The sequence below is a fragment of the Tepidimonas ignava genome (assembly GCF_004342625.1).
GTDB lineage: Bacteria > Pseudomonadota > Gammaproteobacteria > Burkholderiales > Burkholderiaceae_C > Tepidimonas > Tepidimonas ignava.
The window spans coordinates 1-55,220 of sequence record NZ_SMAH01000006.1 but is presented as its reverse complement, the minus strand read 5'-3'; the positions used below and the strand labels follow the sequence as shown (position 1 = coordinate 55,220).

The following is a 55,220-nucleotide window of genomic DNA, read 5'->3' as shown; positions in this document are numbered from 1 at the left end:
CCGACAGCTTTGCGGTGGTCCACATCCTGGCCAACGCGCAGGAGGTGGCCAGCGCTGCCAGCGGCGAATCCACCGGACCGGTGCTGCCGCGCCACGGTTTCGAAATCGTGGACAAGCGCTCCGGTAAGGAGGTGTACCTGGACGGCTCGTGGGCCGAGCTGTTCCAGCGCCAGATCGAAGCCTGGCAGCGCGAGCACCCGACCCAGGAAGAGGTCGAAGAAGCACTGGAGCGCTACGCGACACTGGCCCAGACCCCGGTGGTGGTGCACTGAGAGCCGAACCGTCACACCACAACCCGGCGGCACCGATGCACCCCCCGATGGCCTGCCCACCCACCGCCCAACCTTGGCTGGCGCACGGGGGGGCCCTGTGCTGAGCCTCGGGCTGGCGCTGCGTACCCCGCGCCGCACGGCGTTGCGGTGGATCGGTGCGGCCGCCGCAGGCAGCATGGGTGGACGTGCGCCGGCAGCCTTGCCAACGATGGGGGCCGACACGGCCCCCGCCGAGGCCCATCGGCTGCCCGCCTGGGTCCAGGCGCGCCTGCAAAACCTCGGGCAACCGCGCTGGTTGCTGCTGGGCGAGCAGCACGACGCCGCGCAGCACCAGCAACTGCACGCCGCGGTGGTGACGGCGCTGGCTGCGCAAGGTACGCTGGCCGCCATCGTGCTGGAAATGGCCGAGCGCGGCACACAAACCACCCACCTGGGCCCAGACGCCACCGAAGCCGACACCCGAGCGGCCCTGCGCTGGAACACGCGTGGCTGGCCTTGGGAACGCTATGGCGCGCTGGTCATGGCCGGCGTGCGCGCGGGCGTGCCGGTGGTCGGTGGCAACCTGCCGCGCCAGCAGCATGCCGCCGTCATGCACGACCCGCGCTGGGACGACCGCCTGCCCCCCGACCAGCACCGGGCGCTGCTGCGCGCCATCGACGAGGGCCATTGCCATCAACTGCCCGCCAACCAGTGGCCGGCCATGGCGCGCATCCAAATTGCCCGCGACGACGCCATGGCCGCCACCCTGCTGGCGTGGCAACACCCCACACGGACGGTGCTGCTGCTGACCGGTGCGCAGCACGCGCGCCGCGACCGTGGCGTGCCGCTGCACCTGGCCCGGCTGCTCGGGCGCCCCCTGCCGGCACCGCAACTCATCAGCGTGGAGCTGCGCGCCAGCCACGACGCCACCCCTGACCCGGCTTACGACGCCCTGTGGCTCACCGACCCTGTGCCACCGGTGGACCACTGCGCGGCGCTGCGCAGCTAGCTTGCAACAGGCTCCATGGCGGTGCGCAACACGCGTGCGTAGTTTTCGAATGCCACTTTGCGCAGGACGCGTTCGGGCATGCCCGCGGCCACCAGCTCTTCCACCGCCTTGGCCAAGTCGCCATAGTGGTTGATCACCGTCCAGTTACGCAACCCAGACATGTCGGTGCCAAACGCCACGTGATCTTCGCCCAGCAGCTCCACGGTCTCCATCACCAGACGGACATAACCACTCAGGCGATGACCCGCTGTTTGGTCAAACGTCCACAACCCGACAACGCCCCCACGCTCAGCAATGGCACGGGCCGTCTCAACCGGCAGCAAGCGGTCACCGCGCCACGCCATGTTGCGCCCCGCGCGCAACGCGCTGTGGGACCACACCACAGGCCGCTTGGAGTGTTGCGCCGCGGTCAATGCGGCCGAGGGCGTCATATGGGCCAAGTCAACCAAGATACCAAGGCGGTTGCAGCGGGCAATCAACTCCTTGCCCAATGGGGTAAGCCCACCGTGCTGCTCGGGGCGGGACTGCACGTCCGACAGTGGATTGGGTGTGTAGTGCACGACCTGTAAATGACGTACACCCAGGCGGTACACCAGATCAATGCGCTGCAGCTCCGCGTCGACAAAGTCGCACCCCTCGCTGGCCAACACAACCGCCGTGCGCCCCGCCGCAGCGGCGTCCACGTCGGCGGCGGTGCGCGCGATGTTGACGCCTGCCTGCTCGGCGGCCTGCACCATGCGCTGCAAACCAGCTTCGGTGTTGGCCCACATCCGATCGGGGTCGGGGGGCATCGGCGGTGGCAACAGTTGACCGTCGGGTCCACGGCGAATCCAGTCCAGATCGGGCACCCACTTCCAGGCCACCAGCTTGACATGTCCCTCCGCCATGAAGCGGTCGGGACTGAAGGTGGGCGTGCGTGTCGGACCGAAAAGCCCCATGTGGCTGTGGCAGTCGGCCAGCGGCAACACCGGCGCTGGCGACTGCGCCCATGCCACGGGCAAGGGTGCTGCACAGGCCGCCGCCCAACCCAACACGCTGCGCCGCGAGCACCCCACCAACGCCCAGCGCCTAGACTGACCAGGCGGCTGCCGCAACGGATCCGATGCTTGCTCGACACGGGTTGCGTCGTGTTCCTGCGCCCCCATTTCACACCCCCATGCGGCTGCTGCACCCTGACGCGCCGCGGCGTTGGTTTACAGCGCCACGCGCCAGGCTCGCAATCAGGGCTAACCCCAACCCTCTGCGGCCACACCCGCCACCGGCGTGTGAGCAGCGCGCACGTCGGCCAGCACGCGCAGCACGGCCTGCCCGTAAGCCTGGCGCTTTTTCTCGCCCAGGCCGGGGATGCCTTTGAGTTCCGCCATCGTGGTGGGCGAGCGCTCGGCCAGCGCCAGCAGTGTGGCGTCGTGGAAGATGACGTAGGCGGGCAGATCATGCTCGCGCGCCACCTCGGCACGCCAGCGCTTGAGCGCCGCCAGCGCCTCGCGCGCCTGCAGCGGCAAGCGTGCCTCGCTGGCCAGCGCCCGTGCCTGCCGGGTGGCGCGCCCACGGCCTGCCCCGCTGGGCGCCGCGGCCACCCGCAGCCGCACCGGCTGCTCACCGCGCAAGATGAGCCGCGCCGCGGCGGTCAGATACAGGGTGTGAAACTCGCCCGCCACCTGCACCGCCCCCAACGCCACCAGTTGGCGCAGCACGCGGCGCCACTCGGTCTCGTCCAGCTCGCGCCCGATCGCCCACGTCGACAGCCGTTCGTGGCCGTGCTGGCGCACCTTGTCTGTGGCCTGCCCGCGCAACACGTCGATGACGTGCCCCGCCCCCCACGCCTGCCCGGTTTGTTGCAGGCGGTAGATGCACGACAGCAGCTTGCGTGCGGCTTCGGTAGCGTCCCAGGTCTGGGGCGGCGCCAAGCAGTTGTCGCAGTTGCCGCACGGGCTGCTGGCCTCGCCAAAGTAGGCCAGCAGCTGCTGGCGGCGGCAGGTGGTGGACTCGGCCAGCGCCAGCAGCGCGTCCAACTTGCCGCGCAGCACGCGCTTGAAGTCGTCGCTGGCGGCGCTGTCGTCGATCAGGCGGCGCTGCTGCACCACGTCGCCCAGCCCGTAGGCCATCCAGGCGTTGGCCGGCTCGCCGTCGCGGCCAGCACGCCCGGTCTCCTGGTAGTAGCCCTCGATGTTCTTGGGCAGGTCCACGTGGGCCACGAAGCGCACGTCGGGCTTGTCGATGCCCATGCCAAAGGCGATCGTGGCCACCATGATGAGGCCGTCGTCGCGCACGAAACGGTCCTGGTGGCGCTGGCGCGTGGCGGCGTCCAGCCCGGCGTGGTAGGGCAGCGCCTGCAAACCCGCCGCCTGCAGCCGCGCGGCCACCGCTTCGACCTTGCGGCGCGAGGCGCAGTAAACGATGCCGCTGTCGTGGCGACCGTCGGGCAGGGTGTGCTCGTCGCCGATGAAGCGCAGCAACTGGCGCAGCGTGTCGCGCTTTTCGACGATGGTGTAGCGGATGTTGGGCCGGTCGAAACTCGCCACGAAGGTGCGCGCTTGCTGCAGGTGCAGGTGCGCCACGATGTCGGCCCGGGTCAGCGCGTCGGCGGTGGCCGTCAGCGCCACGCGCGGCACACCGGGCAGCCGCTCGGCCAACACCGCCAGCTCACGGTATTCGGGCCGAAAGTCGTGCCCCCACTGGCTGACGCAGTGCGCCTCGTCAATGGCCAACAGCGCCAGCCGCCCCGCCGCGTGCAGCGCCTGCAACCGGGCAACAAAGCGCGGGGTGACCAAACGTTCCGGCGCCGCGTACAGCAGCGTCAGTTCGCCACGCACCAGGCGCTGCTCGACCTCGGCGGCCTGCGCGGGGGTGAGGGTGGAGTTGAGGTACGCGGCCTCCACCCCGGCCTCGCGCAGCGCCCCCACCTGGTCGTGCATCAGCGCGATCAGCGGCGACACGACGACGGTCACCCCCAGCCCCGCGCGTTGGCGCACGATGGCCGGGATCTGGTAGCACAACGACTTGCCGCCCCCGGTGGGCATCAGCACCAGCGCGTCGCCACCGGCGGCCACGTGGGCCACCACGTCGGCCTGCAACCCCCGGAAGTCGGTGTAGCCGAACACCTCGGCCAGCACGGCGCGGCCTGCCTGCAGCGCCTGTGCGGGCGTGAGCGCGCTCACATCTGTTCCCAGGGCAACCCCTCGAAACGCCAGCCGTTGCGCGTGGAGCGGTGGAAGTGCTCGTCCAGCTCGCCTTCGAACCCGTGCACCACGTGCGCCACGTCGGTGAAGCCCGCCGCCTCCAGCGCCGCGCCCGCGTCCAGCGTGCGCTTGCCGCTGCGGCAGATCAGCAGGATCGGGCGCGTGTGGCTGCCGGCTTCCTCCAGCACCTTGCGCGCAAAGCCTTGCGGGTCGGGCGTCAGGTCGGGGTATTCGTACCAGGGGATGTTGACCACCCCCGGCGGTCGCCCCACGTAGAGCGACTCGATCTCCATGCGCACGTCGACAAACAGCGGGCGCTGCTCGGGTGGGGCGTCAGCCTGCGCTTGCAGCCAGGCCCACGCCTCACGGGGTTGCAGGTGCTTCATCGGTCCACGCTCAGCCCTGGGCCACCAGCTTGCGGGCGGCGTCGCGGGCGAAGTAGGTCAGCACCCCGTCGGCGCCGGCGCGCTTGAACGCCAGCAGGCTCTCCATCATCACCGCGTCGTGGTCCAGCCAGCCGTTGGCCGCCGCGGCCTTGAGCATCGCGTACTCGCCACTGACCTGGTAGGCGAAGGTGGGCACCTTGAATTCGTCCTTGACGCGGCGCACCACGTCCAGGTACGGCATGCCAGGCTTGACCATCACCATGTCGGCACCTTCGGCCAGGTCCAAGGCGACTTCACGCAGCGCCTCGTCGGAATTGGCCGGGTCCATCTGGTAAACCTTTTTGTCGGCCTTGCCCAGGTTGGCCGCGCTGCCCACGGCGTCGCGAAACGGCCCGTAAAAGGCGCTGGCGTACTTGGCGCTGTAGGCCATGATGCGCGTGTGCACATGGCCGCGCGCTTCCAGCGCCTGGCGGATCGCGCCGATGCGGCCGTCCATCATGTCGCTGGGCGCGACGATGTCCACGCCCGCGGCGGCCTGCACCAGCGCCTGCTTGACCAGCACCTCGACGGTGGCGTCGTTGACGATGTAGCCGGTGTCGTCGAGCAAGCCGTCCTGACCGTGGCTGGTGTAAGGGTCCAGCGCCACGTCGGTCATGATGCCAAGGTTCGGCACGCGCGCCTTGAGCTCGGCCACCACGCGCGGAATCAAGCCGTCGGGGTTCCACGCTTCGCGCCCGTCGGGGGTTTTGAGCGCCGGGTCGATGACCGGAAACAGCGCCATGACCGGGATGCCCAGGTCGGCGCACTCCTGCGCCACCGGCAGCAACTGGTCCAGGCTGAGACGCTCCACCCCGGGCATCGAGGCCACCGGCTCGCGCCGGCCCTGGCCGTCCAGCACGAACACCGGGTAAATGAGGTCATGCACCGTCAGGTGGTGCTCACGCACCAGGTTGCGGGTGAAGACATCGCGCCGCAGACGGCGCGGACGCGACAGCGGGTACGGAGCCGGGTGGCCGGCGGTGGGACTGGGCACGTTCATAACCCGCTATTGTGACGCGCTCGCGCACGCCTGCGCACACCGCGGGCAGATGCACGCGCGCCCACGGGCGGGCGTGGGCACGCGCGCCAGCAGCTCGGCGTCGAACGCCACACGCGTGCACCAACACGGCGGCTGCGCTTGGCCGCTGGCGCGCTGCGCCTCCAGCGCGCAACCGTTGGGCCCGCCGCACAACGGGCAGCGGGTGGGGTCGACCTCAGGCTCCACGAGCCGCTTTGACCTTTTGGCGCCAGGCGTGCAGCAGCGGCTCGGTGTAACCGCTGGGCTGCTCCTTGCCCTTGAACACCAGATCAAGCGCCGCCTGGAAGGCCATGCTGGCCTCGAAGTTGGGCGCCATCGGGCGGTAGTTGGGGTCGCCGGCGTTTTGCTGGTCCACCTTGCGCGCCATGCGCTCGAAGGTGGCGCGCACCTGCTCGGGCGTCACCACGCCGTGGTGCAGCCAGTTGGCCACGTGCTGGCTGCTGATGCGCAGCGTGGCACGGTCCTCCATCAGGCCCACGTCGTTGATGTCGGGCACCTTGGAGCAGCCAATGCCCTGGTCCACCCAACGCACCACGTAGCCCAGGATGCCTTGGATGTTGTTGTCCAACTCGGCCTGCTTGTCGGCCTCGCTCCAGTTGGGGTTGGACGCCACCGGCACGGTCAGCAAACCGGTCAGCAAGGTGTCGCGCTCGGCATCGGCGTCGATGCGCTCCAGCTCTTGCTGCACCGCCGCCACATCCACCTGGTGGTAGTGCAGCGCGTGCAGCGTGGCCGCGGTGGGGCTGGGCACCCACGCGGTGTTGGCGCCGGCCTTGGGGTGGGCGATTTTTTGCTCCAGCATCGCGCGCATCAGGTCCGGCATCGCCCACATGCCCTTGCCGATCTGCGCGCGCCCGCGCAGCCCGCACTTGAGGCCCACCAGCACGTTGTTGCGCTCGTAGGCCTGGATCCAGGCGCTGGCCTTCATGTCGTTCTTGCGGATCATCGGGCCAGCCAGCATCGCGGTGTGGATCTCGTCGCCGGTGCGGTCCAGGAATCCCGTGTTGATAAACGCCACCCGGCTGGCCGCCGCCGCGATGCACGCCTTCAGATTGACGCTGGTGCGGCGCTCCTCGTCCATGATGCCGAGCTTGACCGTGCTGTCCGGCAGCCCCAGCAGCTGCTCGACACGCCCGAACAGCTCGGCGGCGAAGGCCACTTCGCGCGGGCCATGCATCTTGGGCTTGACGATGTAGATACTGCCGGTGCGGCTGTTGCGGATCGGCTCGCCGCTGGGCAGCTTGCCATGGCCCTTCAAGTCATGCAGCGCAATGGTGGTCGTCACCACCGCGTCCATGATGCCCTCCGGAATCTCGCGCACCGTGCCCTCGGCGTCGGTGTACAGGATGGCCGGGTTGGTCATCAGGTGGCCGACGTTGCGCACGAACAGCAACGAGCGGCCCGGCAGCACGACCTCCCCGCGCCCGTCGGGCGCCGTGTAGCGGCGGTCGCCGTGCAGGCCGCGCGTCAGCGTCCGCCCGCCCTTGTCGAACGATTCGGTCAGCCAGCCCTGCATCATGCCGAGCCAGTTGCGGTAGCCCAGCACCTTGTCTTCGGCGTCCACCGCGGCCACCGAATCCTCCAAGTCCAGGATGGTGGACAGCGCGGCCTCCACCACCACGTCACACACCCCGGCGGCGTCGGTCGCTCCGATCGGGTGCGTGCGGTCGATGCGGATGTCCAGATGCAACCCATGGTGGCGCAGCAGCACCGCCGACGGCGCCGTCGCCGGCCCCTGGTAGCCGACGAACTGCGCCGGATCCTTCAGACCCGTGACCGCCCCGCCCTGGAGGGTGACGCGCAAGGCACCGTCCACCACCGCGTAACCGCTGGCCTGGGCATGCGAGCCCTGGGCCAAGGGCGCCGCCTGATCCAGCACCCCGCGCGCGTACGCAATCACTTTGGCGCCACGCTTTTCGTTGTAGCCCGGCCCTTTGGCGCAGCCGTCGTCCTCGGCAATGACGTCGGTGCCATAGAGCGCGTCGTACAGACTGCCCCAGCGGGCATTGGCGGCGTTGAGCGCATAACGCGCATTCAGAATCGGCACCACCAACTGCGGACCCGCCTGGGCGGCGAGCTCGGTATCCACATTGGCCGTCGTCACCTGCACCGGGCCGGGCGGCGGCACCAGGTACCCGATCGTCTCCAGAAATTGCCGGTACGCCACCGGGTTTTGAATCGGCCCCGGATTGGCGCTGTGCCACTTGTCCAGCTCGGCCTGCAAGCGGTCGCGCTCGGCCAACAAGGCGCGGTTCTTCGGCGCCAAATCGGCCACGATGGCGTCGAACCCCGCCCAAAAACGCGCGGAGTCGATGCCCGTGCCGGGCAGCACCTGGTCCTCAATGAAACGGTACAACACCTCGGCCACCTGCAGGCGGCCCACCGTGATGCGCGGGGTGGTCATGATCGATCGTGCTCCTGTCGTGTTTGGGCGCGGCCGAGCCGGGCTCGGCCCCAATGGAGAAGCGGGCAATATACGGCAATCGGGCGTCATGATCGAGCCCATCAAAGCCGACTCAGTGATGACTTTTTCTTTCATAATGAGCCCATGGATCGCCTCAAAGCGATGGAGACCTTCGTCACTGTGGCCACGCGCGGCAGTCTGGCCGCCGCCGCGCGCGCCGAAGGGGTGGTGCCGGCCATCATCGGGCGCCGGCTCGACGCCCTGGAAGAGCACCTGGGCGTGAAATTGCTGGTGCGCACCACGCGCCGCCTCACCCTCACACCCGAAGGCAGCACCTATCTGGAAGACTGCCAGCGCCTGCTGGCCGAACTGGCCCAAGCCGAAGCCAACATCAGCGCCGGCGGGCACAGCGTGCGCGGACATCTGCGCATCACGGCGCCGGCCGGCTTCGGGCGCCAACACGTCGCCCCCCTGGTGCCCGCTTTTCGCGCCCGCCACCCCGACGTCACCATCTCACTCAACCTGAGCGACCGCGTGGTGGACCTGGTGGCCGAAGGCTACGACTGTGCCGTGCGCGTGGGCGACCTGCCCGACTCCAGCCTGGTGAGCGTGCGGCTGGCCGACAACCGGCGCTTGGTCGTGGCCATCCCCGCCTACTTACAACGCCGCGGCACCCCGCGGCACCCGCGCGATCTGCTGCAACACGACTGCCTGGTGCTGTCGTCGGACGCCTCGCAAACGCGCGGCTGGGCCTTCAGCGTACCCAGCGGCAACGGCCGCCGCGAACCGATGTTCGTGCGCCCGCGCGGCCCACTGGACTGCAGCGACGGACAGGTGCTGTACCAGTGGTGCCTGGCCGGGCTGGGCCTGGCCTGGCGCAGTACCTGGGAGGTACAGGCCGACATCGACGCCGGCCGCCTGCTCAGCGTGCTGGACGACTACGCCGCCCCACCCAACGGCATCTACGCCGTCTTCCCCAGCGCGCGCCACCTGCCGCAGCGCGTGCGCGCCTGGATCGACTTTTTGAAGGAACACTATGCTCGGGCAGAGTTCTGGGGGCGTGCGTCGGTCGCATCCGAACACATACGGCGGGACGTGCTTGCGCCCGCCGGCTCCGCACACGCCTGAAACGGCACACCGTTGGCTCTCACACCGTTGGATCTAACTCACAGACCCGGTATCAGGCTCGCATTTCCGGCACGGGTCCGATGCCGCTATCATTGAATCAGCAAACGCTGAACCGCGCGTGCGTCGCGTCTGCATGGCCCCCAGGATGCGTGATGTTTATGTCCTCTTTATCCCGCCGACACATGCTTTTTGCGGCCGTCTGCGGCGCCTGGGCGCCCGGGCTACACGCGCAGACGCGCCCGGTCTTCGGGGTGGTGCCGTACTTGCCCGCGCGTCGGCTGGCCCAGCTCTACAGCCCGCTGCTGCCCGTGTTGGGGCGCGTATTGGGTAGCGAACCGGAATTCGCGTCGGCACCTGGCTACGCGCAACATTTGGAACGTCTGCGCGCAGGCTCGTACGACATCGTTGCCGATTCGCTGTTTCTGGCCCGGTTGGCGCAACGCGAGCTGGGCCACGTACCGCTGGTGCGTACGCGCGCTGCCCTGCAACCCCTGTTGGTGGTGGCGGCCAATGCGCCGGACACCGATGTGGTGCGGGCAGTGCGTGGCCGCACCTTGGCGGTGACGGATCGCCTGGCAGCCCTGTCCGTGCTGGGCTTGCGCGCGCTGCGCGACCTGGGGCTGACGCCAGACAGCGATTTTCGTGTCGTCGAGAGCGGCACCCACGCCAACTCCCTGCATTGGCTGGCAACGGGGCAGGCACAGGTTGCGATCGTGTCGGTGACCACGCTCAAACAGGTCGACGAGCTGTTGCGTCGCCAGGTGCGCGTGCTGGCGCAATTGCCCGAGGGCTTGTCGGCGGTGGTCTATCACGCTGCGCCGCGCTGGGCGCATCGGGCGTCGGCGCTGACGCAAGCCTTGCTGAGCTTCGCCGACGAGCCCGCCGGACGCGCGTTCATCGATGCCTTGGGCCACGGCGGCCTGGTACCGGCACGCAAGGCCGAGTTGGAGGCGCTGGATCCTTTGGTGGTGGAGATGTACCGCCAGCTCGGCCGGGGGTCGTGATCGTGGCGCAGCGCCCCCGTTGGCTGTTTCGGTCACCGATTCGCCAGCAGCTGTTCCTGCTCGTCGGGGCCACGTTTTGCGCCGGCGTGTTGCTGTTGAGCGTGTGGCTGCTGGTGCTGATGCGCTGGGCCGAAACGGAAAACCAGAAGCGCCTACTGGCCGTCTTGCAGCCTTTGCTCACGGGGGCTCTGGTGGCGCCCATGATCGAGCGTGATTACGCCTCGGTGCGGGAGACGGCGCAAGCGCTCGTCGAAAGCGCAGCCATCCAAGGCTTGACCATCTACACCACTGACGGCAATGCAGTGGTGGAAGCGGGGTCGCTTGCCTCAGGGACTGCAGACCCATCGCACGGGTTTGCGCTGCAGGCCAGTGGCGCCGTGGTCGGTCGGGTCGAGGTGCGTTTTTCCGCGCTGCCGCTGCAGGAGCTGTGGCAGCGCACCGCCTATGCCATGTTGGGTGGCGCCATCGTGGTGCTGCTCAGTGGCCTGTGGGTGTTGCGTGCCTATGCGCAGGCGCTGGCCGCGCGACTGGCGCGCTTGCGCCACACCGCCGACGCGATCGCCGCCGGACAGCTCGATGCGCGCTGTGACGACCGCGGCAACGACGAGATCGGACGCCTGGCGGCCGACTTCAACCACATGGCGCGCCGCGTCGAGCACGAAGTACGAGCCCTGTCGGCCAGCCGCGGCGAAGTCCAAGCCATCTTGCAGTCGATCGGCGATGGCTTGATCGCCACCGACCGCGTCATGCGGATCACCTACCTGAACCCAGTGGCCGAGGCACTGACGGGCTGGAGCGCCGCTGAAGCCACTGGGCAAAGCATTGCCAATGTGCTGCGCTTGGAAAACGCGCTCACCGGCGAGCCGGCGGAAATCCCGGTCGGCCGTGTCATCGAAACGGGGAAGATCGTGGGGTTGGCCAACCACACGGTATTGATCGCGCGCGATGGCCGCCGCTTGCACATCGCCGACAGTGCCGCGCCGGTACGCGACGCCGAAGGCGAATTGTTTGGCGTGGTGATGGTGTTTCGGGATGTCAGCGAAGCCTATCAGCTGCGCGCCGATCTGGAAGCCGAGCGCACCCGCCTGGCGCTGGCGCTCAAGGGCGCGGATCTGGGTCTGTGGGACCGCGACCTGACCACCGATCGCCTGGTGGTGGACCAGCGTTGGGCGGCAATACTGGGCTACGCGCTCGACGAAATCCCCACCCGCGACACCCAAGCCTGGGAGCAATTGGTCCATCCCGACGATCTGCCGATCGCGCAGCGCGCGCTGCAGGCGCACCTGCGCGGTGACAGCGAGCAGTACGAGGCCGAATTTCGCATGCGGTCCAAGCGCGGGGGCTGGCGCTGGATTCTGTCGCGCGGGCGGGTGACGGCACGCGCTGCCGACGGACGCCCACTGCGCATTACGGGCACCCATCTCGACGTCACGGAGCGGCGCGAGGCCCTGCGTGAAATCGAGCAACTGGCCTTCTACGACCCACTCACCGGGTTGGCCAATCGCCGCTTGCTGCTGGACCGGCTGGGGCGCGCCCTGGCCAGTGCCCAACGCGACGGCTGCCACGGCGGATTGCTGTTCGTCGATCTCGACCACTTCAAAAAGATCAACGACGGCTTGGGCCATGGTGCAGGGGACGCCGTACTGCGCGAAGTGGCCCAACGCCTGCAGCAAAATGTGCGCGAAACCGATACCGCGGCGCGCATGGGGGGTGACGAATTTTTGGTCTTGCTACCCGAGCTGGACCGTGACCTCAGCGTTGCCGCCAGCGCAGCGCGTCGGGTGGCCGACAAGCTTGCGGCGGTGTTGGCGCAGCCGTATGCGCTGCCACAATCGGAGCGCTTGGTGACGGTGACCACCAGCATCGGTATCGCGCTGTTCCCCGACCGCGAGGCCGATGCCGAAACCCTGCTGCGGCGCGCCGACACCGCCATGTACCGGGCCAAAGCCGAGGGACGCAGCACCGTGCGCTTTTTCGAACCTTCGATGCAGGCGGAAAGCGAGGCGCGCTTGGCGTTGGAGGCCGACTTGCGCGAAGCCCTGCAAACGGGCCAGTTTCGACTGTACCTGCAACCGCAGTGCGATCCCCTGGGTCGTGTGGTCGGGGCCGAAGCCTTGCTGCGCTGGCAGCACCCCAAACGCGGCTGGGTGCCGCCGGCGGCCTTCATCTGGCTGGCCGAAAGTTCCGGCCTCATCGATGACATCGGTCAATGGGTGCTGGGTGAAGCCACCCAGTGGCTCGCGCGCTGTGACGAGCTTGGTGTGCCGTTGCGTATCGCCGTCAACATCAGCCCACGGCAATTCGTGCAACCGGATTTTCCTCAGCGCGTCCGCCAGACCTTGGCGCACAGCGGCGCCGACGCCGGCCGGCTGGTGCTGGAAATCACCGAAAACGTGCTGCTGCATGACCCCGCCCAAGCCGCCGCCCGCATGATCGAGCTCAAGGCGCTGGGTGTGCGTTTTTCGATCGACGATTTCGGCACAGGCTACTCATCCCTGGCCTATTTGAAACGGCTGCCGCTGTCCGAAATCAAGATCGACCGCAGCTTCATCGCTGGGCTGCCCGACGACAGCAACGACGCGGCGCTGACCAAAACGATTTTGCTTTTGGCGCAAGAAATGGAGCTCGAGGTGGTAGCCGAAGGGGTGGAGACTGAGTCACAACTCGAGTGGCTGCGCACACATGGCTGCCGGACGATCCAGGGCTACCTGCTGGGTCGCCCGGAGCCTGCTGGCGACCTCATCGAGCGGCTGCAGCGGGCGTCGACCGATCCGGCCCCAGCCCGCGCGCCGGCAGCGTCGCCATGAGCAACGCCTCACCCCGCCCGGCGCGCGCGATGACGTCGCCCCCCGGGCCGCACACCGTGCTCAGGCCGCCATACACGGTGGCGCCTTCCGCGCCACAGGCGTTGGCGTAGGCGATGGCCACGCCGTTTTCCGCCGCCAGCCGCGGCACCGTCAGCAGCGGCGCATCATCGTAGGGCAGCATATTGGCGGTGGGCGCGAATATCACGTGCGCGCCCTGTTGCGCCAGCGCGCGCACGACCGCCGGCTGCTCGACGTCGTAGCAAATGAGCAAGCCGATGCACCAGCCGTTGAACGGAAACGGTGGCGCCACGGCTTCGGCCGCGCTGAAGCGCTCGGCGTCACCGCGCCCGAACAGATGGACTTTGCGATGCCGCCCCACGCGCGCACCGTCTGGGGCGATGGCCTGCACCGCGTTGTAGGGCGCGGCACCACCCGGGTGCCACTCGGGCCAACCATAGGCGATGCCGATGCGATGCTGGCACGCCAGAGCCGCCACCGCCTGGGCCAAGGGCCCGTCGGCCGGCTCGGCCAGCGCGCGCACCTGGGCAGGGTCGATCAGGTAGCCGGTCAGCGCCATCTCGGGCGTGATGAGCCAGTGCGCGCCGCGCGCGGCTGCCTCCTGCGCCGCGGCGGCCAGGCGTTGCAAGGCAGCGGCGGTGTCGCCGGCGGGCGCCAGGGCGGTTTGCCACAGCGCCACGCGCAACGGCGTCGTCGCCGATTCAGCGGGTGCCGATGTAGCTGAGACGATCGAATCCAACGCATTCATGGGCACATAGCTTAGCGCCAAGACCAGCGCGCCGGCCCGTGCGGGGCGGTGCCGACGGCAGGCCATGCGCGCGGCTGGGCACGAACGCGCATCGGCACCAGCCGGCATCGCATACCGCCGCACCCCAGCGACCGGGGCGGTACCCGGCGCACGGGCCATCAATCCGGCAGCGCCACCGGTCCGATGTGGGGATACCACTCACCAGGGCCGGGATTGTCGGGGTGGCTGGCGCCGCCCAGGTGGCGCACGATGGCCCAGACGGCATTGAGCGCCGTCTGCACCGCCCCCTCCACCCACGCCGGGGTGAACGAAATATCGTCGCCCGCCAGAAAAATACCGCGCTCGCGCTCGGGCAGGGCGTCTTGCATGAAGTGGCCGTACATGCGGTGGTTGTAGCGGTAGTGGCCGGGCAGCGCGCCTTTGAACGCGCCCAGAAAGTGGGGGTCGGCCTCCCACGAGATGGTGATGGGGTCGCCGATGATGTGGCTGGCGATGTCCACGTCGGGATAAATCTTGCGCAGGGCATCGAGCGCCAGCTGCACGCGCTTGGCGCTGTCGTAGGGCAGCATTTTCAGCGCGTCGCTCATCCAGGCGTAAGACAGGCAGATGACACCGGGCTTGTCCGCTCCGTTGTCGAACAGATAGGTGCCGCGTGTGAGCCGGTCGGTCAGCGTCATGCCCATGACCGGTCAGCCGTTGGCGCGCAGGTCGTTCCAGAACGGGCGATCCACCATCACGAAGGTCTTGGAGGACTGCATGTAGCGCGTGCGGTCCAACGCCATCCAGAGTTTTTGCGAAAACAGCGACTCTTCGCAGGCAATCTGGGTGGTCAGCAGCCAGCTCTGGCAGGTGACGAGGACGGCGTCGTAGCGACGTGTGCTGCCCCAGGCGTCGGTCACCTCGATCTGGCCGTTGCTGGCGCGCTGCAGGGCGCGCACCCCCGGGCGCGGCGCACCGTGGTGGAGTTTGGCCAGCGTAGTGCCGCGCGGCCAGTGGACGACATTCTGCGGCGCGTGTTGCCACAGCCCCAGCGGCACCTGCTGCACGCCGCCGACGATGTAGTGCTGGTTCTCATCGCAGCCGGTCAACACCACACGCAGGATTTCCAGCATCGAGTTGGGGAAGTCCGAGTCCCAGCCGCCGGTGCCAAACCCGACTTGCCCGAAGACCTCGCGGTGGTGAAAGCTCAGGCGTTTGAAGGCGCTGGACTGGGCGACGAAGTCGTAGAAGGTGCGGTCGTCCCAGCGCGGCACCAGCGCGTTCCACAGCGCCTTGACGCGCTCGACGTCGCGCTGGCGCATGGCCGTCTGCAGCGCGGTGAAGCCCGCGCCCTCCTCCAGCGCGTCGCTCCAGGCCTGCGCCACCTCTTGGAACAGCGGCGGCAGGTCGTCGATCGTGCGCGCCCAGTGGGTTTAGCCTTCCAGGTCGATGACGGTACAGTTGGCCGCCGGCGTCAGCGGATTGGGAAACGGGCGGCTTGGCAGGCCCAGCAGCCGCACATAGTGGTAAAAGCCCGTCGAAGACAGTGGAAAACGCATGCCGCCCAGCTCGGCGATCGCACCGCTGCCGCCTTCGAATGGCTGCGAGCGCAGCCGCCCGCCCATGCGCGATGCTTCATACACCACGGGCTTGAGGCCCAGCTTCATCAGCTCGTAGGCGGCGGTCAAGCCGGCCATGCCGGCGCCGACGATGGCCACTTCGGTGCCGTGGCGGCTGGGCGGCAGCACGCCCAGCCCCGCCGGGTGCGCCAGCCAGTCGTCGTAGGCAAACGGAAAGTCCGGCCCGAACATCGTGATCGGGGCGTTGGCCGCGCGCCGCGCGGGCGCGCGCACGTTGGGTTGGGTCATGGCTGCCTCCTCGCGACACCTTCACTCGACCAGGCTGAGCAGCAGGGCTGCCGCGGTGCCCCACATCATCAGCGCCACCAAACCGTCCAGCGCGCGCCACACGCGCAGCGAATTCAGCCGCCGCCCGAGCCAAAACGCCGCGCCGCCCAGCAACACAAACCACAGCACCGACCCCGCCGCCGCCCCCAGCCCGAACACCGGCTGCTGCGGCCCCCAGGCCAGCGAGGCGGTGCCAATCAGCACCGCCGTGTCCAGCCAGGCGTGCGGGTTGAGCCACGAAAACGCCAGCGCCTGCAGCACGGCCTGGCGGCGCGTCAGCGGCCGCGCGGCCGCCCCCGTGCCAGCCGCCAGCGCCGGCCCGGCGGCCGGCCCGTGCCAAAAACGTTGCGCGGCTTGCCAGCCGTACACCAGCAGGAACAACACGCCCGCGCCGATCAGCGCGCCGTGCAGCTTGTCGGACAGCCCCCCCAGCTGCGCCAGCCCCGCCACCCCCAGCGCGATCAGCACGATGTCGGCCACGGCGCAGGTCAGCACCGTCAGCCACAGGTGCTGGCGTTGCAGCCCGGTGCGGATCACGTGCGCGTTTTGCGGGCCAATGGCCATGATGAGCGACAGGCTCATCACCATGCCGGCGGTGAAGCCCGGGGCGGCCAGCCCGGGCAGGGCGGTGGTGAAGCTGGTCATCGTGTGTGCTCCTGGTGACGACGAGGGCGGCCGCTGTGGCCGCCGCGTCCGCAGTGTCGCCGCACGGAGCTTTTGATTAAACCTTTTTGACAATCAATCGAACGCCTCAAGTTTTACTAAACTACGGCCATGCTGGATGCACGCCAACTCGAGGCCCTGGCCGCCGTGGTCGAGCACGGCAGCTTCACCGCCGCCGCGCAGGCGCTGGCGCTGACGGTGGCCGCGGTGTCGCTGCGCGTCAAGGCGCTGGAGGCGCAGCTCGGCCAGCGGCTGGTGGTGCGCGGTAAAACGGTGCGCGCCACGCCCGCCGGGCAGGCGCTGCTGGCGCACATCAAGCAGGTGCGGCTGATGGAGGCCGATTTGCTGGAGCGCCTCGCCGGCAGCGCCGGCCAGCGCTGGCAGAGCGTGCCGGTGGCGATCAACGCCGACTCGGCCGCCGCCTGGTTTTTGCCGGGCGTGGCCGCCTTGTTGCAGCGCCAGCGCCTGCTGCTGGACTTGACCATCGACGACCAGGACCACACGCACGAGCTGCTCAAAAACGGCACCGTGATCGGCTGCGTGACCACACGCGCCGACGCCATGCGCGGCTGCGTGGCCGAACCGCTGGGCGTGATGCGATACCACTGCGTGGCCACGCCGGCGCTGGCCGCACGCGCGCGCACCCCACAGGGGCGCGTCACCCCGCACCGGCTGCTGGCGCTGCCGGCGGTCATCTTCAACCGCAAGGACGCGCTGCAAGACGTGTGGTTGGCACAGCACTTTGGCCTCAAGGGCGCGCGCTACCCGCGTCACTTCATGCCCGCGGTGGACGCGTTCGAGCGCGCCATCGAGCTGGGCCTGGGCTGGGGCATGGTGCCGCAGATGCACCTGCAGGCCCGCGCGGGCCGGCCCGATCTGGTGGAGGTGGTGCCCGGCGCGGTGGTGGACGTGGCGTTGTACTGGCAGCATTGGGAGCGCGAGCCGCCCACCGCGCAGCGCCTCACGCGCGCGATCCGCGACGCCGCCCGCGCCTGCCTGCTGACCATGGGGTGATGGCGCCCCCAGGCCCCACACGGGCTTGCCAAGGGCCGCTAGCATGCGTGCTGTACACCGTGCCCCCGATGGAGCCTGCGACCATGGACACCACCGCCCGCAACGTTCTGGGTGGCCCGCTGCGCGCGTGTTCCTACGACCCGCTGACGGGCTATTTTCGCGATGGCTGCTGCCACACCGGCCCGCACGATGCGGGCCGTCACGTCATCTGCGCCAAGGTGACGGCCGAGTTCCTGGCGTTTTCGCGCGAGCGTGGCAACGACCTCATCACCCCACGGCCCGAATGGCGCTTCGCCGGCCTGAAGCCGGGCGACCGCTGGTGCCTGTGCGCGCTGCGCTGGAAAGAGGCGCTGCAAGCGGGCGTGGCCCCGCCGGTGATCCTCGAAGCCACGCACGAAGCCGCGCTGCAGGTGGTCAGCCTGGCCGAGCTGCAGGCCCACGCCTGGCACCCGGCCGGCACCTGAAGGCGGCCCCGCGCAGGCGCCGCCGTTGCGCTAGCATGGCGGCGATGGAGACCTCACCGCCCCCCACCGAAGCGCCGCTGGCTGGCGATGGCGCGATCCGTCGCCCGGGCCTGCACGGCTCGTGGCCCGAGATGACCTACGCGGGCGTGCTCAGTTTCATGCGCCGAACCTACACGCGCGAGCTGGCCGGCGCCGACGTCGTCGTCAGCGGCGTGCCGCTGGACATCGCCACCACCTACCGCCCCGGCGCGCGGCTGGGACCAGCGGCCATCCGGGCCGCCAGCGTGCAACTGGCCGAACTCAAACCCTTCCCATGGGGGTTCGACCCGTTCGAGACGCTGGCGGTCGTGGACGCGGGCGACTGCTGGCTCGACCCGCACCACCCGCACACCGTGCCCGGCGCGATCCGCGACCACGCGCGGCGCATCCTGGCCAGCGGCGCGCGCATGCTGACCTTCGGCGGCGACCACTTCATCACCTACCCGCTGCTGCAGGCCCACGCCGAGCGGTTGGGTCAGCCGCTGGCGTTGATCCACTTCGACGCCCACTGCGACACCTGGCCTGACGACAGCCCCGACGCGCTCAACCACGGCACGATGTTTTACAAGGCGGTGCGCGAAGGGCTGATCGACCCCGCGCACTCGGTGCAAATCGGCATCCGCACCTGGAACGACGACTTCATGGGCCTGCACGTCCTGGACGCGCCCACGGTGCACGCGCGCGGCGCCGACTGGACGCTGCAACAGGTGCTGGCCATCGTCGGCGACCGTCCAGCCTACGTGACCTTCGACATCGACTGCCTGGACCCCGCGCATGCGCCTGGCACGGGCACGCCGGTGGCCGGGGGGTTGAGCAGCGCGCAGGCGCTGCACATCGTGCGCGGGCTGGTGCCGCTGCATTTGGCGGGCATGGACGTGGTGGAAGTGGCTCCGCCGTACGACCACGCCGACATCACCGCGTTGGCCGCGGCCCACGTGGCGTGCGACCTGCTGTGCGTGCTGGCGGCGCAGCGCCGCGCGCGCGGCTGAACGCCCCACGGGGGGCGGCCTACAATCGGCCCCCATGCTGCACGTCCACAACGAACTGCTGGCGGCGCTGGCCGACACGCTTGACGCCCTGCACCCGGGCGCGGGCCAGCGCGCCGCCTTCGAACAACCCAAAGTCGCCGCGCACGGCGACCTGGCCATCACGGCCGCGCTGCAACTGGCCAAACCGCTGGGCACGCCACCGCGCGCGCTGGCGCAAACCCTGGTGCAGCGGCTGCAAGACACCCCCGCGTTCGCCCGCTGGGTGGCGGCGCTGGACATCGCCGGCCCAGGCTTCATCAACCTGCGCCTCAAGCCGCAGGCCAAACAGCAAACGGTGCGCGAGATTTTGCGCGAGGGCCCGCGCTGGGGCTGCCAGCCGCCCCGCGGCGAACGCGTCATCGTCGAATTCGTCTCGGCCAACCCCACCGGGCCGCTGCACGTCGGCCACGGGCGCCAAGCCGCGCTGGGCGACGCCATTTGCAACCTGCTGCAAACGCAAGGCTGGCAGGTGCACCGCGAGTTTTACTACAACGACGCTGGCGCACAAATCGACAACCTCACGCGCTCGGTGCAGGCGCGCGCGCGCGGCCTCAAGCCCGGCGACCCCGGCTGGCCCGAAGCGGCCTACAACGGTGACTACATCCAGGACATTGCCGACGCGTTCCTGGCGCGCGCCACCGTGCAGGCGGCGGATCGCACCGTCACCGCCAGCGGCGACGCCGAGGACTGGGACGGCATCCGCGACTTTGCGGTGGCCTACCTGCGCCGCGAGCAGGACCTGGACCTCAAAGCGTTTGAGGTGCGCTTCGACCAGTACTACCTCGAGTCCAGCCTGTACAGCAGCGGGCGCGTGGCGCAGACGGTGCAGCGGCTCATCGAATCCGGCCACACCTACGAGGCCGACGGCGCGCTGTGGCTGCGCACCACCACCTGGGGCGACGACAAAGACCGCGTGATGCGCAAGTCCGACGGCAGCTACACCTACTTCGTGCCGGACGTGGCCTACCACGTCACCAAGTGGGAGCGCGGCTTTGCCAAAGCCATCAACATCCAGGGCACCGACCACCACGGCACCATCGCGCGCGTGCGCGCCGGGCTGCAGGCGCTGGGCCTCGGCATCCCCCAGGGCTACCCCGACTACGTGCTGCACACCATGGTGCGCGTGGTGCGCGGCGGGCAAGAGGTCAAGATCAGCAAGCGCGCCGGCAGCTACGTGACGCTGCGCGACCTCATCGAGTGGACCAGCAAGGACGCGGTGCGCTTCTTTTTGCTCAGCCGCAAGCCCGACACCGAGTACACCTTCGACGTCGACCTGGCCATCCAGCAAAACAACGACAACCCGGTGTACTACGTGCAGTACGCGCACGCGCGCATCTGCTCGGTGCTGGCGCAGTGGGGCGGCGACGAGGCCACGCTGGCCGACGTGGCGCTGGACGCGCTGGCCAGCGCGCCTGCGCAAGCCTTGATGCTGGAGCTGGCGCGCTGGCCGCAGGTGATGGCGGCGGCGGCGGCCGACTTCGCCCCGCACGACGTGACGTTTTACCTGCGTGAGCTGGCCGCCGCTTACCACCGCTACTACGATGCCGAGCGCATCCTGGTGGACGACGAGCCGACCCGCCTGGCCCGTCTGGCGCTGGTGGCGGCCACCGCGCAGGTGCTGCGCACCGGCCTGGGGCTGCTGGGCGTCAGCGCCCCGCGTTCGATGTGAGCCTTCGCAAGGAAACGACCGCCATGCCACGCGTCCACCCGCGCCCCCACGTCCATGGCCCCCAACGCACCCGCGGCGGCACGCTGCTGGGGTTTTTCCTCGGCCTGCTGGTGGGCGTCGCCGCCGCGTTGGCGGTGGCCGTGTACGTGACCAAAGTGCCCATCCCACTGGTGGACCGCGGCGTGCAGCGCAAGCCCATCCAGCCCGACACCGAAGCCGAGCGTCTGCGCGGCTGGAACCCCAACGCGGGGTTGAGCAACGCCAAACCCGCGGCCAGCGCCCCGGCCGATGCGCCCACCGACACCCCCTCCGGCCCCGCTCCCGACAACGCTGGCGCGCCGGCGACCGACGCCACCCGCGACCCCATCGCCGAATTGATCCGCCAGCGCACCCAGGGTGACGGCGGCAGCGCCGCCGCAGCGGCCGACCCGTTTGTGTACTACGTGCAGGTGGGGGCGTTTCGCTCCGCCGACGAAGCCGAGGCGCAGCGCGCGCGGCTGGCGCTGCAGGGCTTCGATGCCAAGGTCAGCGAGCGCGAGCAGGGCGGCCAGCGCGTCTGGCGTGTGCGCCTGGGGCCGTTCAACACCAAGGTCGACGCCGAGCTGATGCAGGAAAAACTGCGCGGCAAGCAGTTCGAAACGGCGCTGGTGCGCGTGCAGCGCTAAAAGCGCGGCGGAACCTGCGCGCGCCCGGCGTGCTCCAACACTACCATCGAAGCTACCGCCTCAACCACCATGCAGCGACGCGACTTTCACCGTTACACCCTGGCTGGCGCCGCGCTGGCCGCCGCCCCGCTGGCCTGGGCCCAATCGGCCAACCTGCGCGAAGGCACCGACTACCGCGCCCTGGGCAAACCGGTGCCGGTGGACACCGGCCCTGGGCAGGTGGAGGTGCTGGAGTTCTTCTCTTACAGCTGCATCCACTGCTACCGCTTCGAGCCGTTGATGACCGCGTGGATGCGCAAACTGCCCAAGGAAATCGTGGTGCGGCGCGTGCCGGTGGGCTTCAACGCCGCCTTCGAGCCGCTGCAACGCCTGTACTACACGCTGGAGGCGCTGGGCCGCCTGGGCGACCTGCACGAGGCCGCCTTCAAAGCCTTTCATGACGAGCGCGTGCGCTTCAACGGGCTGGAGGTGGCCGCCGACTGGGCCGCGCGCCGCGGCGTGGACCGCCAGGCGTTCACGCAGACGTGGCAGTCCTTTGGCGTCAGCGGCAAGGTCAAGCGGGCGCTGCAGTTGCAAGACGCGTACGAGGTCGACGCCACCCCGTCGCTGGGCATCGCCGGGCGCTACCTGGTGCCCGGCCAGGCCGAGCGCACCCTCATCATCGCCGACGCCCTGATCGCGCGCGTGCGGCAGGCTTGATGGCCCCGGCGGGCATGGCACAATCGGTCGGCCACGACCGAGGAGCAAAAACCGTGCCCACCGTGCCACCGCCACACCGCTGGCTCGTGCTGCTGGCCTTGTGCGCCGTTTGCAGCGCCCACGCCGAGCTGGCCGACCGCCAGGCCCCGATGCACATCGAAGCCGACGCGCTGCGCTACGACGAAGCGCGCCGCGTCAGCCTGTTCAGCGGCAACGTCGCCATCAGCAAAGGCACGATCCGCATCCGCGCCCAGCAGGTGGAAGTGCGCCAGGACGACCAAGGCCTGCAGCACGGCGTGGCGCTGGGCGCCCCCGGCCAGCGGGCGTTTTACCGCCAAAAGCGCGAAGGCGTCGATGAATGGATCGAGGGCGAGGCGCAGCGCATCGAGTACGACGGCGCCGCCGACCGCGTGACGCTGCGTGGCGACGCCGAGCTGCGCCGCTACCGTGGCACCGTGCTGGCCGACCGCAGCAGCGGCGCCGTCATCGTGTACGACAACCGCGCCCAGACCTTCAGCGTCGACGGTGCGCCCGCCAGCGGTGGCAGCGGGGCGCGGGTGCGCGCCACCCTGACCCCGCGCAGCGCCGACGTGGCCGCGCAACAACCCGCGCCCAGCGGCGTCGCCCCGCCCGCGCTGCAACCCAGCACCGCGCCGGAGCGCCGCCCATGAGCAGCCCGCCCAACCACGGCGCCGCCTCGCTGCTGCGCGTGCAGGGCCTGCGCAAACGCTACCGCGCGCGCACCGTCGTGCACGACGTCTCGCTGCAGGTGCGCGCCGGCGAAGTGGTGGGGCTGCTGGGCCCCAACGGCGCGGGCAAAACGACCTCGTTTTACATGATCGTCGGGCTGGTACGCGCCGACGCCGGGCAGATCTGGATCGACGACCAGCCGGTGCAACACCTGCCCATCCACCGACGCGCGCGGCTGGGGTTGGGCTACCTGCCGCAAGAAGCGTCGATTTTTCGCAAGCTGACGGTGGAGCAAAACGTGCGCGCGGTGCTGGAACTGCAGCGCGACGCCGCCGGCCGTCCGCTGCCCGAGGCCGAGCTGCGCCAGCGGCTGGACACGTTGCTGGCGGAGCTGCACGTGGACCACCTGCGCGACGTGCCGGCGCCGGCGCTGTCCGGTGGCGAGCGGCGGCGGGTCGAAATCGCCCGCGCGCTGGCGGCGCAGCCACGCTTTATCCTGCTGGACGAGCCGTTTGCCGGCGTCGACCCCATCGCCGTCATCGACATCCAGCGCATCATCGGGTTTCTCAAGGCACGCGGCATCGGCGTGCTGATCACCGACCACAACGTGCGCGAGACGCTGGGCATCTGCGACCACGCCTACATCATCAGCGAAGGGCGGGTGCTGGCGCACGGCACGCCCGCGCACATCGTCGACAACGCCGAGGTGCGCCGCGTGTACCTCGGTGAACACTTCCGCCTGTAGCCATGGCCACGCGCGGCACCCTTGGGCTGCGCATGGCGCAGCAACTGACCCTGACACCGCAGCTGCAACAATCGCTGCGGTTGCTGCAACTGTCGGCGCTGGAGCTGGCGCAGGAAGTCGAGCAGATGCTGGCCGACAACCCGCTGCTGGAGCTGGCCGACGACGACACGCCCGACGCCCCGCCGCCGGACACCGCCGCGCCGGAGTTCGCGTCGGAGGCCCCGGACGACGCCCCCGAGCCGGCCAGCGCCGCCCTGTCGCCCGACAGCGAAGCCGGCGACCCCTTGGACAGCTACAGCGTCATCGAGGCCGACGTGCCGCTGGCCGAGGCTGACTGGAGCGCGCACTTGGACGACGACAGCGGTGGCTGGCGCGACGACGACGCCGACGCCCCCGCGCCGGGCCCCGTGAGCACCGACGCGGGGCCGGGCCGCGACGGCCGCTGGGACGACGACGAGCTGCCCGGCGCCGCCGAGCGCGCGCCCCAACCCGAACGCCTGCAGGACCACCTGCACGCGCAGGCGCTGGCGTTGCACCTGACCCCCGAGGAACGCGCCGCGCTGCATTTCCTGATCGAATCGCTCAACGACGACGGCTACCTGGACGAGCCGCTGGAAGCGCTGGCGGCGGTGCTGCTGGCGCGCGCCGGCCACGACGACCCCGAGCAGGCCGAGGCGCTGCTGGCGCTGCTGCGCCGTGCGCTGGGCTGGCTGCAGGCGATGGATCCGCCGGGCGTGGGCGCGCGCGACCTGGCCGAATGCCTGCGCCTGCAGCTGCGCCAGCACCCGGACGACCCCGCCGCCCGCGCCGCGCTGGCGCTGTGCGCGCAGCCACTGGAGTGGATCGCGCGGCGCGACCTGCGCCGCCTGGGCAGCGCCACCGGATTGGCCCCCGACGAGGTGCGCGCCGGGCTGCAGCGCCTGGCGCAGCTGGAGCCCAAGCCGGGGCGGCGCTTTGCCGACGCCGAGCGGCTGGTCATCGTGCCCGACGTGCTGGTCACGGTGCAGGGCACCCGCTTCGAGGTGCAGCTCAACCCCGCCGTGCAGCCGCGCCTGCGCATCCACGACGCCTACGCGCGCGCCCTGCGCCAGCACCGCCACGGCGACCTGCAGCAGCGCCTGCAGGAAGCGCGCTGGTTCATCAAAAACCTGCAACAACGCGGCGAAACGCTGCTGCGCGTGGCGCGCGCCATCGTGCAGCAGCAGCGCAGCTTCTTTTTGCACGGCGAGGTGGGCATGCGCCCGCTGGTGCTGCGCGACATCGCCAGTGAGCTGGGCTTGCACGAGTCCACCGTCAGCCGCGTCACCACCGCCAAGTACATGGCCACGCCGCGTGGCACCTTCGAGCTCAAGTACTTCTTTGGCTCGGCGCTGGGCACCGACAGCGGCGACGGCGCCTCCAGCACCGCGGTGCGCGCCCTCATCCGTCAGATGATCGCCGACGAAGACCCGGCCCACCCCTTGAGCGACGCCCAGATCGCCGAGCGGCTCAAGGAGCACGGCATCGAATGCGCGCGGCGCACCGTGGCCAAGTACCGCGAAGCGCTGCGCATCCCCACCGCCACGCTGCGCCGCGCGCGCTGAAGCTGCATGTCCACCCTCCACCTGTACCTGAACGCCCCGGGCGGCGCCGCCGAGTTGCTGGCGCACGAAACCGCCACCCTGACCGGCCTGCCGCTGGCCGCGCTGGACGTGCAGCGCAGCGGCGTGGCGCTGCGCGCCGACTGGGACGCGGTGATGCGCCTGAACCTGCACAGCCGCATCGCCCAGCGCGTGCTGGTGCAACTGGGCCAAGCCCCTTACCGCAGCGAAGACGACGTCTACGCCGCCGCCGCCAGCGTCCCCTGGGAAGACTGGTTCACGCACCGCCACACGATCAAGGTCGAGGTCACCGCGCAGCGCAGCCCGCTGCGCAGCGTGCAGTTCGCCGCGCTGCGGGTCAAAGACGCGGTGTGCGACCGCCTGCGCCAGCGCTGCGGCGCGCGCCCCAGCGTCGACACCGCACGGCCCGACGTGCGGCTGCACCTGCACCTGCAGGCCGAGCGGCTGACCTTGCTGCTGGACACCTCGGGCGAGCCGCTGTTCAAGCGCGGCTGGCGCGAGGACAAAGGCGACGCGCCGCTGAAGGAGACGCTGGCTGCGGCGGTGCTGGCGGCCACGGGCTACACCGCGGCCTGCGCGGCGGGCGACCCGCCGCCGTTGGTGGACCCGTTTTGCGGCAGCGGCACGCTGCCCATCGAGGCGGCCCAGATCGCGCTTGGCATGGCCCCGGGGCGTGCGCGCCGTTTCGCCTTCGAGCGGCTGCTGCCGCACGACGCGGCGCGCTGGCAAGCGCTGCGCGAGGCCGCCCGCGCCGCCGAGCGTGCGTGGGACGGCAGTCGCGGCCCGCTCGCGTGGGGCAGCGACGTGGCCTTTCGCATGGTGGACTTTGCGCGCCGCAACGCCGTGCGCGCCGGAGTGGCCGCGGCGGTGGAGCTGCGCGGCGGCGACGCGCTGCAACGCCAGCCCCCCACGTCCACACCGGGGCTGTTGGTGCTCAACCCGCCCTACGGCGAGCGCATCGGCGCGGCCGGGGTGGCCGGCGCGCTGGGCGCGGACGTGTTTTTCGAACGCCTGGCCGCGCACTGGAAGACGCATTGGGGCGGCTGGACCGCATGGATCCTCAGCGCCGACCGCGACCTGCCACGGCGGCTACGTCTGCAGGCCAGCCGGCGCATCGTGCTGTTCAATGGCCCCATCGAGTGCCGGCTGATGCGGTTCGACCTTCAGGCCAGAAACGCTAAAAATGATTGAGCGCGGGATGGTACTGCCAGAACTGTTGCCATCATACGACACCGCCTGTCGCCGGGCTGTGCAGCGCTGTCAGCTTGTGGTAAATTAACGAGTGAGGCCTACGCGCCTCCCCGCTTTTCCTCCCTGAGCGGGTGCCTTTGTGTGTGACAGCAAAAGGCTTGAACCCCCGGTTGCATCCGCACCCGGGGGTCTTTTTTTCACACGCGCTCCAGCACCAGCGCAATGCCCTGGCCCACACCGATGCACATCGTGCACAGCGCGTAGCGCCCGCCGCTGCGGTGCAACTGGTTGACCGCGGTCGTCACCAGGCGGGCGCCGCTGGCGCCCAGCGGGTGCCCCAGCGCGATCGCGCCGCCGTTGGGGTTGACGCGCGCATCGTCGTCCGGCAAGCCCAGCAGGCGCAGCACCGCCAGCGCCTGCGCCGCGAAGGCCTCGTTGAGCTCGATGACGTCGATCTGGTCCAGCGTCAGGCCCGTGAGCGCCAGCACCTTGCGCGTGGCCGGCGCCGGGCCGATGCCCATGACGCGCGGCGGCACCCCCGCCACCGCCATGCCCACCACGCGCGCGCGCGGCGTCAGGCCATGGCGCGCCGCCGCCGCTTCGCTGGCCAGCAGCAGCGCGCAGGCGCCGTCGTTGACGCCGCTGGCGTTGCCCGCCGTCACGGTGCCGTCGGGTCGCACCACGCCTTTGAGCTTGGCCAGCGCCTCCAGGCTCGTGTCGCGCGGGTGCTCGTCGTGCGCCACCACGGTCGGCTCCCCCTTGCGGGCGGGGATCGTCACCGGCACGATTTCCTGCGCCAGCACCCCGGCTTGCTGCGCCGCCAGCGCTTTGCGTTGCGACGCCAGCGCAAAGCGGTCCTGGTCCTCACGCGCGATGCCGTATTCGGCGGCGACGTTTTCGGCGGTCTCCGGCATCGAATCGACGCCGTAGGCGGCTTGCATGCGCGGGTTGACGAAGCGCCAGCCGATCGTGGTGTCGTACACCGCGGTGGTGCGCGCAAAGGCTGTTTCCGCCTTGGGCATCACGAACGGCGCGCGGCTCATGCTCTCGACACCGCCGGCGATCATCAGCTCGGCTTCGCCGCAGCGTATGGCGCGCGCGGCGCTGCCCACCGCATCCAGGCCCGAACCGCACAAACGGTTGACGGTGGCGCCGGGCACCTCCACCGGCAGGCCCGCCAGCAACGCCGCCATGCGGGCGACGTTGCGGTTGTCTTCGCCAGCCTGGTTGGCGCAGCCGTAGATGACGTCGCCCAGCGCGCCCCAATCGACGCGAGGGTTGCGCGCCATCAGCGCTTCGATGGGCTTGGCGGCCAGGTCGTCGGTGCGCACGCTGGACAGCGCGCCGCCGTAGCGGCCGATCGGGGTGCGGATGGCGTCGCAGATGAAGGCATGGGTCATGGCTCGAATCTCGGCATGGGGACGGAGGATGGAAACCGACCCGCGCCCGGGCAGCGGCGCCGCACGGCCCGGCGCGCGGGTGGCGTTCAGGCGCGTTTGGCCACCAGGGTCAGGATGTCGTAGCTGGCCACCAGCTCACCGTGCTGGTTGGTCACCTCCACATCCCAGGCGACAACGCCTTGGCCGCGGCCCTGGGCGTCGGTCTTGGCGCGGTCGATCTTGCGCTTGCAGGTCAGGCGCGCCTGGATCGTGTCGCCGATGGCCACCGGCTTGACGAAACGCAGCGTGTCCAGCCCGTAGTTGGCCAGCACCGGCCCGGGCGCGGGCGACACGAACAGGCCCGCCGCCGCCGACAGCACGAAGTAGCCGTGCGCGATGCGGCGCCCAAACGGCGACTCCTTGGCGGCGATGTCGTCGAAGTGCATGTAGAAGTAGTCGCCCGAGATGCCGCCAAAGGCGACGATGTCGGCCTCGGTCACGGTGCGGCGGTGCGTCAGCAGGCTCTCACCGACGCGCAGGTCTTCAAAGTACCGGCGGAACGGGTGCACGTCGGTCTCGATGCGCGCGGCGCCGCGCACGTACTCGCCGCTGATGGCCGCCAGCATCGTCGGCGAGCCCTGCACCGCCGTGCGCTGCAGGTAATGCTTGACGGCGCGCAGGCCGCCCAGCTCCTCGCCGCCGCCGGCGCGCCCGGGGCCGCCGTGCTTGAGGTGCGGCAGCGGCGAGCCGTGGCCGGTGGACTCGGGCGCCGCCTCGCGGTCCAGCACCAACAACCGACCGTGCCAGGCCGCCACCAGCGGCACCGCCCGCGCCGCGGTCAGCGGGTCGCGTGTGACCAGCGTGGCCACCAGGCTGCCGCGCCCGCGCGCGGCCAGCGCCAGCGCCTCGTCCAGGTCGTCGTAGGGCAGCAGCGTGCTCACCGGGCCAAAGGCCTCGACCTCGTGCACGGCGGCGTGGGCGTGCGGGTCACGCGCCAGCAGCAGCGTCGGCGGGAAAAAGGCGCCGTCGGCCGTGCCCTCACCCAGCGGCGCAAAGTCGGGGCCGCCGTCCCACACCACCTCGGCGCCGGCGCGCAGCAGCGCCACGCGCTCGGCCACGTCGCGCTGCTGCGCGCGCGACGCCAACGCGCCCATGCGCACCTCGGGCAGCGCCGGGTCGCCCACCACCACCTTGGCCAGCCGGGCGCGCAGCCGCTCGGCCACGGCGTCCAGGTGCCGGCGCGGCACCAGCGCACGGCGGATCGCGGTGCACTTTTGGCCCGCCTTGACCGTCATTTCGCGCACGACCTCCTTGACGTAGAGGTCAAACTCCTCGTCGTCGGGCGTGACGTCGGGGGCCAGGATGGCGCTGTTGAGCGAATCGGCCTCGGCGTTGAACGGGATGCTGCGCTGCACCAGGTTGGGGTGGGCGCGCAGCCGCGCGGCGGTGTCGGCGCTGCCGGTGAAGGTGACGACGTCTGGCTCCTGCAAGCGGTCGAGCAAGTCGCCCGTGCCGCCGATGATGAGCTGCAGGCTGCCTTCGGGCAGCAGGCCGCTGGCGACGATCAGGCGCACCAGCGCTTCGGTCAGGTAGCTGGTGGCGGTGGCGGGTTTGCCGATGCAGGGCATCCCCGCCAAAAAGGTGGGGGCGAATTTTTCCAGCAGGCCCCACACGGGGAAGTTGAACGCGTTGATGTGCACCGCCACGCCCGCGCGCGGCACCAGCACGTGCGTGCCGGCAAAGTGGCCTTGCTTGCCCAGCGGCACCACCGGGCCTTCGTGCAGCAGGTTGCCGCTGGGCAGCTCGTTGCTGCCCAGGCTGGCGTAGGCGAACAGCGTGCCGATGCCGCCTTCGATGTCGATCCAGCCGTCGTTGCGCGTCGCCCCCGTGTGGGCCGACCAGGCGTAGAGCTGCTCCTTGTGCTCCATCAGGTATTTGCCCAGCGCCTTGAGGCGCTGCGCGCGCTGCTGGAAGTCCAGCGCCAGCAGCGCGCCTTGCGCGCGGCGGGCGTGCGCCAGGGCCTCGGCAAAGTCGAGGGTCTCGGCGTGGGTGGCGGCCACCGGGCGGCCGTGGATGGCGCTGGCCAGCGTCTGGGCCGGCTGCGCCCCCTGCCAGCGGCCGCCAAGGTAGCTCTGCAAAACGGGGATGGTGCTCATAGGGTCTGGGTTGGGGGGTTGACAAGCAAGATCAGGCCGCCGCGGCCGCACGCTGGCCGCCGATGCCCAGGTAGGTCTCGACGATGCGGCGGTCGTGCAGCAAGTCGGCGGCGGCGCCGTGCAGCGCGATGGCGCCCATCTCCAGCACGTAGCCGCGGTCGGCGATGTTGAGCGCCGCGCGCGCGTTTTGTTCGATCAGCAGCACCGACACGCCCAGCTCGCGCAGCCGTGCCACCGTGTGCAGCACCTCGCGCACGATCAGCGGCGCCAGCCCCAGCGAGGGCTCGTCCAGCATCAGCAGGCGCGGCTTGGCCATCAGCGCGCGGCCGATGGCCAGCATCTGGCGCTCGCCGCCCGACAGCGTCGCGGCCAACTGCGCGCGGCGCTCGCGCAGGCGCGGGAAGATGGCAAACACCTCCTCCATGCGCTGGCGCTGCGTGCGGTCGCCCCGACGCCAGCGGGCAAAGCCCCCCAGCAGCAGGTTGTCCTCGACCGACATCTCGCCAAACAGCTCGCGCTTTTCGGGCACCAGCGCCACCTCGCGCGCCACCATGCGCTCGACGCTGGGGCGCGGCACCACCTCGCCGTCCACCGCCAACTGGCCGCGCGAGGGCAGCAGGCCCATGGCGGCGTTGAGCAGCGTGGTCTTGCCCGCGCCGTTGGGGCCGATGACGGTGACGATCTCGCCTGGGTACACGTCCAGGTCCACCTGGTGCAGCGCCTCCACCGGCCCGTACGAGACGCTGAAGCCGCGCAGTTGCAACAGCGGGGTGCTCATGCCGCACCTCCGGTCAGCGCGTCGTCACCGAGGTAAGCCTGCAGCACGCGCGGGTCGCGCTGCACCTCGGCCGGGGTGCCGTGCGCGATGACGGTGCCAAAGTCCAGCACCGTGATGCGGTCGGCCAGGTTCATCACGAACTCCATGTCGTGCTCCACGATCAGGATGCCCAGGCCTTCGCGGCGCAGCTGGTCCAGCAGTTTGGCCAGCGCCTGCTTTTCCAGGTGGCGCAGGCCCGCCGCCGGCTCGTCCAGCAGCAGCAGCGCGGGCTGCCCGGCCAGGGCGCGGGCGATTTCGACGATGCGCTGCTGCCCCAGCGCCAGCGCCCCCGCGGGGGTGTGCGCGTGTTCGATCAGGCCACAACGTTCGATCTGGCGCAGCGCCTCGGCCTGCAGCGCGGCTTCCTCGCGCCGGTCCAGCCGCAGCATGCTGGCCAGCCAGCCGCGCCGCCCGCGCAGGTGCGCGCCCAGCGCCACGTTGTCGAGCACGCTGCGCTGCCCCAGCAAGCGCACGTGCTGGAACGTGCGCCCCAAGCCGCGCGCCGCGAAGTCGCGCGACGGCCGCCCGGTCATGGGCTCGCCCAGCAGCCACACCTCGCCCTCGGTGGGGTCGTCCACCCCCGAGATCATGTTGAAAAACGTGCTCTTGCCCGCGCCGTTGGGGCCGATCAGCGCATGCACCTCGCCGGCGCGCACCTCCAGCGACACCTGGCTGTTGGCCACCAGACCGCCGAAGCGCTTGGTGACGTCGCGCGCCTGCACCAGCACCGTGCCCGGCGGTGGCAGCGTGCGTTGCGGCAGCGCGCTGGGCGGCGGCAGCCGCACCGGCGTCGGGCGCACCCCCAGCCGGCGTGCCCAGCCCGCCAGCGTGGGCCACAGCCCGTCGGCGTAGCGCTGCAGCACCACCATCATCAGCAGGCCAAAGACGATGATTTCGAAGTTGCCGCTGGCCCCCAGCAGCCGCGGCAGCCAGTCCTGCAGTTGCTCCTTGAGCAGCGCGATCAGGGTGGCGCCCACCACCGCGCCCCACAGGTGGCCCGAGCCGCCCACCACCGCCATGAACAGGTACTCGATGCCGATGTTGATGTTGAACGGGGTGGGGTTGACGAAGCGCTGCAAGTGCGCGTACAGCCAGCCCGACAGCGCCGCCAGCAGCGCGGCGAGCAAAAACACCTGCGCGCGCAGCCGCCCGGTGTCCACGCCCATCGATTCGGCCATCAGGCGCCCGCTTTTGAGCGCGCGCACCGCACGGCCGGTGCGCGAGTCCAGCAAGTTGTGCAGCGCCCACAGCGCCAGCAGCACCACGGCCCAGATCAGCAACCCCAGCTCGCGCGGGTCGGCCAGCGTCCACGGCCCGAGCTGCAGCGCGGCAATGCCGGTGATGCCCGTGTGTCCGCCCAAAAAGCCAAGGTTGCCAAACAGGAAATACAGGCTCAGCCCCCAGGCGATGGTGGCCAGCGGCAGGTAGTGCCCGCCCAGGCGCAGCGTCACCGCCCCGAGCACCCCCGCCACCAGCGCCGTCAGCACCAGGCCCAGCGCCAGCCCCAACCAAGGCAGCCACGCCGCCGGCACGCCTTGCAGGGCGGCGGCCACCTCCGGCGCGGTGCACACCCACGCGGTGGCGTACGCGCCCAGCCCCACGAACGCGGCCTGCCCGAACGAGGTCATGCCGCCCACACCGGTCAGCAGCACCAGCCCCAGCGCCACCAGCGCGTGCAGCCCGATGTAGTTGAGCAAGGTCACGGTGAAGGGGGACAGCCCACCCCACAGCGCCAGCAGCACCGCCACCGCGGCCACCGTGACGGTGCGTGTGGTCAGCCAGGTGGGGCCGGCGCCCGCGGCGCTGGGCACCCGGGTTGCGGGGGCGCTCATTCTTCGTCCTCCACGTGGTGGCTGCGCAGCGAGCGCCACAGCAGCACCGGAATGATCAGCGTGAACACCAACACCTCCTTGAAGGCGCTGGCCCAAAACGAGGCAAACGCCTCCAACTGCCCCACCAGCACCGCCCCCAGCAGCGCCAGCGGGTAACTGGCCAGGCCCCCGACGATGGCTGCCACGAACCCTTTGAGGCCGACCAAAAAACCGGTGTCGTAGTAAATCGTCGTGATCGGCGCGATCAGCAGCCCCGACACTGCGCCGATGAGCGCGGCCAGCGCGAAGCTGAGGTCACCCGACAGTTCGGTGGGGATCCCCATCAGGCGCGCGCCCACGCGGTTGATGGCGGTGGCGCGCAGCGCCTTGCCCAGCAGCGTGCGCTCGAAAAAGGCAAACATCGCCAGCACCAGCAGCACCGTGACGCCCACCACCACCAGCGCCTGCCCTGGCACCGGGATGCCGGCCAGCTCCAGGCGCGCCTCGGAAAACGCCGGGGTGCGCGAGCCTTCGGCGCCAAAAAACCACAGCCCCAGGCCCATCAGCACGCCGTGCAGCGCCACCGACACGATCAGCAACACCAGCACCGTGGCGTGCGCCAAGGGCCGAAACGCCAGCCGGTACGTCAGTGGCCCCAGCGGTGTGACCAGCAGCAGCACCGCCGCAGCCTGCCCCAGCAGCGAGGTGGGCCGCCAGCCCAGCAACAGCGCCGCCGCCAGCCCGGGCAGCACCACGCACCACAGCGCGGTGGCCCACGGGTCCACGGTGGCCCCGCGGCGCCAGCGCCACAGCTCCAGCAGCAGCACCACCGCCGCCATCGCCAGCAGCAGCCACAGGATGCCCGGCGTGACACCGGCTTGCAGCGCCGCCATCGACAACGCCGCGTAGGCGACCAATTCCCCCTGGGGCACGAAGATCACGCGCGTGACCGAAAACACCAACACCAGCGCCAGCGCCATCAGCGCGTACACGGCCCCGTTGACGATGCCGTCCTGGGCCAAAAAAAGGGCGATTTGCAAGTCCATCGGGCGACAGCCTCGGGGTCATCGAAAGGCGCGCCGCTGCACCGGCGCGGGACGCGCCACCGCGCGGACGGGCGCCCGCGGTGGCGTCCGCGCCGCAAGCCGCCCCGAGCACGCGCGCGCAGGGCAACCCGCAGCGCCGCGGCTCAGGGCGCGTATTTCCAAGTGCCGTTTTCGACCTTGACCATCACGCGCGCGCGCTGGTCCAGGCCGGCGTGGTCGGTGGGCGACATGTTGAAGATGCCGTGCGCGCCGGCCACGTTACGGGCGTTTTCCAGCGCGTCGCGCAACGCGGCGCGGAATTCGGCCGTGCCGGGCTTGGCCTTTTTGAGCGCTTCGGGCACCGCCGCCTGCAGCAGCAAGCCGGCGTCCCAGGCGTGGCCGCCAAAGGTGGTCACGCTGCCCTTGCCATAGGCGTCCTCGTAGGCCTTGACGTAGGCTTGGGCCGACTTCTTGACCGGGTGGTCTTGGGGCAGCTGGTCGGCCACCAGCATCGGGCCGGCGGGCAGCAGCGTGCCCTCGCAGTCCTTGCCGCACACGCGCAAAAAGTCGTTGTTGGCCACGCCGTGCGTTTGGTAGATCTTGCCGGTGTAGCCGCGCTCTTTGAGCGTTTTTTGCGGCAGCGCCGCCGGCGTGCCGGAGCCGGCGATCAGCACCGCGTCGGGCCGCGCCGACACGATCTTGAGCACCTGGCCGGTGACCGAGGTGTCGGTGCGGTTGTAGCGCTCGTTGGCCACGATCTGCAGCTTTTTCAGCCCGGCGGCCTTGGCAAACTCCTGGTACCAGCCTTCGCCGTAGGCGTCGGCAAAGCCGATGAAGGCCACGTTGCGCACCCCGCTGTCGGCCATGTGCGTGGCGATGGCCACCGCCATCAGGATGTCGTTTTGCGGTGTCTTGAACACCCAGCGCTTTTTGTCGTCCACCGGCTCGACGATGCGGGCCGAGGCGGCCAGCGAAATCATCGGCACCTTGGCCTCGGCCACAGCGTCGATCATCGCCAGCGAGTTGGGCGTGGTGGTGGAGCCGACGATGACGTCAACCTTGTTTTCGCTGATCAGCTTGCGCGTGTTGGTGACGGCGGCGGTGGTGTCGCTGGCGTCGTCGAGCACGATGTAGTTGATTTTTTCGCCGCCGATGGTTTTGGGCATCAGCGCCACGGTGTTTTTCTCCGGGATGCCCAGCGACGCCGCCGGCCCGGTGGTGGACAGCGTGACACCGACATTGATGTCGGCCCAGGCCGCGGCACTCAGGCCGGCGGTGGCCGCCAGCGCGAGCAGGGTTTTGCGCAGTTTCATCAGAGGTCTCCTCAGGGGTGGCACGAAGTTGCACGAAGCAGCCGACTGCCTCGCATGGTTATGCGCCATAACATGCATGATAGTGCATGTCTCAGCGCTCGTCAAAGGTTAGCACGAGCCGCGGCGTGCAGGCCCGCGCCTGGCAGGTCAACACAAACCCGGCCGCCACCTCGGCGTCGGTGAGGCCGAAGTTGCGCTCCATCGTAACCTCGCCCTCCAGCACCTTGGCGCGGCAGGTGCTGCACACGCCGCCCTTGCACGAGTACGGCAGGTCCAGGCCCGCTTCCAGCGCCGCGTCGAGCACGGCTTCGCCGGCGGCCAGCGGCACCTCGTGCTGCTTGCCATCCAGCACCACGATGGCCTGCGCGGCGGCGTGCGCGGCGCGGCGCGCCTCGGCGGCGTCGACGTCGGCCTGCACCTTGGCCGCCTGCGCGGGGTCGGTGGTGAAGCGCTCGGTGCGGATCGCCTGCGCCGGCACACCGGCCTGCAGCAGCGCGCGCTCGGTGGCCTGGATCATCGCCTCGGGGCCGCAGATGAACACCTCGTCCATGCTGGCCGGCGGCAGCAGCGCGTCCATGATGGCACGCACCTTGGCCTCGTCCAGCCGCCCCTGCAGCAGATCGACCTCCTGCGCCTGGCGCGACAGCACGTGGATCATCGTGAAGCGGTCGGGGTAGCGGTCCTTGAGGTCCTGCAGCGCCTCGTTGAACATGATGGTGGAGGTGCGCCGGTTGCCGTAGACCAGCGTGAACTTGGTGTGCGGCTGCTCTTCCAGCGTGCTGGCCACGATCGACAGAATCGGCGTGATGCCCGAGCCGGCCGCAAAGCCGACGCGGTGCAGGGCGCGCGGGCGCTGCACGGTGAAGCGCCCCTGCGGCGGCATCACCTCCAGCGTCTGGCCGGGCTGCACGGCGCGCACCGCCCAGTTGGAAAAGCGCCCACCCACCACCGGGCGGATGCCGATGTCGAGCTCGCCAGCGTGCTGCAGGCGCGAGCGCGGGCTGCAAATGGAGTAGTTGCGGCGCAGCTCCTGGCCGTCGACGGTGGCGCGCAGCGTCAGGTACTGGCCAGGCTCGAAACGGAAGGTCTCGCGCAGCGCGGGCGGCACCTCCAACGTGATGGCCACCGCGCCGCCCGCTTCGGGGCTGACGCGCTTGACGGTGAGGGGATGAAAGCGGGCGATGCTCATGGCAGCCTCGGGCGGGGGGGGTCAATGGGGTTTGAAATGGTCGAACGGCTCGTGGCAGTCCAGGCACTGCCACAGCGCTTTGCACGCGGTGGAGCCAAAGCGCGACACTTCGCGCGTGCGCATCGAGCCGCAACGCGGGCACGGCACGGGCGCGGGCGCACGCGGCACGAAACGCAGCACCTGCTCGCCCGCTGTGGGCGTGTCGGCGCAGCGCCCCGGCGGGGCGATGCCGTAGGCGCGCAGCTTGGCGCGGGCCTGCTCGGTCATCCAGTCGGTGGTCCACGGCGGGGCCAGCTGCGTGGTGACGCGCGCACGCACGCCCAGGCGCTGCAGCGTGGCGCGCACATCGTCTTCGATCTGCGCCATCGCAGGGCAGCCGCTGTAGGTGGGGGTGATGACGACCTCGACGCAGGTCGGGTCGTCGGCGGCGGCACGCACGGCGCGCACGATGCCCATGTCGGCCAGCGTGACGACCGGGATTTCGGGGTCGGTCAGCTCGGCCAACGCCGCGTGCACGCGCGCCAGCAGCGCGTCGTCCACGGGGGGCAGGGCGTTGGTGGGTGGCGCCATCGCGTGCCCTTGCCTCACCACTGCGCGCCGGGGTGGGCGCGCGCCACCACCTGCAGCTCGCCCAGCAGGTAGCTCAGGTGCTCCGAATGCACGCCGAGCTTGCCTTGCGGCACGTGGCCTTGGTCGCTGGGCACGCGCAACGTGGCCTCGGCCAGCGTGGCCTCGACCGTGGCCTGCCACGGGGCGCGCAAAGCCGCCACGTCCACGCCCACACCGGCTTGCACGGCGGCGCGCTCGAAGTCGCTGGAGGTCCAGAACTCCTGCGTGTACGGCATCAGGTGGTCGAACGCCGCCTGCATGCGCGCGTGCGACTCGTCGGTGCCGTCGCCCAGCCGCACCACCCACTCGCTGGCATGGCGCAGGTGGTAGCGCGCCTCCTTGAGCGACTTGGCCGCGATGGCCGCCAGCGGCGCGTGCGCGCTGGCCTGCAGCGCCTCCCACAGCGGCACCATCAGCGCGCTGTAGAGGAAGTTGCGCGCCAGCGTCACGCCCCAGTCCATGTCGCCTTGGGCGTAGCCCACGCGCGGCAGGCTGGCGGGCAGCTCCAGCAGCACGTAGTTGCGGAACTGGTGCGCGTCGCGCCAGTAGGCGTAGGTGTCTTCGGTGGCGTCGCCGCCCTGCAGGCGCGCCACCTCCTGGTACAGCAGCCGCGCCTGGCCGATCAGGTCCAGGCTCTGGTTGGCCAGGGCCAGGTCTTCTTCCAGCACCGGCCCCACGCCGCACCACTGGCAGTTGCGTTGCGCCAGCACCAGGGCGTTGTCGCCCAGGTGCAGCAGGTACTCGGTCAGCACCGAGGTGTCCACGGCCAGCGCGTCCATCACATGTGCCCCACTTCGTCGGGGATGTCGTAAAAGGTCGGGTGGCGGTAGATCTTGTCCGCCGCCGGCTCGAAAAACTCACCCTTGTCGTCCGGGCGGCTGGCCACGATCGCGGCCGAGGGCACGACCCAGATGCTGACGCCTTCTTGGCGCCGGGTGTAGATGTCGCGCGCCATTTGCAGCGCGTGCGTGGCGTCGGCGGCGTGCAGGCTGCCGCAGTGCTTGTGTTCCAGGCCTTGTTTGCTGCGCACAAACACTTCCCACAGCGGCCAGTCTTTCAGCGCCGGGGCGGGGGTGTTGGGGGTGGTGTCGCTCATGGTGGGGTCGTCCTTGGGCAGGATGGGGGAATGCAACGCGGCGGCCCGGGGTTCACGCCGCGGCTTTGAAGGCGCGCTCGCGCTGCTTGCGCGCGTGCGCCAGCGCCGCGTCGCGCACCCAGGCGCCGTCGCGGTGGGCTTTGATGCGGGTGCCGAGGCGTTCCTTGTTGCACGGGCCGTGACCGTTGACGGTTTGCCAGAACTCCTCCCAGTCGATCTCGCCGAAGTCGTAGTGCCCGCGCTCGGGGTTCCACTTCAGCTTCGGGTCGGGCAGCGTCACGCCCAACACCTCGGCCTGCGGCACGGTGGCGTCGACAAACTTTTGCCGCAACTCGTCGTTGCTGATGCGCTTGATGCCCCAGCGCATGCTTTGCTCGCTGTGCACGCTGGCGCTGTCGGGCGGCCCGAACATGGCCAGGCACTTCCACCACCAGCGGTTGACGGCGTCTTGCACCATGCGGCGCTGCTCCTCGGTGCCGCGCATCATCGTCAGCAGCAGCTCGTAGCCCTGGCGCTGGTGGAAGCTTTCTTCCTTGCAGATGCGAATCATCGCGCGCGCATAAGGGCCGTAGCTGCAGCGGCACAGCGGGATCTGGTTCATGATCGCGGCGCCGTCGACCAGCCAGCCGATCACGCCCACGTCGGCCCAGTTCAGCGTGGGGTAGTTGAAGATCGAGCTGTACTTGGCGCGGCCGCTGAGCAGCTGCTCGATCAGCTCGGCGCGGCTCACCCCCAGCGTTTCGGCCGCCGAGTACAGGTACAGGCCGTGGCCGCCCTCGTCTTGCACCTTGGCCAACAGGATGGCCTTGCGCTTGAGGCTGGGCGCGCGCGTGATCCAGTTGCCCTCGGGCAACATGCCCACCACCTCGCTGTGGGCGTGCTGGCTGATTTGGCGGATCAGCGTTTTGCGGTAGGCCTCGGGCATCCAGTCCTGCGGCTCGATGCGGCCGTCAGCGTCGATGCGGGCCTGGAACGCGGCCAGCTTGTCGGCGGGCTCGTCAGCCTGAAGCGGCTGCACGTTGCCCTTGGGATCGGGGATGCTCAGCGCTTGGGTGTACATGGCGGGTCTCCGGGGGGGTCAAAGGGGGCGTGGGCGCTCGTCCTGCACGCGCTTGGCCTTGCCGGTCTGGGTGCGCGGCAGCGTGTCGGCGTCCAGCACCGTGACGCGGGTGCTGACGCCGATGAAGGTCTTGATGCGGTGCTGCAGTTCGCGCGCGATGGTGGCGCGCTCGGCGTCGCTGAGCCGGCCGCTGAGGGCGCGTTGCAGCTCGCAGCGCACTTCGAGCTGGTCCAGATGCCCCTCGCGCGTCAGCACCAGCAGGTAGTGGCCCGACAGTTGCGCGTCGCGCAGGATCTGCTCCTCGATCTGGGTCGGGAAAACGTTGACCCCACGCAGGATGATCATGTCGTCGGTGCGGCCGGTGATGCGGCCCATGCGCCGAAAGCTGCGCGCGGTGGGGGGCAGCAGCCGCGTGCGGTCGCGCGTGCGGTAGCGGATGATCGGCATGGCCTCCTTGGTCAACGAGGTGAAGACCAGCTCGCCCTCCTCGCCGTCGGGCAGCACCTCGCCGGTGTCGGGGTCGATGATTTCGGGGTAGAAGTGGTCTTCCCAGATCACCGGGCCGTCCTTGGTCTCGATGCACTCGTTGGCCACGCCCGGCCCCATCACCTCCGACAGGCCGTAGATGTCCACCGCATCCAGCCCCAGCTTGCGCTCGATTTCGGCGCGCATGCCTTCGCCCCACGGTTCCGCCCCAAAGATGCCGACCTTGAGCGGTATCTGCTCCGGCGCGATGCCCTGGCGCTCGAACTCCTCGGCCAACACCAGCGAGTACGACGGCGTGACCATGATGATGTCGGGCTTGAAGTCCATGATCAGCTGCACCTGGCGCTCGGTCTGGCCGCCCGACATCGGGATCACCGTGCAGCCCAGGCGCTCGGCGCCGTAGTGCGCCCCCAGCCCCCCGGTGAACAGGCCATAGCCGTAGGCCACGTGCACGATGTCACCCGGGCGGCCGCCGGCGGCGCGGATGGAGCGCGCCACCAGGTTGGCCCAGGTGTCGATGTCGCGCTGGGTGTAGCCCACCACGGTGGGCTTGCCGGTGGTGCCGGACGAAGCGTGGATGCGCACGACGCGCTCGCGCGGCACCGCGAACATGCCAAACGGGTAGTTGTCGCGCAGGTCGGCCTTGGTGGTGAAGGGGAATTTGGCCAGGTCAGCCAGCGTCTTGAGGTCGTCCGGGTGGACACCGGCGGCGTCGAACTTGGCGCGGTAGTGCGGCACGTTGTCGTAGGCGTGGCGCACGCTCCACCGCAGGCGCTCCAGTTGCAGCGCCGCGATTTCGTCGCGGCTGGCGGTCTCGATCGGCTCCAGGTCGCCGGGGCGGGGGGCTTTGACGGGCATGGTCAGGGTCTCCTCGAATCGGGGTGGTGTCAGGTGGCGGCGCCGCGCGCGGCGGCGGCCTGCTCCAGCCCGGCGATGACTTCGCCGCTGAGGCGGTAGCTCTTGCCGCGGAACAGCGCCACCGTGCGCCCACCACGCACGCGCACCGTGATGTCGTACACACCGGTGCGACCGCTGAGCGAGCGCTCGACGGCCTCGGCCTCCAGCACGTCGCCCGCGCGCGCCGGGGCCAAAAAGTCGATGTGGCAGGCCGACGCCACCGTGTTGTGGTTGTGGCTGTTGCAGGCGTAGGCAAACGCGCTGTCGGCCAGCGTGAAGATCAGCCCGCCGTGGCACATCGCGTGGCCATTGACCATGTCCGGACGCACGGTCATCGACATCACCGCCCGGCCAGGGCCAATGGCTTCCAGCCGCATGCCCAGCGCCTGACAGGCGTGGTCACGCGCCCACATCGCGGCCGCCGCCGCTTCGGCCAGGGCTTGGGGGTCGGTCGGGGGCGGGGTGTGGGCGCTCATCGTGATACAAAAATATGGCGTTTCGTGATGTTTTCAGTATCACGCGGAGGCAAGCCCATGCCTATAGGGGTTTTCCCGGAGGGATGCGGCGGGTTTAGGCTGTCATCGGTGGCCCCAGCGAGCACTCGTCGTCCAACGGCTCGAAGCGCTGCCACAGCCATGGCGCGGCGGCCGGGGTGTGGCCATCGGCCAGGCACAGGCGCGCGTCCAGGTGCCGCTCGGCCGGGGCCAGCAGCAGGCGGTACAGGCGCCGGCACACCTGGCGCGCGCGCTCGCCGGGCCACTCGCGCGGCAGCAGCTCGGCGGGCAACTGCGGGTCGCGCAGCAGCAGGCGCCGCCAGTCGTGGATCAGCAGCGTGCGCGCGCAAAACGCCAACTCCGGCGGTGGCGCGCTGGCGGCGCTGCGCAGCGCCGCTTCGATGGGGGCGTACTGGGCCACAAAGTCGGCGTAGTGCTGCGCCAGCGCCGCCAGGTTCCACGCCTGCTGCACCAGCGTGCGGTTGGGGGCCACGCCGCGCAACGGCAGGCGTTGCGCACGCAGCGGCAGCAGCGCCCCGGCCCACGCGCCCAGCCCGTCGGCGGCCAGCGCCTCCAGGGTGGCGTCCATGTCGGCGCTGGGGTGCACGAACACCCCGCCCGGCAGCTCGCCGTAGCCCTGCCAGAACAGCGAGCGGCGCAGCCGCTCGCGCACCCGCGCCGGCAGCGCCTCGGTCACCAGCAGCATGCGCCAGTGCAGGTCCCAGCTCGGGGCCCGCGCGGCGTAGATCTGCCGCGCCGCCTCGTCCACGCGCGCCAGCCCCGCGTCGGTCAGCAGGTAGTCGGTGCGTCGCCCCTGCGCCCGTGTGGTCAGCCAGCCCTCTTGCACCAGGCGGTACACCGCGGTGCGCACCAAGCGTTCGTTGACGCCCAGCGGCTGCAGCAATTGGATCAGGCTGCCCAGCCACAGGCACGCGCCGCGCGGCAGCACGGCGTCGCCGAACACGGTGACAATCAGCGAGCCGGCCTGCACGCGGTCCTGGCTCGAGTGGGCATCGATGCGCGCGCGCAGCAGCGCCAGCGCGTCATCGGGCGACGGTGGGACGGAGGGCACGACCATGGGCGCGATGGTAGCGCCCGCGCGCCCGTGCCACCGCGGCGGTCACTCGTGCGCGCGCAGCGCCCCCGCGGCCTGGCCCTTGCCGGCCCGCGCGGGCGGCTTGCACAAGCCACACACGTAGTGACGTTTGTTGACGTAGGGATCGGCCACGAAGTGCCCCCCGCAGCAGGTGCAGCGGGTGCGTATCAGCATGCCCGCGTCCATGAAACGGCTCAGCCGCCACGCGCGCGTGAAGCTCAGCAGCGGCTCCAGCCCACACGCGTGCATCTGCTCGGCGTACAGGCGCCAGGCGCGCATGATGGCGTCGATGTCGTCCACCGCGACGTTTTTCAAGATGGACTGACGGATGTTTTCAAACAGCGACGCGTGGATGTTGGGCTGCCACTGCAAAAAGTAGTCGGTCGAAAACGGCAACTGCCCCTTGCTGGGCGAACGCCCCGTGACCTCTTTGTAGAGCTTGAGCAGCCGCTCGTACGACAGGTTGGTTTCGCTCTCCAGCACCTGCAGCCGCGCGCCCAGGCGGATCAAATCGATGGCGCGCTGCACGTCGCGCGCTTCGGCCAGCAGGCTTTTGGTGGCGGGCTTGGTGGTGGTGCTCATGGGGCGGCTCCGGGCAAGGTACGGTTGGGGGCAGGGGCTCGGTGGGGTGCGCTACGGCCTCAGGCGGCCTCGGCCAAGCGACTCGCCAGCAGGATGCTGCCGTGCAGGCGCTGCGCCGCTTCGCCCACCGAACGCTGCGGGGCGTGCGATCCGGCCAGCAGCGCAAACACCATGTCGTCGTCGGCCTGGAAGCGGGCGAGCAGCGTGTTCTGGCTGGCCAGTTTGACCACCTGCGCGGTGCTCAGCGCGGCGATCAGCTCGGCCGCTTCCTCGCTCAAGCCCAGCCGAAAGCACGCCTCGGCCTTGTCGGCGCGGATCAGGCGCTGCGCCAGCATCAGGTAGGTGAGGTTGGCCTCGCGGATCTCGGCCAGCAGTTGCTCACGTTCAGCGTCGGTGCCGGGCAGTTCGTGGGTGGCGGCGGTCATGGCAGCTCTCCTTTTCAGGTTCTGGCGCTGCCGGGCTGCAACCTTTACCACACCCCGCACAGCGCTGTTGCGTTGAAAAGGATTGTCAAAACCGGCCAGCTTTTCTTGAATCGGAAGGTGTCTGTTCGCGCCGTCAGCCATCCGCCGTCAGCGCGTCGGAAAATGCCTGACACGCACCGTCGCGGTGGGGCGGCTTGTGCCGCTCGGTGCCGGCTCGTGGGCGGCTCGGCACCGCGTCCCAGCCTGCGCTACCATCCATGCGCATGAGCACCCGGCGCAAGCTGCCCATTGGCATCCAAACCCTGCGCGACATTCGCGATGGGGGCTACTACTACGTCGACAAAACGCCACAGGTAGCACGGCTGGCCGACAGCGGCAAGTACTACTTCCTCTCGCGCCCGCGCCGTTTTGGCAAGTCGCTGCTGATCGACACCATCGCCGAGGCCTTTGCCGGCCAGCGCGCGCTCTTTGAAGGGGGTGAGGCCGCCGTGGCGCTGGGGGTGGAGCCGGCAGCAGCCAGCCGGCCGCGGCTGTACCTGGCCGAGCACTGGGACTGGGGGCGGCGGCATCCCGTCATTCGCATCTCCTTTGCCGAAGGACGACTGGAGCAGCGCCACCAGCTTGAAGCCCACATCCACGACCAGCTGAGCATCAACGCCGCGCGCCTAGGCGTGGACATCCCGGCCGAACCTGCGGATCCCCACATTCGCTTGGGGCACCTGATCACCCGCACCGCCGAAGCGCGCGGCCAGCAGGCCGTGGTGCTGGTCGATGAGTACGACAAGCCGATCCTGGACAACCTGGAAACGCCGGACATCGCCCGCGCGATGCGTGAGGGGCTTAGGAATCTCTACTCCGTCATCAAGGGGCGCGATGCCGATGTGCGCTTTGCGATGCTGACAGGCGTCTCTAAATTCAGCAAGGTGTCGATTTTCTCGGGTCTGAACAACCTGTACGACCTGACCCTGGATCCGGCCTATGGCGCGCTGTGCGGCTACACCGAAGAAGATCTGGACACCGTCTTTGCGCCCGAGTTCGAGGCGGCCGCGGCCGACGGCCAGCCGCTGAACCGTGGTGAAGTGCGGCGTTGGTACAACGGCTACGCCTGGGGCCCGGTGAGTGTGTACAACCCCTTTGACGTGCTGTTGCTGCTGCGCATGCGCGAATTTCGACCGCACTGGTTCGAGACGGGCACGCCCACCTTCCTCGTGCAGTGGTTGCAGCGCCGGGGTTTCTTCACCCCGCGGCTGGAGCAGCTCTACGCTGACGAGGCGCTGCTGAGTGCTTTCGATGTGGACGGCATCGAGCCCGAAGCGATGCTGTGGCAGACCGGCTACCTCACGATCAAGGGGGTGCAACGCTTTGCGGGCGAGATCGAATACCAGTTGGCGGTGCCGAATTGGGAAGTGCGTCAGGCCCTCAACAAGGCGCTCATGCAGGCTTGGCACCCCCAGCCGCGCAGCGCGCCGCTGCGCGCGCTGCACGACGCCTTGGGCCAGGGTGACGTGGCCGCCTTGCAAGCCCACTTCGAGCGTTTGTTTGCCTCCATCCCACACGACTGGTACCGCGCCAACCCGATCGCGCAGTACGAGGGCTACTTTGCCAGCGTCTGCTACAGCCACCTGGCCAGTCTCGGCGTGGAGATCATCCCAGAGGACGTGACCCACGAAGGCCAGTGTGACCTCACGGTCAAGCACGCCGGCATCGTGTGGGTGTTTGAGTTCAAGGTCATCCAAGGTGAACAGGCCACCGGCCAGGCCCTGCAGCAACTCCAGACCAAAAACTACGCGGCCAAGTACCGCGGTGCACCCGGCGTCGAGCGCGTGATCGAAGTCGGCGTGGAGTTCAGCCGCAGCCGGCGGCAGATTGTGGGGTGGGAGGCGTTGGCAGCCCATCCGCCGCCTCGGTGACGGCCTCGCATGGACGGCTCCAGCGGCAAGCCCTTAACCCCTTTCCCGCTGCAGGCGCTGGCTTTGCCAGTACACGTCATCGCCCCCGGCGGCGCGGTTGAGCACGCGCGCCAGCACGAACAGCAGGTCGCTCAAGCGGTTGAGGTACTGGCGCGGCGCGTCGTGGATGGCCTCTTCCTGCCCCAACGCCACCAGGCTGCGTTCGGCGCGGCGCGCCACCGTGCGGCACACGTGCGCCAGCGCCGCGGCGCGGCTGCCTCCGGGCAAGATGAACTCCTGCAAGCGCGGCAGCCGCGCGTTGTAGTGCGCCAACGCTTCGTCCAGCGCCAGCACCGCGTCGGTCTGCAGCAACTGGTAGCCGGGCACGCTGAGCTCGCCCCCCAGGTTGAACAGCTCATGCTGGATGCGCTGCAGCAGCGCGCGCACATCGTCCGGCAGAGGCTCGGTCAGCAGCAGCCCGAGGTTCGAGTTGAGCTCGTCGACATCGCCCATGGCGTGCACCCGCAAGCTGTTTTTGCTCACACGCTGGTTGTTGCCCAGACCGGTCGTGCCGGCATCCCCGGTGCGGGTGGCGATCTGGGTGAGGCGGTGTCCCATGCATTGTCTCCCGTGGCGTGGCTGCGGATAATGCGCAGCATTATCGGCCACACCCCACCCCGCCCCACATGACCGTCGCGCTCACCCCCACGCTGTTGCCGCACATCGACGTCCAACCCACGCCGCCCGAAGCGCTGGTGGCGCTGCAGGCGCGCTTTGGCGCGCAGCTGTCCACCGCCTGGGCCGTGCGCGAGCAGCACGGCCGCGACGAGTCGGCCTTCACCCACGTGCCGCCGCCGGCGGCGGTGGTGTTTGCCGAGTCCACGCAGGACGTCGCCGACGCCGTGCGCATCGCCGCGCAGTGGCGCGTGCCGGTGATCCCGTTCGGCGTCGGCTCCTCGCTGGAAGGGCACCTGCTGGCGGTGCGCGGCGGCATCAGCCTGGACGTCAGCCGCATGAACCAGGTGCTGGCCGTGCACGCCGACGATCTCACCGCCACCGTGCAGCCGGGTGTGACGCGCAAGCAGCTCAACGAGGCCATCAAACATCTGGGGTTGTTTTTCCCCATCGACCCCGGCGCCGACGCCTCGATCGGCGGCATGACCGCCACCCGCGCCAGCGGCACCAACGCCGTGCGCTACGGCACCATGCGCGACAACGTGCTGGCGCTGGAAGTGGTCACCGCGCGCGGCGACGTCATCCGCACCGGCACGCGGGCGCGCAAAAGCAGCGCCGGCTACGACCTGACGCGCCTGTTCGTGGGCAGCGAGGGCACGCTGGGCATTTTCACCGCGATCACCGTGCGCCTGTACCCGCTGCCCGAGGCGGTGTCGGCGGCGGTGTGCTCGTTTCCCAGTGTCGACGCCGCCGTGCGCACGACGATGGCCATCATCCAGATGGGCGTGCCCATCGCCCGCTGCGAGCTGCTCGACGCGCGCACGGTGCGCGCCGTCAACGCCCACAGCAAGCTGGGCTTGCGCGAAGCACCGATGCTGTTGATGGAGTTCCACGGCTCGCCAGCCAGCGTGCGCGAGCAGGCCGAAACGGTGCAGGCGCTGGCGCATGAGCACGGCGGCCAGGATTTCGAGTGGGCCACCACGCCCGAAGAGCGCACGCGCCTGTGGACAGCACGCCACAACGCCTACTTCGCCGCCGTGCAAAGCCGCCCAGGGTGCCGCTGCATCACCACCGACGCCTGCGTGCCGATCAGCCAACTGGCCGAACAGGTGGGCGCCGCGGTGGCCGAGGCCGACGCGGCGGGGTTGCCCTACTTCCTGGTCGGGCACGTCGGCGATGGCAACTTCCACATGGGCTACCTGATCGACCCCGACGACGCCGCCGAGCGCGCGCGCGCCGAAGCGCTCAACGCCGCGCTGGTGCAGCGCGCGATCGACTGCGGCGGCACCTGCACCGGCGAGCACGGCGTGGGCCTGCACAAAATGGCGTTTTTGCACGCCGAGGTCGGCGACGGCGCCCTGGCGCTGATGCGCGCCATCAAAGCGGCGCTGGATCCGCAGGGCATCCTCAACCCGGGCAAGGTGCTGGCATGACGGCGCCGGCCGTTGCTCGACGCTTGGGACGACTGTCGGCGTTGCTGATGGTCCCACGCACGGCGCGGTGGGTGGTGGCGGGCTTCATCGTGTTGCTGGTGCTGCAGGCGTTGCTGGTGCAGCAAGGGTTGCAACGGCTGCGTGACATCGGCACGATGTTCGACCATGTCGCACGCACGGCGCTGCCCGCGCAGCAGCACGCACACGAGATGCAACGCGCCGCCCAGGCGCGCATCATGCTGTTGCTGCGCATGCTGGCGCAGCCCGACCCGTTCGAGCGTGAGGCGGACGCGCAGGCGTTCGTGCAAGAGGGCTTGGCTTTTGGGCGCGCCCGCGACGCGCTGCTGGCCCTGGCCTTGGACGACGCCACACAAATCCAACTGCGGCACATCCAGCAGCAAGCGGTGGCCCTGAGCCAGCGCCAGCGCGCCATGAGTGAGGCGTTGCTGCAAGGGCGCGACGACGAGGCGCGTGCGCTGCTGGAACAGCAGCGCCTGTTCGACGTGCAACGTGAGCTGGTGCTGGAGCTGCAAGCGCTGGCGCAGCGTATGCAGCAGCAGGCACAGGCCGATCAGCAGCGTGCCCTGGAAGCGCAACGCTCGGCTGAGCGCATTGTGCTGATGTTGGGCGCGTCGCTGTTTGCGCTGGGGGTCGCCATCGGCGTGGCGGTCACGCGCCTGGTGGCACGCGCCGAGCGGTTGTTGCTGTTGGACAAGGAGCGCGCCGAGGCGGCAGCGTGCCGTGACCCGCTGACGGGTTTGTACAACCGCCGCGGTTTCGAGCAGGCGCGCGAGCTTCTGTTGCGCGCCAGCCCAAACGGCACACCGCACAGCTTGCTGCTGATCGACCTGGATCATTTCAAACCCGTCAACGACACCGCCGGGCACGACGCCGGCGACGCGTTGCTGCGCCGGCTGGCGCAGTTGCTGCGCGACCAGGTACGGCCTCAGGACATCGTCGCGCGGCTGGGGGGCGATGAGTTCGCCGTCGTGCTGGTCGGGTTGGACGCCGCCCAGGCCACGCAAGTCGGGCAACGCATTCGCGACGCTGTGGCGGACTTCAGCTTCGAATGGGGCGGCCGCACGTTCCGACTGGGCACCAGCATCGGCGTGGCCACCGTCCTGACCGGGGCGGCCGAAGCGGCGTGGTCACACGCCATGAAGGCCGCCGACGAGGCCTGCTACGAGGCCAAGCGGCGCGGCCGGGGTCAAGTGGTGGGCGCCGCCGACGTCGCCACCCCGGCAACCGGCGTGCAGGCCTCGGTCGCCTGAGCGGGCATGCGGTAGGCCCACAGCCAGCGGCCGTCCGGGCAGCGCCAGCGCAGCGTCGGCCGCCAGCCGGGCACCTCAAACTCCAGGCTGGCCAGCCAGGCGCCCGGGCGCAGCTCGGCCGCGGCTTTGGCCGCCGCGTGCGGCATCGTCTCGGGCCGCTGAAACAGGTACACCAGGTCGTACGGCGCCCAATCGGTGCGCCACAAGTCGCCGTGGCGCACGCGCGCGCCCACCGGCGCACGCAGCCGCGCCAACAGCACCCACGGCCAGGCGCGCTCGACGCCGTGCAGCTCGGCGTCGGGGTAGGCGCGCTCCAGCGCGCGCAGTCCGTCGCCCGCGCCGCAGCCCGCGTCCAGCACGCGCGCCCGCGGCGGCAGCCACAGCGCCTCGCGCAGGCCGTCCAGCGCCCCAACGGGGGTGGGGTACAGCGGCGCGTCGCGCCACGCCCGCCACGGGTACAGCGCCAGCACCAGCAGCGCCAGCAGCGCCCACACCCACCCGGGGGGTGCAGGCACCAGCCCCGCCGCCAGCACCCACGAGACCGGAAACCCCGCCGCCAGCACCATGCGCCGCAGCGGTGTGTCGCCCCGGCGCAGCGCCCACACGATGGCCAGCAGCGCCACCACCCCAAACGACTCGGCCACCGGCCGCTGCAGTCCGACGCGCAGCACCACGTAGCCGCCCCAGGCCGCCAACCACGCCAGCAGCGCGGGCAGCGGCCAGCGGTCGAGCGGTGACGGCGTGGCGGCGCGGCGGCGCATCGGGGATCAGCCGTCGGCCAGGGCGCGCAAGCGTTGCAGCAGGCCGTCGAGCTCGTCCAGCGAGCCAAACGCGATGGCCAGCTCGCCCTGCTCGTCCACGCGGCCGGCGCGCTTGACGCGCTTTTTGACGCGCACCTCCACCTGCGCCGCCAGCAGGTCGGACAACTCCTCCTCCAGCCGCCGCACGTCGCGCGACTTGTCGCGCTTGGGCCGCGGCGGCGTCAGCGCAAACGCGGCCCCGAGCCGCTTGGCCAGCGCCTCGGCCTCGCGCACCGACAGCCCCTTGGCGGCGATCTGGTTGGCCGCGGTGATCTGCGTGGCCTTGTCCAGGCTGAGCAGCGCGCGCGCATGCCCCATGTCGAGGTCACCGGCCAGCAGCATCGTCTGCACCGGCTCGGCCAACTGCAGCAGGCGCAGCAGGTTGGTGGCGGCGCTGCGCGAGCGCCCGATGGCTTGCGCCGCCTGCTCGTGGGTCAGCCCAAAGTCGCGGATCAGCCGTTGCAGCCCCTGCGCCTGCTCCAGCGGGTTGAGGTCCTCGCGCTGAATGTTTTCGATCAGCGCCATCGCCGCCGCCGCTTCGTCGCTAACGTCGCGCACCAGCACCGGCACCGCCTCCAGCCCCGCCAGCCGGGCCGCGCGAAAACGCCGCTCGCCGGCGATGATTTCGTACACCGGGCGCGCGCCGCGTGGCACGGTGGGCGCAAACGGCTGGCCGGCGGCGCTCGTGTGCCACGCCTGCAAACGCGCTTCGGCCACCTCGTCGGGCAAGCGGCGCACCAGCACCGGCTGCATGATGCCCTGGGCTCGGATGCTCTCGGCCAACTCGTACAGGGCGCCCTCGTCCATGCGGGTGCGCGGCTGGTACTGACCCGGCACCAGGTCGGTCAGGGGCAGCTCGCGTGGGGTGTCGCCGCTGGCGTCGTCGACGCTGGGTCCGAGCAGCACGTCCAGCCCGCGGCCCAGGCCCTTGGGTTTTTTGTTCGCTGGTGTCATCGGTTCACATCCGCTCGACGCGCGCCACCATTTCGCGCGCGAAATCCACGAACGCCTTGCTGCCGCGCGCCGCCGGGTCGAACACCACGCCGGGCAAACCGTAGCTGGGCGCCTCGGCCAAGCGCACGTTGCGCGGTATCACGGTGTCGAACACCTTGTCGCCAAAGTGCCCCTTGAGCTGCTCGCTGACCTGCTGCTGCAGCGTGATGCGGGCGTCGAACATCACGCGCAGCAGGCCGATCAGCTTGAGGTCGCGGTTGAGGTTGGCGTGCACCTGCTTGATGCTGTTGACCAGGTCGGCCAGCCCCTCCAGCGCGAAGTACTCGCACTGCATCGGCACGACGACACCGTGGGCGGCGCACAAGCCGTTGAGCGTCAGCAGGCTGAGCGACGGCGGGCAGTCGATCAACACAAAGTCGTAGTCGCCCTGCACCGCGGCCAGCGCCTGGCGCAGGCGGTGTTCCCGGCGCGGCAAACCCACCAATTCGACCTCGGCGCCGGCCAGTTCGCGGTTGGCCCCGAGCACGTGGTAACCAACGCGCTCGCTGGGGCGGGCCGCTTCGGCCACGCTGGCGCTGCCCAGCAGCACCTCGTACACGGTGGGGGCCAGGGTGCGCTTGTCCACCCCGGAGCCCATCGTCGCGTTGCCCTGCGGGTCCAGGTCCACCAGCAGCACGCGCTGCCGCAGCAGCGCCAGGCCCGCGGCCAGGTTGACCGCGGTGGTGGTCTTGCCCACCCCGCCCTTTTGGTTGGCCACGCAAAAAACTTTCGCCATTGCCGTCGCTACTTCCTTTGCCGGTGCCGCACCCACCCGCGGCTGCGTTGCGCAAGGCTGCAGTTTACGTGCTCTGCGCGGCACGCTGGCGCATCCAAACCAGGCAGCGCTCGGCGTTCAGCCCGGGCACGCTCAAAGGTTCCACGTGAAACACTTCGATGGCCGGCGGCAGTGCGGCCATTTCGTCGTGCGGCACGCGGCCCTTCATCGCCATCCACACCCCCGCCGGCGCCAACGCCGCGCGCGACCACGCGGTGAAGTCCGCCAGCGTCGCCAAAGCGCGCGAACACACCACGTCGTAGCCGGCTTCTTGCAGCGCTTCGACACGCGCGTGCACGCTGCGCAGGTTGGGCAGCGCCAGCGCCGCAGCCACCTGGGCGACGAAGGCGGCCTTTTTGGCCACCGTGTCCACGCACGTCACCTGCCACGCGGGGCACGCCATTGCCAGCAACGCGCCCGGCAGGCCACCGCCCGAGCCGACGTCCAGGATGCGCACCGTGGCCACGTCCCCGCGGCCCATCCGCTGCAACTGCTGCTGCAACGGGCGCACCACCGCCAAGCAGTCCAGCAGGTGATGCGTGAGCATGTCGGCCGGGTCGCGCACCGCGGTCAGGTTGTACACGCGGTTCCATTGCTGCAGCAAATCCAGGTACGCCAACGCGCGGCGCGGCAGCTCGGTGTGCGCCGACAAGCCCAGCGCGGCCAGCCCCGCGGCCAGCCGCTTGGCCAGGGCGTCGTGGTCGGCCGCGTGGGGGCCGCTCACGCCGCCTCCGCGCGCGGGGCGTCGCGCTCGGCCGGGGTGTCGAGGTCGGCAAAGCCTCGGAAACGCCCGCGCTTGAGGTGGATCAGCAACAGCGAGATGGCCGCCGGCGTCACACCCGAGATGCGCGCCGCCTGCCCCAGCGTTTCGGGCCGGTGCTGCTGCAGTTTTTGGCGCACCTCGATGCTGAGCGCCTTGACCTGCATGTAGTCCAAATCCGGCGGCAACTTCAGGTGTTCGTAGGCCGCCGCTCGCTCGACCTCCTCGCGTTGGCGCTCGATGTAGCCGGCGTATTTGGCGCCGATTTCCACCTGCTCGACGACGGCGCCGTAGTCGTCGCCCAACGTTTCACGTGAAACACCGTCGGCGGGCGGCGCAAAGCGGCCACCCTCCAGCGACATCAAGGCCTCGTAGCGCACGCCCGGGCGGCGCAGCAGGTCGAACAGCGTGTGCTCGTGCGCCAACGGCTGCCCGAGCACACGCTCGGCCTCGGCCGCGCTGACGTTGCGCGGGTGCGCCCAGGTGGCCTTGAGGCGAGCCGTCTCGCGCTCGATGGCGTCGCGCTTGCGCGCAAACGCCGCCCAGCGCGCGTCGTCCACCAGGCCCAGCCGCCGGCCGATTTCGGTCAAGCGCAGGTCGGCGTTGTCCTCGCGCAACTGCAGCCGGTACTCGGCGCGGCTGGTGAACATGCGGTACGGCTCAGTCACGCCTTTGGTGATCAAATCGTCCACCAGCACGCCCAGGTAGGCTTGGTCGCGCGTCGGCACCCACGGCTCGCGCCCCAGCACCTGCAGCGCCGCGTTGATGCCGGCGTGCAAGCCTTGGGCGGCCGCCTCCTCGTAGCCGGTGGTGCCGTTGATTTGGCCGGCAAAAAACAGCCCGCCGATGGCCTTGGTCTCGAACGTCGAGCGCAGCGCGCGCGGATCGAAGTAGTCATACTCGATGGCGTAGCCAGGGCGCAGGATGTGCGCGTTTTCCAACCCCGCGATCGAGCGCACCAACGCGTACTGGATGTCGAACGGCAAGCTGGTCGAGATGCCGTTGGGGTACACCTCGTGGGTGTCCAAGCCCTCCGGCTCCAGGAAAATCTGGTGGCTGTCTTTGTCGGCAAAACGGTTGATCTTGTCCTCGACGCTGGGGCAGTAGCGCGGCCCCACGCCTTCGATCTTGCCCGTGAACATCGGGCTGCGGTCAAAACCGGAGCGGATGATTGCGTGCGTGCGCGGGTTGGTATGCGTGATCCAGCACGGCAGCTGGCGCGGGTGCATCTCGGGCCGACCGATGAAGCTGAACACCGGCACCGGCTGGCCTTCGGTGTCGGACCCCGGCATGCCGTCACCCGGCTGCACCGTGCAGCGGCTCCAGTCGATGGTGCGGCCATCCAGGCGCGGCGGCGTGCCGGTCTTGAGCCGACCCTGCGGCAACTTGAGCTCTTTGAGCCGCGCGGACAGCGCCACCGCCGGCGGGTCACCCGCACGCCCGCCGCTGTAGTGCTGCAAGCCGACGTGGATCTTGCCATCCAAAAACGTGCCCGCGGTCAACACCACCGCACGCGCGCGAAAGCGCACTCCGATCTGCGTCACCGCCCCGGCCACGCGGTCGCCTTCCAGGATCAGATCGTCCACCGCCTGCTGAAACAGCCACAGGTTGGGCTGGTTTTCCAGCCGGCGGCGAATGGCCGCCTTGTACAGCTTGCGGTCGGCCTGCGCACGCGTGGCCCGCACCGCGGGGCCTTTACTGGCGTTGAGGATGCGAAACTGGATGCCAGCCTCGTCGGTGGCCAAGGCCATCGCGCCGCCCAGGGCGTCGATTTCCTTGACCAAATGCCCCTTGCCGATGCCGCCGATGCTGGGGTTGCAACTCATCTGCCCCAGCGTTTCGATGTTGTGCGTCAGCAGCAGCGTGCGGCAGCCCATGCGGGCCGCCGCCAGCGCCGCTTCGGTGCCGGCGTGCCCGCCGCCCACCACGATGACGTCGAATGGCTCCGGGTACCACATCGCGCTTCACCACCACGAAAAAGCGCGCATTGTCCCACGTTCGCGCCCGCCGCGCTGCCTCACCCAGGCCAAGGCCCCCACGGGGTTGGCGTGTTTCACGTGAAACAAGGGCACACCCCCCTTGCGACAAATCAAGGCACTCACGTACATTATCTGTACAGTCAACACCCGGCCCTTGCAAGGCCATCGCACGGCATTGCCACACACATCCGCACAGGAGCACACCATGACCCGTAACGTTGGCGGCATCGACCGCGTCATTCGCATCGTCGTGGGCGCCGCGCTCATCCTGGGCGCCATCACCGAAACCATCGGCGCGTGGGGCTGGATCGGCATCGTGCCGCTGGCCACCGGGTTGATCGGCTGGTGCCCGCCCTACGCCATCTTCGGCATCAACACCTGTAAGGTCCATTCGGGCGACAACCCTACCCACTGACTGTGGTTGAGCCTCGCGGCGCCCCAGGCAGCTGGGTGCGCAGGAGGCAGCCCCAGTGCCCCCGCAAGGCCGAGCTTTGCGGGGGCCGCCGAACGGTTGTGCTTATGCCCCCACGGCAACCTTGAGGGTCAGCTGCGCCCTTGCCCAAGCCACGTCATCGGCGGCGATCCAACGCTGAACCTCGTGCGCCGGCAGCGCCGGCGCCAACAGCCAGCCCTGCAAGGCGTCGACACCGTGGCGACGCAGGTGGCGCGCCTGCGCCGGGGTTTCCACCCCTTCGGCCACGGTACGCAGGCGCAACAGCCGCGCCAAGCGCGCCACGCCACGCACCATCGCCGCGTCGGTGGCGTTGTCGGGCAGCTCACGCACAAACTCGCGGTCGATTTTGATGCAGTGCAACGGCAGCCGCTTCAGTTGGGCCAGCGACGAGTGCCCGGTGCCAAAGTCGTCCAGCGCCAACTGCACCCCCAGCGCCATCAAATGCTGCAACGTGGCGCGCGCCTGCTGCGGGTTGGCCATGGCCTGCGTCTCGGTGATCTCAAGCTCCAGCGCATCGCCGGGCAGGCCGTGGCGGTGCAGCGCGCCCTGCACGCGCTGCGGCCAATCCGGCAAGCGAAACTGCTGCGCCGACACATTGACCGCCACGCGCACCTGAGCGCCCTGCGCCCGCCAGCGCGCCACCTGGGCGCAGGCCTCTTGCAACACCCAGTCGCCCAAGGGCACGATCAGCCCGGTGCGCTCGGCCACCGCGATGCATTGCGCCGGCGACACCGCCCCCAGCACGGGGTCGTGCCAACGCAGCAGCGCTTCCACGGCATCGACGCGTTCGCCGGCCACATGCCACTGCGGCTGGTAGTGCAGGGCCAGCCCCTGGCCATCGTGCAAGGCCTGCTGCAAGCGTTCGTGCAGGCGCACGCGCGCGTCCAACGCGTGGCGCATGCGCGCGTCGTAGCGCACCACACCGCCACGACCGCCGTCCTTGGCGGCGTACATAGCCAAATCGACGCATCGCAGCAGTGTGTCGGCGTCGCGCGCATCGTCCGGAAACAGGGCCACCCCGATCGAGGCGTTGGTGCGCAGCTCGCAGCCGTCCGCGGCGTAGGGTTGCTGCAGCGCCCGCAACAGTTTGCGGGCCACGGTCTCGGCGGCGGCGGCATCGTGCACCTCCGGCAGCAACACCAAAAACTCGTCGCCCCCAAGGCGCGCCACGAGGTCGGTCTCGCGCAAGTGCGCGCGCAGCCGGCGCGCCACCTCGACCAGCACGCGATCCCCGGCGGCATGCCCGTGCCCGTCGTTGATGGCTTTGAAGTCATCCAGGTCCAGCAGCAACACCGGGTGGAGTCAATAATCAAGTGCAACACCCCTGATCTGCCCTGCACTCGACCCTGCCGCCGTCCCATGGGAACCCACTACCAGCACCTGAGCGCCG

51 protein-coding genes and 1 pseudogene (1 of these 52 running past the window's edge) are annotated in these 55,220 nt (G+C 70.0%); 20 read left to right on the top strand and 32 right to left on the bottom strand.

Annotated elements, in window-relative coordinates:
• A protein-coding gene (locus EDC36_RS06020) for a BTH_I0359 family protein (protein ID WP_132962350.1) crosses the window boundary here: on the top strand, positions 1-272 show its 3' portion. It extends 19 nt beyond the left edge of the window; only the last 272 of its 291 coding nucleotides appear in the window; its start codon lies beyond the left edge, outside the window; it ends in the stop codon at positions 270-272.
• Positions 273-480: 208 nt separating this feature from the next.
• Positions 481-1,260, top strand: a complete 780-nt coding sequence (locus tag EDC36_RS06015) for a ChaN family lipoprotein (protein ID WP_165902826.1) — start codon at positions 481-483, stop codon at positions 1,258-1,260.
• Here EDC36_RS06015 and EDC36_RS06010 read toward each other — a convergent pair.
• Positions 1,257-2,147 (bottom strand): dipeptidase, encoded by an 891-nt coding sequence (locus tag EDC36_RS06010; protein WP_165902825.1) that lies wholly within the window; start codon positions 2,145-2,147, stop codon positions 1,257-1,259. The two genes, EDC36_RS06015 and EDC36_RS06010, sit on opposite strands and share 4 nt — an antisense overlap.
• Here EDC36_RS06010 and EDC36_RS13175 point away from each other — a divergent pair.
• Complete coding sequence (locus EDC36_RS13175; RefSeq protein WP_165902824.1) at positions 2,146-2,337, top strand: hypothetical protein; 192 nt, start codon at positions 2,146-2,148, stop codon at positions 2,335-2,337. The two genes, EDC36_RS06010 and EDC36_RS13175, sit on opposite strands and share 2 nt — an antisense overlap.
• Positions 2,338-2,486: 149 nt before the next feature.
• On the opposite strand, the gene recQ is transcribed toward EDC36_RS13175, so the two are convergent.
• From recQ to EDC36_RS05985, 5 genes are read right to left on the bottom strand one after another with little or no spacing between them, the layout of a single operon-like run.
• A complete protein-coding gene (gene recQ, locus EDC36_RS06005; RefSeq protein ID WP_243646492.1) occupies positions 2,487-4,418 on the bottom strand; it encodes a DNA helicase RecQ in 1,932 nt (643 codons plus the stop codon).
• Positions 4,415-4,825, bottom strand: a complete 411-nt coding sequence (locus tag EDC36_RS06000) for a rhodanese-like domain-containing protein (RefSeq protein ID WP_132962347.1) — start codon at positions 4,823-4,825, stop codon at positions 4,415-4,417. The genes recQ and EDC36_RS06000 overlap by 4 nt, the downstream gene beginning before the upstream one ends.
• Before the next feature lie 10 nt (positions 4,826-4,835).
• Positions 4,836-5,864 carry a porphobilinogen synthase gene (hemB, locus tag EDC36_RS05995; protein WP_132962346.1) on the bottom strand — a complete coding sequence of 343 codons (1,029 nt, stop codon included), beginning with the start codon at positions 5,862-5,864 and terminating at the stop codon, positions 4,836-4,838.
• 6 nt (positions 5,865-5,870) lie between these two features.
• Complete coding sequence (locus tag EDC36_RS05990) at positions 5,871-6,089, bottom strand: cysteine-rich CWC family protein (protein ID WP_132962345.1); 219 nt, start codon at positions 6,087-6,089, stop codon at positions 5,871-5,873.
• Positions 6,079-8,307 carry a malate synthase G gene (locus tag EDC36_RS05985; RefSeq protein ID WP_132962344.1) on the bottom strand — a complete coding sequence of 743 codons (2,229 nt, stop codon included), beginning with the start codon at positions 8,305-8,307 and terminating at the stop codon, positions 6,079-6,081. The genes EDC36_RS05990 and EDC36_RS05985 overlap by 11 nt, the downstream gene beginning before the upstream one ends.
• 144 nt (positions 8,308-8,451) lie before the next feature.
• Here EDC36_RS05985 and EDC36_RS05980 point away from each other — a divergent pair, with 144 nt between their 5' ends.
• From EDC36_RS05980 to EDC36_RS05970, 3 genes are all read left to right on the top strand, one after another.
• A complete protein-coding gene (locus tag EDC36_RS05980; RefSeq protein WP_132962343.1) occupies positions 8,452-9,435 on the top strand; it encodes a LysR family transcriptional regulator in 984 nt (327 codons plus the stop codon).
• A gap of 182 nt (positions 9,436-9,617) precedes the next feature.
• Entirely contained in the window at positions 9,618-10,439 is an 822-nt protein-coding gene (locus tag EDC36_RS05975) for a phosphate/phosphite/phosphonate ABC transporter substrate-binding protein (protein ID WP_165902823.1), read from the top strand.
• 2 nt (positions 10,440-10,441) lie between these two features.
• On the top strand, positions 10,442-13,246 hold the full coding sequence (locus EDC36_RS05970; protein ID WP_132962341.1) for a bifunctional diguanylate cyclase/phosphodiesterase: 2,805 nt from the start codon (positions 10,442-10,444) through the stop codon (positions 13,244-13,246).
• Here EDC36_RS05970 and EDC36_RS05965 read toward each other — a convergent pair.
• The 3 genes and pseudogenes from EDC36_RS05965 to EDC36_RS05955 form a co-directional block, all read right to left on the bottom strand.
• Positions 13,179-14,012 carry a nitrilase-related carbon-nitrogen hydrolase gene (locus EDC36_RS05965; protein WP_165902822.1) on the bottom strand — a complete coding sequence of 278 codons (834 nt, stop codon included), beginning with the start codon at positions 14,010-14,012 and terminating at the stop codon, positions 13,179-13,181. The two genes, EDC36_RS05970 and EDC36_RS05965, sit on opposite strands and share 68 nt — an antisense overlap.
• Before the next feature lie 158 nt (positions 14,013-14,170).
• Positions 14,171-15,802, bottom strand: a pseudogene (locus EDC36_RS05960) (flavin monoamine oxidase family protein).
• Positions 15,803-15,880: 78 nt separating this feature from the next.
• Positions 15,881-16,543 carry a LysE/ArgO family amino acid transporter gene (locus EDC36_RS05955; protein WP_132962339.1) on the bottom strand — a complete coding sequence of 221 codons (663 nt, stop codon included), beginning with the start codon at positions 16,541-16,543 and terminating at the stop codon, positions 15,881-15,883.
• 129 nt (positions 16,544-16,672) lie between these two features.
• On the opposite strand from EDC36_RS05955, the gene argP reads away from it, so the two are divergent.
• From argP to EDC36_RS05905, 10 genes are all read left to right on the top strand, one after another.
• On the top strand, positions 16,673-17,575 hold the full coding sequence (gene argP / locus EDC36_RS05950; protein WP_132962338.1) for an HTH-type transcriptional regulator ArgP: 903 nt from the start codon (positions 16,673-16,675) through the stop codon (positions 17,573-17,575).
• A gap of 83 nt (positions 17,576-17,658) precedes the next feature.
• Positions 17,659-18,039, top strand: a complete 381-nt coding sequence (locus tag EDC36_RS05945; RefSeq protein ID WP_132962337.1) for a DUF2237 family protein — start codon at positions 17,659-17,661, stop codon at positions 18,037-18,039.
• Between the two features lie 44 nt (positions 18,040-18,083).
• Positions 18,084-19,067, top strand: a complete 984-nt coding sequence (gene speB, locus EDC36_RS05940; protein ID WP_132962336.1) for an agmatinase — start codon at positions 18,084-18,086, stop codon at positions 19,065-19,067.
• A 34-nt stretch (positions 19,068-19,101) separates the two neighbouring features.
• Positions 19,102-20,775 (top strand): arginine--tRNA ligase, encoded by a 1,674-nt coding sequence (argS, locus tag EDC36_RS05935; protein WP_132962335.1) that lies wholly within the window; start codon positions 19,102-19,104, stop codon positions 20,773-20,775.
• 23 nt (positions 20,776-20,798) lie between these two features.
• Positions 20,799-21,440 (top strand): SPOR domain-containing protein, encoded by a 642-nt coding sequence (locus tag EDC36_RS05930; protein ID WP_132962334.1) that lies wholly within the window; start codon positions 20,799-20,801, stop codon positions 21,438-21,440.
• Between the two features lie 69 nt (positions 21,441-21,509).
• Positions 21,510-22,139, top strand: coding sequence for a thiol:disulfide interchange protein DsbA/DsbL (locus tag EDC36_RS05925; protein ID WP_132962333.1), 630 nt, complete (start codon positions 21,510-21,512; stop codon positions 22,137-22,139).
• A 53-nt stretch (positions 22,140-22,192) separates the two neighbouring features.
• Positions 22,193-22,810 carry a lipopolysaccharide transport periplasmic protein LptA gene (gene lptA, locus EDC36_RS05920; protein ID WP_313905123.1) on the top strand — a complete coding sequence of 206 codons (618 nt, stop codon included), beginning with the start codon at positions 22,193-22,195 and terminating at the stop codon, positions 22,808-22,810.
• Positions 22,807-23,574: an LPS export ABC transporter ATP-binding protein gene (lptB, locus tag EDC36_RS05915; RefSeq protein ID WP_132962331.1), complete on the top strand. Its 768-nt coding sequence runs from the start codon at positions 22,807-22,809 to the stop codon at positions 23,572-23,574. The genes lptA and lptB overlap by 4 nt, the downstream gene beginning before the upstream one ends.
• Positions 23,575-23,576: 2 nt before the next feature.
• Positions 23,577-25,157, top strand: a complete 1,581-nt coding sequence (rpoN, locus tag EDC36_RS05910; RefSeq protein ID WP_132962330.1) for an RNA polymerase factor sigma-54 — start codon at positions 23,577-23,579, stop codon at positions 25,155-25,157.
• Positions 25,158-25,163: 6 nt separating this feature from the next.
• The gene (locus tag EDC36_RS05905) at positions 25,164-26,366 is read left to right on the top strand and encodes a THUMP domain-containing class I SAM-dependent RNA methyltransferase (RefSeq protein ID WP_132962329.1); all 1,203 of its coding nucleotides are present in this window, start codon (positions 25,164-25,166) and stop codon (positions 26,364-26,366) included.
• A 197-nt stretch (positions 26,367-26,563) separates the two neighbouring features.
• On the opposite strand, the gene pcaF is transcribed toward EDC36_RS05905, so the two are convergent.
• From pcaF to flhD, 16 genes are all read right to left on the bottom strand, one after another.
• Positions 26,564-27,766, bottom strand: coding sequence for a 3-oxoadipyl-CoA thiolase (gene pcaF / locus EDC36_RS05900; protein ID WP_132962328.1), 1,203 nt, complete (start codon positions 27,764-27,766; stop codon positions 26,564-26,566).
• Between the two features lie 86 nt (positions 27,767-27,852).
• Positions 27,853-29,901, bottom strand: coding sequence for a phenylacetic acid degradation bifunctional protein PaaZ (paaZ, locus tag EDC36_RS05895; protein ID WP_185971209.1), 2,049 nt, complete (start codon positions 29,899-29,901; stop codon positions 27,853-27,855).
• 31 nt (positions 29,902-29,932) lie between these two features.
• Positions 29,933-30,679, bottom strand: coding sequence for an ABC transporter ATP-binding protein (locus EDC36_RS05890; RefSeq protein WP_132962327.1), 747 nt, complete (start codon positions 30,677-30,679; stop codon positions 29,933-29,935).
• Positions 30,676-32,550: a branched-chain amino acid ABC transporter ATP-binding protein/permease gene (locus tag EDC36_RS05885; RefSeq protein WP_132962326.1), complete on the bottom strand. Its 1,875-nt coding sequence runs from the start codon at positions 32,548-32,550 to the stop codon at positions 30,676-30,678. Before EDC36_RS05885 ends, EDC36_RS05890 begins: the two co-directional genes overlap by 4 nt.
• Complete coding sequence (locus tag EDC36_RS05880; protein ID WP_132962325.1) at positions 32,547-33,575, bottom strand: branched-chain amino acid ABC transporter permease; 1,029 nt, start codon at positions 33,573-33,575, stop codon at positions 32,547-32,549. Before EDC36_RS05880 ends, EDC36_RS05885 begins: the two co-directional genes overlap by 4 nt.
• Before the next feature lie 143 nt (positions 33,576-33,718).
• Positions 33,719-34,867, bottom strand: coding sequence for an ABC transporter substrate-binding protein (locus EDC36_RS05875; RefSeq protein WP_132962324.1), 1,149 nt, complete (start codon positions 34,865-34,867; stop codon positions 33,719-33,721).
• A gap of 91 nt (positions 34,868-34,958) precedes the next feature.
• Positions 34,959-36,056, bottom strand: coding sequence for a 1,2-phenylacetyl-CoA epoxidase subunit PaaE (gene paaE / locus EDC36_RS05870; protein ID WP_132962323.1), 1,098 nt, complete (start codon positions 36,054-36,056; stop codon positions 34,959-34,961).
• A gap of 21 nt (positions 36,057-36,077) precedes the next feature.
• Positions 36,078-36,626 (bottom strand): 1,2-phenylacetyl-CoA epoxidase subunit PaaD, encoded by a 549-nt coding sequence (gene paaD / locus EDC36_RS05865; protein WP_132962322.1) that lies wholly within the window; start codon positions 36,624-36,626, stop codon positions 36,078-36,080.
• 14 nt (positions 36,627-36,640) lie between these two features.
• Positions 36,641-37,444, bottom strand: coding sequence for a 1,2-phenylacetyl-CoA epoxidase subunit PaaC (paaC, locus tag EDC36_RS05860; protein WP_132962321.1), 804 nt, complete (start codon positions 37,442-37,444; stop codon positions 36,641-36,643).
• Positions 37,444-37,761: a 1,2-phenylacetyl-CoA epoxidase subunit PaaB gene (gene paaB, locus EDC36_RS05855; protein ID WP_132962320.1), complete on the bottom strand. Its 318-nt coding sequence runs from the start codon at positions 37,759-37,761 to the stop codon at positions 37,444-37,446. Before paaB ends, paaC begins: the two co-directional genes overlap by 1 nt.
• Before the next feature lie 52 nt (positions 37,762-37,813).
• The gene (gene paaA / locus EDC36_RS05850) at positions 37,814-38,821 is read right to left on the bottom strand and encodes a 1,2-phenylacetyl-CoA epoxidase subunit PaaA (protein WP_132962319.1); all 1,008 of its coding nucleotides are present in this window, start codon (positions 38,819-38,821) and stop codon (positions 37,814-37,816) included.
• An 18-nt stretch (positions 38,822-38,839) separates the two neighbouring features.
• Entirely contained in the window at positions 38,840-40,165 is a 1,326-nt protein-coding gene (paaK, locus tag EDC36_RS05845; protein WP_132962318.1) for a phenylacetate--CoA ligase PaaK, read from the bottom strand.
• Between the two features lie 29 nt (positions 40,166-40,194).
• Positions 40,195-40,680: a hydroxyphenylacetyl-CoA thioesterase PaaI gene (paaI, locus tag EDC36_RS05840; RefSeq protein ID WP_132962317.1), complete on the bottom strand. Its 486-nt coding sequence runs from the start codon at positions 40,678-40,680 to the stop codon at positions 40,195-40,197.
• Between the two features lie 94 nt (positions 40,681-40,774).
• On the bottom strand, positions 40,775-41,776 hold the full coding sequence (gene paaX, locus EDC36_RS05835; RefSeq protein WP_185971208.1) for a phenylacetic acid degradation operon negative regulatory protein PaaX: 1,002 nt from the start codon (positions 41,774-41,776) through the stop codon (positions 40,775-40,777).
• Between the two features lie 42 nt (positions 41,777-41,818).
• A complete protein-coding gene (flhC, locus tag EDC36_RS05830; RefSeq protein WP_132962316.1) occupies positions 41,819-42,376 on the bottom strand; it encodes a flagellar transcriptional regulator FlhC in 558 nt (185 codons plus the stop codon).
• Positions 42,377-42,435: 59 nt separating this feature from the next.
• Complete coding sequence (gene flhD, locus EDC36_RS05825) at positions 42,436-42,801, bottom strand: flagellar transcriptional regulator FlhD (protein WP_132962315.1); 366 nt, start codon at positions 42,799-42,801, stop codon at positions 42,436-42,438.
• 263 nt (positions 42,802-43,064) lie between these two features.
• Here flhD and EDC36_RS05820 point away from each other — a divergent pair, with 263 nt between their 5' ends.
• Positions 43,065-44,711 (top strand): ATP-binding protein, encoded by a 1,647-nt coding sequence (locus tag EDC36_RS05820; protein ID WP_132962314.1) that lies wholly within the window; start codon positions 43,065-43,067, stop codon positions 44,709-44,711.
• 33 nt (positions 44,712-44,744) lie between these two features.
• On the opposite strand, the gene EDC36_RS05815 is transcribed toward EDC36_RS05820, so the two are convergent.
• Positions 44,745-45,308, bottom strand: coding sequence for a cob(I)yrinic acid a,c-diamide adenosyltransferase (locus tag EDC36_RS05815; protein ID WP_132962313.1), 564 nt, complete (start codon positions 45,306-45,308; stop codon positions 44,745-44,747).
• A gap of 68 nt (positions 45,309-45,376) precedes the next feature.
• Between EDC36_RS05815 and EDC36_RS05810 the strand changes: the two genes are divergently transcribed.
• Together EDC36_RS05810 and EDC36_RS05805 are read left to right on the top strand one after the other, a co-directional pair.
• Positions 45,377-46,798: an FAD-binding oxidoreductase gene (locus tag EDC36_RS05810; protein ID WP_132962312.1), complete on the top strand. Its 1,422-nt coding sequence runs from the start codon at positions 45,377-45,379 to the stop codon at positions 46,796-46,798.
• Positions 46,795-48,069 (top strand): GGDEF domain-containing protein, encoded by a 1,275-nt coding sequence (locus EDC36_RS05805; RefSeq protein WP_132962311.1) that lies wholly within the window; start codon positions 46,795-46,797, stop codon positions 48,067-48,069. Before EDC36_RS05810 ends, EDC36_RS05805 begins: the two co-directional genes overlap by 4 nt.
• Here the strand turns inward: EDC36_RS05805 and EDC36_RS05800 are convergent.
• From EDC36_RS05800 to mnmG, 5 genes are all read right to left on the bottom strand, one after another.
• Positions 48,006-48,830, bottom strand: coding sequence for a class I SAM-dependent methyltransferase (locus tag EDC36_RS05800; protein ID WP_132962310.1), 825 nt, complete (start codon positions 48,828-48,830; stop codon positions 48,006-48,008). The two genes, EDC36_RS05805 and EDC36_RS05800, sit on opposite strands and share 64 nt — an antisense overlap.
• Before the next feature lie 6 nt (positions 48,831-48,836).
• The gene (locus tag EDC36_RS05795; RefSeq protein WP_132962309.1) at positions 48,837-49,823 is read right to left on the bottom strand and encodes a ParB/RepB/Spo0J family partition protein; all 987 of its coding nucleotides are present in this window, start codon (positions 49,821-49,823) and stop codon (positions 48,837-48,839) included.
• A gap of 4 nt (positions 49,824-49,827) precedes the next feature.
• On the bottom strand, positions 49,828-50,598 hold the full coding sequence (locus tag EDC36_RS05790) for a ParA family protein (protein ID WP_132962308.1): 771 nt from the start codon (positions 50,596-50,598) through the stop codon (positions 49,828-49,830).
• A 64-nt stretch (positions 50,599-50,662) separates the two neighbouring features.
• Positions 50,663-51,361 (bottom strand): 16S rRNA (guanine(527)-N(7))-methyltransferase RsmG, encoded by a 699-nt coding sequence (rsmG, locus tag EDC36_RS05785; RefSeq protein ID WP_185971207.1) that lies wholly within the window; start codon positions 51,359-51,361, stop codon positions 50,663-50,665.
• On the bottom strand, positions 51,358-53,355 hold the full coding sequence (mnmG, locus tag EDC36_RS05780; RefSeq protein ID WP_132962307.1) for a tRNA uridine-5-carboxymethylaminomethyl(34) synthesis enzyme MnmG: 1,998 nt from the start codon (positions 53,353-53,355) through the stop codon (positions 51,358-51,360). The genes rsmG and mnmG overlap by 4 nt, the downstream gene beginning before the upstream one ends.
• A 226-nt stretch (positions 53,356-53,581) precedes the next feature.
• Between mnmG and EDC36_RS05775 the strand changes: the two genes are divergently transcribed.
• On the top strand, positions 53,582-53,791 hold the full coding sequence (locus EDC36_RS05775; protein WP_132962306.1) for a YgaP family membrane protein: 210 nt from the start codon (positions 53,582-53,584) through the stop codon (positions 53,789-53,791).
• Between the two features lie 102 nt (positions 53,792-53,893).
• Here the strand turns inward: EDC36_RS05775 and EDC36_RS05770 are convergent, their stop codons facing one another.
• The gene (locus tag EDC36_RS05770) at positions 53,894-55,123 is read right to left on the bottom strand and encodes a putative bifunctional diguanylate cyclase/phosphodiesterase (RefSeq protein ID WP_132962305.1); all 1,230 of its coding nucleotides are present in this window, start codon (positions 55,121-55,123) and stop codon (positions 53,894-53,896) included.
• Positions 55,124-55,220 lie beyond the last annotated feature (97 nt).

What these genes read in the sequence shown, in the direction of transcription:
- EDC36_RS05965 (WP_165902822.1), bottom strand. Translation starts at nt 14,012, where the DNA reads ATGAATGCGTTGGATTCGATCGTCTCAGCTACATCGGCACCCGCTGAA.
- EDC36_RS05880 (WP_132962325.1), bottom strand. Translation starts at nt 33,575, where the DNA reads ATGGACTTGCAAATCGCCCTTTTTTTGGCCCAGGACGGCATCGTCAAC.
- EDC36_RS06010 (WP_165902825.1), bottom strand. Translation starts at nt 2,147, where the DNA reads ATGGCGGAGGGACATGTCAAGCTGGTGGCCTGGAAGTGGGTGCCCGAT.
- rpoN (WP_132962330.1), top strand. Translation starts at nt 23,577, where the DNA reads ATGGCCACGCGCGGCACCCTTGGGCTGCGCATGGCGCAGCAACTGACC.
- EDC36_RS05800 (WP_132962310.1), bottom strand. Translation starts at nt 48,830, where the DNA reads ATGCGCCGCCGCGCCGCCACGCCGTCACCGCTCGACCGCTGGCCGCTG.
- EDC36_RS05930 (WP_132962334.1), top strand. Translation starts at nt 20,799, where the DNA reads ATGCCACGCGTCCACCCGCGCCCCCACGTCCATGGCCCCCAACGCACC.
- pcaF (WP_132962328.1), bottom strand. Translation starts at nt 27,766, where the DNA reads ATGACCCATGCCTTCATCTGCGACGCCATCCGCACCCCGATCGGCCGC.
- EDC36_RS05775 (WP_132962306.1), top strand. Translation starts at nt 53,582, where the DNA reads ATGACCCGTAACGTTGGCGGCATCGACCGCGTCATTCGCATCGTCGTG.
- EDC36_RS06000 (WP_132962347.1), bottom strand. Translation starts at nt 4,825, where the DNA reads ATGAAGCACCTGCAACCCCGTGAGGCGTGGGCCTGGCTGCAAGCGCAG.
- argP (WP_132962338.1), top strand. Translation starts at nt 16,673, where the DNA reads ATGCTGGATGCACGCCAACTCGAGGCCCTGGCCGCCGTGGTCGAGCAC.
- EDC36_RS05955 (WP_132962339.1), bottom strand. Translation starts at nt 16,543, where the DNA reads ATGACCAGCTTCACCACCGCCCTGCCCGGGCTGGCCGCCCCGGGCTTC.
- hemB (WP_132962346.1), bottom strand. Translation starts at nt 5,864, where the DNA reads ATGAACGTGCCCAGTCCCACCGCCGGCCACCCGGCTCCGTACCCGCTG.
- EDC36_RS05795 (WP_132962309.1), bottom strand. Translation starts at nt 49,823, where the DNA reads ATGACACCAGCGAACAAAAAACCCAAGGGCCTGGGCCGCGGGCTGGAC.
- EDC36_RS05815 (WP_132962313.1), bottom strand. Translation starts at nt 45,308, where the DNA reads ATGGGACACCGCCTCACCCAGATCGCCACCCGCACCGGGGATGCCGGC.
- EDC36_RS05790 (WP_132962308.1), bottom strand. Translation starts at nt 50,598, where the DNA reads ATGGCGAAAGTTTTTTGCGTGGCCAACCAAAAGGGCGGGGTGGGCAAG.
- EDC36_RS13175 (WP_165902824.1), top strand. Translation starts at nt 2,146, where the DNA reads ATGAAGCGGTCGGGACTGAAGGTGGGCGTGCGTGTCGGACCGAAAAGC.
- paaK (WP_132962318.1), bottom strand. Translation starts at nt 40,165, where the DNA reads ATGCCCGTCAAAGCCCCCCGCCCCGGCGACCTGGAGCCGATCGAGACC.
- paaZ (WP_185971209.1), bottom strand. Translation starts at nt 29,901, where the DNA reads ATGAGCACCATCCCCGTTTTGCAGAGCTACCTTGGCGGCCGCTGGCAG.
- EDC36_RS05945 (WP_132962337.1), top strand. Translation starts at nt 17,659, where the DNA reads ATGGACACCACCGCCCGCAACGTTCTGGGTGGCCCGCTGCGCGCGTGT.
- paaC (WP_132962321.1), bottom strand. Translation starts at nt 37,444, where the DNA reads ATGGACGCGCTGGCCGTGGACACCTCGGTGCTGACCGAGTACCTGCTG.
- argS (WP_132962335.1), top strand. Translation starts at nt 19,102, where the DNA reads ATGCTGCACGTCCACAACGAACTGCTGGCGGCGCTGGCCGACACGCTT.
- EDC36_RS05905 (WP_132962329.1), top strand. Translation starts at nt 25,164, where the DNA reads ATGTCCACCCTCCACCTGTACCTGAACGCCCCGGGCGGCGCCGCCGAG.
- EDC36_RS05980 (WP_132962343.1), top strand. Translation starts at nt 8,452, where the DNA reads ATGGATCGCCTCAAAGCGATGGAGACCTTCGTCACTGTGGCCACGCGC.
- paaB (WP_132962320.1), bottom strand. Translation starts at nt 37,761, where the DNA reads ATGAGCGACACCACCCCCAACACCCCCGCCCCGGCGCTGAAAGACTGG.
- paaA (WP_132962319.1), bottom strand. Translation starts at nt 38,821, where the DNA reads ATGTACACCCAAGCGCTGAGCATCCCCGATCCCAAGGGCAACGTGCAG.
- paaI (WP_132962317.1), bottom strand. Translation starts at nt 40,680, where the DNA reads ATGAGCGCCCACACCCCGCCCCCGACCGACCCCCAAGCCCTGGCCGAA.
- mnmG (WP_132962307.1), bottom strand. Translation starts at nt 53,355, where the DNA reads ATGTGGTACCCGGAGCCATTCGACGTCATCGTGGTGGGCGGCGGGCAC.
- EDC36_RS05890 (WP_132962327.1), bottom strand. Translation starts at nt 30,679, where the DNA reads ATGAGCACCCCGCTGTTGCAACTGCGCGGCTTCAGCGTCTCGTACGGG.
- EDC36_RS05925 (WP_132962333.1), top strand. Translation starts at nt 21,510, where the DNA reads ATGCAGCGACGCGACTTTCACCGTTACACCCTGGCTGGCGCCGCGCTG.
- EDC36_RS05805 (WP_132962311.1), top strand. Translation starts at nt 46,795, where the DNA reads ATGACGGCGCCGGCCGTTGCTCGACGCTTGGGACGACTGTCGGCGTTG.
- EDC36_RS06015 (WP_165902826.1), top strand. Translation starts at nt 481, where the DNA reads ATGGGGGCCGACACGGCCCCCGCCGAGGCCCATCGGCTGCCCGCCTGG.
- EDC36_RS05875 (WP_132962324.1), bottom strand. Translation starts at nt 34,867, where the DNA reads ATGAAACTGCGCAAAACCCTGCTCGCGCTGGCGGCCACCGCCGGCCTG.
- EDC36_RS05820 (WP_132962314.1), top strand. Translation starts at nt 43,065, where the DNA reads ATGAGCACCCGGCGCAAGCTGCCCATTGGCATCCAAACCCTGCGCGAC.
- flhD (WP_132962315.1), bottom strand. Translation starts at nt 42,801, where the DNA reads ATGACCGCCGCCACCCACGAACTGCCCGGCACCGACGCTGAACGTGAG.
- flhC (WP_132962316.1), bottom strand. Translation starts at nt 42,376, where the DNA reads ATGAGCACCACCACCAAGCCCGCCACCAAAAGCCTGCTGGCCGAAGCG.
- lptB (WP_132962331.1), top strand. Translation starts at nt 22,807, where the DNA reads ATGAGCAGCCCGCCCAACCACGGCGCCGCCTCGCTGCTGCGCGTGCAG.
- paaX (WP_185971208.1), bottom strand. Translation starts at nt 41,776, where the DNA reads ATGGTCGTGCCCTCCGTCCCACCGTCGCCCGATGACGCGCTGGCGCTG.
- EDC36_RS05985 (WP_132962344.1), bottom strand. Translation starts at nt 8,307, where the DNA reads ATGACCACCCCGCGCATCACGGTGGGCCGCCTGCAGGTGGCCGAGGTG.
- paaE (WP_132962323.1), bottom strand. Translation starts at nt 36,056, where the DNA reads ATGAGCATCGCCCGCTTTCATCCCCTCACCGTCAAGCGCGTCAGCCCC.
- EDC36_RS05885 (WP_132962326.1), bottom strand. Translation starts at nt 32,550, where the DNA reads ATGAGCGCCCCCGCAACCCGGGTGCCCAGCGCCGCGGGCGCCGGCCCC.
- paaD (WP_132962322.1), bottom strand. Translation starts at nt 36,626, where the DNA reads ATGGCGCCACCCACCAACGCCCTGCCCCCCGTGGACGACGCGCTGCTG.
- speB (WP_132962336.1), top strand. Translation starts at nt 18,084, where the DNA reads ATGGAGACCTCACCGCCCCCCACCGAAGCGCCGCTGGCTGGCGATGGC.
- EDC36_RS05975 (WP_165902823.1), top strand. Translation starts at nt 9,618, where the DNA reads ATGCTTTTTGCGGCCGTCTGCGGCGCCTGGGCGCCCGGGCTACACGCG.
- EDC36_RS05810 (WP_132962312.1), top strand. Translation starts at nt 45,377, where the DNA reads ATGACCGTCGCGCTCACCCCCACGCTGTTGCCGCACATCGACGTCCAA.